The following is a 57,671-nucleotide window of genomic DNA, read 5'->3' on the forward strand; positions in this document are numbered from 1 at the left end:
CGCATAATCCCAGATATTCTCCCCTTTACCATCCCCTTCTTGTCGCCCTTCTGCTTGCGTTGCACTAGAGGCAGCACCCCAGAAAAATGTCTTTGGAAAGCTTATATTCATCAATCGTTCCTCCACTTCTTAAACTAAATTCGAAGACGTAGCAGGCATTGAATGTTTCTTGCCCAACCACCTTGCAGATTGCGCTTTCACAATCTATAATTGGAGTATAGCATTGATTATAATGTTTTGTTATGCGCTTTCATTCCTTTGTGATAAGTAACGTCTTTTGTCATTTCTCACAATTTTGTCACAGTTTGTAACCACAAGGAGGACACTATGCTTTTCTTAGACTATGTTCCTAATCTGAATCCTTTAGAATATGAAATTTATCACTATATCGCCAACCATTTGAAGATCGTTACTTATATGCGGATCAGAGATTTAGCAGATGAAACACACACCAGTACTGCGAGTATTTTACGCTTTTGTCACAAATTTGAATGCAATGGTTTTTCTGAATTTAAAGTAAAGCTTCAGTTATATTATGACTCTATCAATCAGGCCCAAATCGCAGATGTGGATGAAACACAACATATTCATTTTCTAGAGCGAGTCAATGAACCCTTTCTCGAGCATAAAATCGATCAGGCTGTCCAATTATTATCCGATAAAGGATTAGTGCTTTTCCTTGGTTCTGGCTCTTCAGAACCAATTGCCGCTTATGGCTCTCTTTATTTTACTAACTTGTCTCAAACGGCTTTGCGCATTGAAGATCCCTCAAATTACCCGATCGAGTGGTTTCCAGATGATATATTGGCGCAAACTTGTGTGATCGCTCTTTCAGTTACTGGTGAAACTAAGGAAATCATTCATTATATCAAACGATTGAATACAAAAAAATGCCCGATCATTTCAATCACTAATAGTGACAGTTCAACTATCAGCCGTATGTCCGACTTGAATATTCCTTATACTATCAATCGTGAAACCATCTATAAAACCAGTGACAATCATGACAAGACGATTGAGTTAACTTCACAACTGCCTGCACTTTTCTTGATTGAGAAAATTGCGAAACGTTTACGATTACAGAAAAATATCTAAAGTAAGCAAAAAAACAAGCAAGGAAAAGTTTCTCACTTTATCCTGCTTGTTTTCTTCTATATTATGCTTGTCTTGGTAACTCAGTAAATCCAAATTCGTCTTCCTGCATCAAACGCCACGTTCTTTTAGCTGTATTATAAATCAAGATGGCTATCACTGGTTCATTTTGGTAAGCAAAGTTTTTCGTTTTCCATAAAGAATCTTCCACTACATGAATTGGAATATGGTATTCTTTGCCTTTGATGTCCATCTGATCAAAACAGAAAACAACACCTTCTTGTAAAATCGGCTTCATTTCTTTTAATAATTCGCCATCTAACTTCTCAACTGGAATCCCTCTTTTGAAGAATGTTTTCCGATCATTGACTTTCTCCAAGATCACCCGAGTGATCTTATCTGCTAGGATTCGATAAAACTCGTCAATATAACGATAATAAACCCGTGTCATATGATCAACAAATTCAAAAAAGACAAAATCATTTTGTAATTTATAAAAGAATGGTGAATGCAAACTTGTTTTCATATGCCCAAAATAAAGCAACTCTGAAATTTCCAAAGGTGTTAATTCTTTAAGCATCGTCACGTCTGAAAAATCGATCCACTTGATTTCTTCATTCATTTTTCGGCGATGAACTGTAGAAAAATATTGATCTACATTCTCTTGTCCACGAATAATCTTCAATCCACTGTGCATATCATACTCTCCTTCTTCGGCAGAAGGATTTAGTAAAAGCAGGTTCTTAGGGTGATGAACAATGGAGCGCGTAAAGTCTGTATGTGTGATCCCTTTTGATAATACTGCGTTACTTGTCATATCAATATGTACATAAATCAAGTCCAACATTTGTTCTATCACCCCCATCGTTTGTCTTCTATTACATTCTACAATATTTCGGAAAGAAAAGCTTGTGTCTTTTATTTTAAGATTCAGTTACAAAGAGTTAAAAAGTACTCACTTTCTAAAGTAGTTAGCGGATATATGCTAAAAAATACTGATCAAATGTGGTATTTTTAAGGTTCCTTTTAAATAATCATACTTATAAAAAAAATAAAGATTTTAAACTAGGGTTTCAAATTGATTTATGATACACTTAAATAAAAAAAGGAGGGAGCTTATGGCCTCAAGAAAAGAACGCCCTAAAAAGAAAAAATCAAAAAAGAGAAATTGGCTGATCAATATTTTTCTATTCTTACTATTGATCGTTGGTTTAGCTCTTGTATTCAATACACAAATAAGAAACATGCTGATTCAGCAAAATGGAAAAGCTTACGCAGTAGAGAAGCTAACTCCTGAAATAATTGAAAAAAATAATCAGACGGACACTTCATTTGATTTTGAAGCAGTCGAATCCCTCAGCACTGAAGCCGTTCTCAAAGCCCAGCTAGCGAATAAAAATCTGCCAGTTGTTGGTGCAGTTGCATTGCCTGATGTAAAAATCAACTTACCGATTTTTAGAGGTCTAGACAATGTTGTTTTATTAACTGGAGCTGGAACGATGAAACCTGACCAAGAAATGGGTAAAGGAAATTACGCTCTAGCAAGCCATCGAGTGCAGGATATGATTTCTTTATTCTCACCATTGGAGTATTCAAAACCGGGAGAATTAATCTATACTACTGATTTAAATAATGTTTATACATATAAAATCACCTACGTAGAAAAAATCGACCCTTCCAGAGTAGAGTTGATAGACGATGTTCCTGGTAAAAAGATGATCACTTTGATTACTTGTGGGGATATGTATGCCACAACACGTATTGCTGTTCAAGGCGAATTAGAATCCGTTACACCGATGAAAAAAGCTACACAAGCTATGACAGATGCGTTTAATATGGAACAATTAACGTTGTAATACAAAAAAGAGTAGAAGAAGAAATCACTTTAAGTGATTTTTTCTTCTACTCTTTACTATATAAAAAAGAACAATCACCAGATTTCTCTGATGACTGCTCCATAACTTCTGTCGGCTACAAAAGTATTTCACTATTTTTCAGGCGTTAAGAAAAAGTAATCCTTGATTGTTCCTTGCTTATCTACATAAGCAAACATGAACCATTTACCTTTTGAAACTTGGTAGTTTTTCACGCTAAAAAAGCCTGTAGGACCAGGATAGTCAGGAAAGACAACTGGTTCTAGTTCTGCTTTTTCAAAGTTTTTGAAGCTTGTTCCACCAAAAAAGTCAAATTCACCAACAACTAAATCATAATTTGGATTCTTTTTAGTTAATTTCAATAGTGCTAATTGAGAATCAATAGCTCTGCTGCCTTTCACATCGCTTGCAGAAAAATACTGCCCACGACGTGCAGGAATTGTTTCAGACACCTTCACAGCTGCTTGTGCTTGACTTGGTAAAAATGCTAAATTACCTAACCCAAAAAGAGAAATTAAACCTAACATAACAATAAGTTTTTTCATTATTTCACCTCCTTTTCCTTTTTCATGTTAACAAAAAAGATCAAAAAATTCAATTTATTTTTTACATTTTATTATAATTAAAATACAAGGAATTATTTTAAATAATACAATTATATTAAAAACCCCATAAAAACAAGCAGAAATATATATAAATATTATAAAAGCGACATATATTTGTTTTTTATTTGTTATAACACATGAAAATCTTTCTAATAATCATACAAAACTACGAATACACGCCAAATTTTGTACAGATTCACAAAAAAATATAAGTTACCCTTTCCCACATTTATTTCACTTTAATTAGAATAGAAAAAGAGCTGAGAATCCTCCTTTTCAAACGGATATCCTCAGCCCTCTTAATTAATAGTGACTCGTTTTTCTCACTCTATAATAACTATAACGAATTGTTGATAAAATCAGCACGATTGGGTACATAAACACTGTCACAGCAAACCATTCTAAATTAAATACAGACATAAATGATATATGATAAGTAACAGCATAAATTAGAGGCAGAACGATTGCCAATAATCCATAATATAAACTCATCTCAAATACTACTGTTTTAAATAAATGCTTCATAATTCATTTCCCCAATCTCTTTTGTCCTTATTTAGTGATTTCTCTTTTTGTTATTTCTCTACTGTTTCATTGTACTTTTTATTCTTGAGAGATACATCCATCTAAAGTCCGAGATTTATATAAGCAATTTTATATTAAAACTTTATTATTATTTCTTTTTTGACTTTCCCCATTTGAACCACGACTATTTGACTTTACGATATAAAATGATAAAAACACCACAGTCGTAAGCGTCACTATATAGGAAATTTTTTGAATCGCTGTCTCTTCATACTTAAAAGTTAAACGACCAGTCCCAGTAACTTCTACTTCACAAAAACCATAAGGAATTTCACTTTTCTTTATTTTACTGACAGTTGCTTGTCCGTCTACTTCTACCTGGTAGCCTTTATAATAAATAATTGGAAAGAGTAACCTTGTTTTTTTCGCTTCTTGAAAATCTAAGGTCATAACATCATAGTTTCGATTTAGATTACTAACCTTTGTAGAGGGTGGCTCAATGATTAACTCATGAGCATTCATCATGTATTTAAACCCACTAGGCAAATATTCACGCCCATATCCTACTATTTCTGGATCTATCTTTGAAAAAAAGGAATATGGAACATATCGGCCTTTTTCAAATAGTCCATTTTTTATTTCCAACTGATAAAAAACACTTGAAGCAAAAAGTAAAATACCAATTATTGGAAGATATAATCGCTGAATTGACCTTCTTTTTGGGAGTAACTCTCCTAGCTCTTCACTGATAAGCCAACTCATACACAATGTAACTATCGTAAAAAAGCGCCACGGAAATTGAATACTATTTAGTATCGTTTGATTAAATAAACGGTAAGGAAAATAACTAGTTGATAAAAATAAAAATAGATAGCTAACAAACAATAATTGTTTACCAAGCAATGAAAGTTTTTTCACTCTGAACAAAAATACCGCCATCATAATAAAGATCAGTATTCCTAGGTTGTTGAACCCAATATTCTGCCAAGCATTTTTTAAATAATATGATAAAGATTGTGCTGTTTTTTCTAAGTAAAACATAGGGTCAGTTTGAACCATTAATTTTTGAAACTGTAGTTGTTCCAACATTGGAAAGAAATACATAGCGACTAGCCCCAGCGTACTAACTGCAGCAATTACCAAAAATAAGACTCTTTGCTTTTCCTGTACTAGCTTACCCCAGTTCAAAACTAAGAATACAACGATAAATAAACAAAAGATAAACGCTGTAATCAAGTGACTGGCAAACAATAATGACATTCCAATAGTCAAAAAGTAAAATTGCTTGTATTCCCCATCAACAATTTTCAAGAGTCCGACAAACGCAATCGGAAGAACCATCAACGCTAAAATTTCTCCCAACGCTGCTCTAAAAATCACATCACTCAAACGGTACGAAGCTAAACTATACAACAAAGAAAATAAGATACTTTTTTGTGAGTTTTTGCTCCAGAAATGAAAAGAATGGTAACTTATAACAAAAGTAAAAAAATTAATTCCAACTAGATAAACAATATACGATTGTGAAATTGTTAATCCTGTTAGTCGTAATAACGCTGCTGGATATAAAAGTAAATCAGGATAAAAAATATTTGAAGCATAGCCCATTCCATTCAAGAAAAAATAATTGATTCTAGGGAAAAAGGTGCCATTTAAGATCGACATTTTTAACCCTTCGATACGTCCTAAATGAAACTGAATATCATCACCTAAAAATAATCGTTGCTGATGTATCATAGATAGGTAGATACTGCTGATACTCAAAAAAAAGAACAAACTGTATAATAATAGAAAAAAAAGAATTTTCTTCCGCCTAATATTTTTCAATGTATACCTCCTATCCCTTTTTTACATTTACTCTATGATTGCTTATCAATTACATCTGTAATATAAAAATATATTTGGTTGATATTTTCCTCATCATCAAGTTCTACAGCTATAGATTTTTGCAGTTCATTGGCCGCTTTTGCAGCTTCAATATTTTCGTATACTTGTAACACTGAACCTTTGAGCTTTCCTTCATCCTTCTTTATCAACTTATGCAGATCATTCAAATTTTTCCCAAGATTTATATTAATTACACTACTGATATCTTTGATTGTCTCATCTAAATCATTTTTAGGTAATTGTCTTTCCTTAGATGGATTTGAAACCGTCAACGTTTGATTTTTTAGCGTAACTACCTTTTGTTTCTGGTCAAATTGATATTCAAAATCGATGTAGGTAAATAACTTCAACTCATCCTGCTGATAATACTTATTGATCCCTCTAAAATAAAGATTCTCTCCATCTGTAGTTATTGAGTACTCAATTGGTTCTAAACGGCTCTCTTTCGTCACAAAATGCTTGTTGAAGACAATTTGAATATCATCATAATATTTAGGAAGTTCTACTGAAAATTTTTCTTCAAGCAATTTTTTTACTTCTTTTTCACTTAATTTTCTATACTCAAACTTACCAAATGGCTTTTCTTTTTTTCCTTGCCAGGTTAACGGTTTATCTTTTGCATTCAAAGTGTCATGACCGTTGGATGTCGTGCATCCACTTAAAGTAACGGTCAGTAGGACAAACAGCAGTAAGCCTAACTTTTTTTTCATGGCTATCCCTCTCTAATACTCAGTTTTCTGGCAAATCAATTGATTGTGCCGGCTGGTCTTGAAATTCTTCACCTGAGAAATTTAATATGACGCGTTTATCCTCAGTAGCTAATTCATAGACAAATGCTGCCTCAATTGTTTGTCCTTTTTCAATTGGCTTTGTCCCATTTTTTATTAGTTCTTTTACATCTAATTCAGGATTTTCTTCTGAGAGTTTTCCTTCAGCCAATACTTGCTCTGATTGTGTAGCAATAACTAGTTTTTGGCTTTCGTTTGGAATCAACGATTCTTTGGTTTTATTGGTGAATTGATAACGAATTACTAACAGCGAACTCTTATCTCCATTTGGCAATTTCATTACCCCGTCAATCAAAATAGACATCTTTTCATTTTCGACCTTGATTTCATCTCCAACCTCAGACTCTTCCGTTTGCTCAGTTGTTAGAGTATCACTCGTCTTAGCATTCTTTTCAATTAAAGTCTCTACACTAGCATCGATTATTTTAGATCTTTCTTTATAATCACCATCGTTTGCAGAATAAAAAATCATTTCTACAAAACCGTTAGTCGTTTCGACATAATAGAAATGTGCCCAAACATCTTTATCCTTAAATTTAGTATTTAAGGTATATTTAACTGCCGGTTGTTTATTGATTTCGTATTCCTTCATGTAAACACCAGATAAGTCTTTATAATTGTATCGTTTTTGTAATTCTAGTCTTGTTTTTTCAGCAAAGTTTTGACGGTCCACTTCAGATTTCAGATACGTCAGAATAAATAGATGAGAATTACTTTTAGTATCCTCTGCGCCGTAGACTGCCTGACGGTTGTATGTTTCCTTGCCAGTCTTATCTTCTTTCCAAGTGGATGGTAACTTAACTTCATAGGTGACACCCTGACCAGAAAATGTTGTTGCTGTTTTAGATAATTTTACTGAACAGCCCGTCAATAAAAACATAAAAAAACAGAGAATGGCCATTTTTCTATATGTGTATTTCATTCGTTGCTCCTTTCTATCTTAGCTGAAGTAAAAGTGATCAGTTTACCTTCTCGTTACTCTATGAACTCTTTTTTACTTGTTTTTTATCTTTTCGAGACGCTCTCCAAACAAACAACAAAAATAGGATTGGACAAATAACAAATAAACTAGCTCCGAGAGCAAATCCTTGTGGAAGGAAAACTAACGCTAACTCATGTTTTCCAGCTGGTACTGTAACAGCTAAAAAAGCTTCTTCTACAGCTTTAATAGGTACTTCTTTTCCATCTAGGTAAGCTTTCCAACCTGAATCATAAGGAATTGTAGTAAACAGCACGTTTTCTTCTGTGGAATTGATGCTTGTTGTTACTTTTCTTCCTTTCCCCTTAAACGCTACGCCTTTATCCTGTGCAGCTTGAACCATGGACTTGAAGTTTTCTGTATTCAATATCAAGGTATCCGGACGCATCATTTTCACCACGGAAACACCACGAAAAGCTACTTTCACGGTGACTGTTGTCGCTTTCTCATAATACCCCAGATTATAATATTGCCCTGTTCTAGCCATATCAGCTGCCCTACTAATGCCATTTACGGTTACTTCCGCCACCGCATCGCGCATCGCTCCACTATTTTCTACTAGTAAATTCAGATACGCTTGAGAATGCGCGGGTACATCAACAGACCACGTCATGACTTTGTCTGCAGAAGGTTTTTCTTCTGAGAGATATAAAATATCTCCTTCTCGTTGCACAATCAAATTTTCTTTGTGGATTTCTTTTGGTTCTTTAAAATAAAAAAGTGGTTGTTTGCTTCCTGCCAAATGTTTGATTAAGCTTTCTTGGTTCTGAAACGCTTCTTTTCGATAAATCCCTTTGTCAGTCAGCATCCCTAAAGGTAAAACATATTGATTTTCATATAAAGCATAGTTACCGCTACTTTTTATTTTATTAAACCCATATTTCATAGGTGATTTTTGCCCTAAGTTATATTTAATTCCTAGTAGTGCATCCATTAAAATCGTATTATTTTTATAATCAATATTCAGATTTGTCCCTGGCGATCGAAATCCTAGTTGATTCATGTAACTAGATGAGTGACGATTTCTAATTGATGAAAACATAGAAACACCACTATAACCATAATTAAAACTCTCGTTATGAGAAATAGGATCCACATTGGCCATTCGATAAAAATCTGGTGTTAATGCCTGGGTTTCATCAGTCAAAGTCTTAATATCTTGATAATACTGACTATATAGTTCCCTTTTGGGATAATTCCAGTCTTTTCGAACTCCAGCAATCATAGCATGGGTATTAAACACCAGTTCGACACCCAATACAATCAGGAACACGGCTGGAAGAAATTTCCGATAATTCTTTTTTGTATAGTACACATAACACAGCCCCACATACATTACTAAAAATAATAGTGATAGAATCAGCGAGTCTCTTGTAATATAGTCATATCTTTTTTTATTTGCAAAAAGGTATGCACTAATAAATAGCCCTAATACAACGATTCCTATATTTACAATTTGGTTCAGTTCTTGTTTTTCCATCTTCTCAATACCGTAACCCGCAAAGAGCAATATAAAAAAGGAAAGTAAGAAACTAAATCGAAAAAGAAACATATTAGGTGAATGAAGCCCATGCCAGAATAAATTTAACGGCTGAATATAAATGCTTGCTACCAAAATGATGCCTAAGCTTCCATAAATAATTTTTTCTCGTAATAAGACTCTTTTCGTCACAAAATAAAAGATACAAAATAATAACGGAAAAATTCCAACATAAAAAAATGGAGCAGCCTCATATTTAGACGTGTCATAAACAGCATTCATGCTCTTCACAACCATGTCCCATGTCCCCACATCTGGGGTTATCAAACGATTTATCTCAGTTAAACCTTCTCCATTATTACTTAAATCAAAAATTGTGGGCAAAATCGTAATCATCGAGGTGCATCCAGCAAGAATTGATGTGATTAAATACATGACGATTGACTTTTTATACTGTTTCCAATTCGTAAAGCTCCGAGCAAAAAAGTATAAAAATGTAAATACACCTACCATAAATGCCATATAAAAATTAGATAGAAATAACAAAAGATAGCTCATGAATAAAAGTATAGGTTTTTTATCGTCCATTACTCGATGAATACCGAAAACGATCAACGGCAAATAAATCAACGCATCCAACCACATGATCATCGGTGAATAAGCGATACTGTAACTCATCAAGGCATAGCTAATACTTAATCCTACTCTTACCCATTGCGGTACTTTGAATGTATAATGAGCAAAAATAAAAAAACTAAGCCCCATACAGCCAAATTTTATTAAGGTAATAACATACATGGCATCCGGTATATGTAAATTGTCAAAGAAAAAAACAATCGGAGTAAATACTCCATTTAAGTAATAACTCATCAAAGCCCAGTAATTCAAGCCTAAAGAACCGTACCAAGTATAAAAAATATCTTGTTTTCCATGTAACATGTTATTAAAACTAGCATAAAAATTAGAAAATTGTGCAAAAGCATCACTAGCTAACAGCGTCGTTTCACTTCCTAAATAAATACCTTGCCGATAATAAACAAACACTAAAACCAATACGGGTACAATAAAACTTGTCAATACCGACCAACGATTTACTCTAATAAATTCTCTGAGTTTTTCCATAGCTACCTCACTTATCTCTAAAATTTATTCGTTCAAAAACCCCATTTTTACTATGGGATAATAGCGATAAATAACCGTTCCTTCTATTTGGGTTTGATCGATCAAGCCTAAATGTCGACTATCTCTAGAATTATTGCGATTATCGCCTAAAACAAAAAACTTATTTTCTGGAATTTCTGTCATATGTTCTAACAACCTAGAAACCTCTTTTGTTACAGTCACCTCTGTTATTTCATTTGATTGATCACCATCAAACAAGGCTCGCTTCTTGTTTCCTTGACTATCAGGAGTAATGATAGTCAGTCGTTGCTTATCCAGTCTAATCACACTGCCAGGAACGCCTATCACTCTTTTTACATAGGTTTTGCGCGGATCATCTTTTGGGTTAAATGTAATCATTTCATGAGATGTCGGATTTTTTTCTTTCAATACTAAAATCTTATCACCGTTTGTTAAAGTCGGTTGCATCGAATAACCATCTACTTGATGTGTTTTTACAAAAATCAAAAAACTCAAGCCACCAATGATCAAGCAGAAGAAAAAAAACTTATCTTTATTTCTGAAACGCAACAATGACGTTCTTTTTTCTTTATGCATTGCTCCTTTTTTCCTTCTTTCTTTATTAAAAATGAGTCATTCGATGTAATGGAAAAATTCTAAGTTCAACAACCCCAATGATATCTTTTTCATCAATATAACCAAACTCTCGACTATCTGCTGCATACGATCGATTATCTCCCAAAACAAAATATTTTCCTTTTGGAATTTGTTGGTCCCCTAATACCTCACTTAAAGAGAAGTCCTTTGTGAAAGTACTATTGCTGTTTTTTGATGTAATAAGCTGTTTTTCTATAAAGCGCTCAACAAGCTCTATATCATCGATAAACAACTGATCCTTTTTATAATAGAGAGACTCCAATGGCAACCCTATAATCCGTCGAATTGACTTTGCTCCACTTTCTGGATCTTTGTAATAAATCAAACTAAACCGTTTCAGCTTCCCTAATTTATTAACAAATAACCTATCTCTGTCTTCCAAAGTGGTCATCATAGAATAACCTTCCATACTTGGTAACGAAAATGTAAAGAAACTTAACAGTACAAACAGTATGCTAGAAATTATCAGAGTAATTGTAAGTTCTAGCATGATCTGTTTATAGTTCTTTTTCTTTCGCTTTTTTCTATATCCAGTTGCTTTTTTTCTGACAATCATCGGTTTTTCTTTTTTTGACCGTTTCCTTTTATGTGGTTTTCGGGATTTTTTGGAACCAATCCGCTGTTTTTCATTTGATGATTCTTTCTTTTTTTTTGATTTTGTCATTTTCTGTTCCTGATACTTTCTTTAAAACTACTTCTTTTGTTTTAATGCAGATTCATTCACTTTAAAGACTTCAAAAATTTGTTTTTGGCTTTTTTTAATTTTCTTGATATCTTCTAAATAGTTAGATACATATGTGGAATCATTTAAATTTTCAAGTCTACGGTTACTTAAATTAACACCAAATTCACGTACTAATGTATAATAGCGGTTCAACTTTTTTTGTCCTTCAATACTCAACCCGCCAAAAGCACTTTTATTTCCATAAGTAATCATTAAAGAGGTCATATCCGCTAGTTTTTCATTTACTTTTCCAGCATCACTTCCATCTGCCAGACCTCGTAAATCTTTCTCTATCTCTTCAACAAGAAAGTAACTTTGTACAATAGCATTTGCATCTTCCGTTTCTAAATGCGTTTGTTGATAATAACGAGCATACGTTCCACCGCTAAAAGTTCCAATAGCTAAAATGAGTAAAAGTATACTTGATTGAATAGTTTTTCTTTGTTGCTTCTTGATTTTTGAAAGTATTCGTTTGATTTTTTTCTTTTTCTGCTTATTTCTAATTTTTTTACTCTTTAGCGAATTATATTTTTTTTGTTTGTTTATCGATAAGATAAGACAAATCAATCCAAAAAAGAGGAAAAGAACAGAAGTTGATAACATTAAGATAAATAGCCAATCTAATATACTCACTCTACTTGTCCTCCTTTAACTGATAAATAAAGAATTTCTAATGTCATTTCTTTTTATTTTTCTTTTTTCTTTTTTTAGAATCGGATTTTTTCTGAGAAATTATACGAACGATAATGAAGATAATCCCAATAACCAAAATAACGCCGCCTGCAACCATTGCAATCAATTTCCAATCAATTCCTTGCTCTTGTACTAGCGTGACATCTTGAGCATTGTATTTGTCTGCTTCTTCTTTTGTAATCTTAAAATCACTTGACCATTCCCACTTTTGATCACCACTTGTCACAAGTATGTGCCCTGTGTAGTCTCCTGCCTCCATACGTTCTCCATTCATTTCAACAGGAAAATCAATCATTGAATTAGGAGCCATTCGCATATTTGTCTTTTTCGTATCATATAAAATTTCAGTGGAACCTTTTTTCATTACTTGCATATCAATTGTCATATCATTCAAGAATGCAGCATGGATATTTGAAAAATTCACAAATACTGCATTTCGATAATTAGCTAATTCTGGGTAAAATTTTTCGAATTTAATATCTGGTTTTACTTCTGTATCCGTTTCTGTTAATACCATTCCTAAAACATAAGCATAACGGTTAACGATTTGCTTCTCTTTTTTTTCTTTTTCTAATTGCTCATCCGATTTTTTCACTTGCATTTGAATACCGCCAGCAATGATTCCGTCATAAGAAGTTGCGGGCATAGCGATCTCCAAGTTCAATGGAATTTTTTGTTTTGCCGGAATTTCAATCGTTTTGGGTCCTTTGACAACATCTTGAAACTTATGTTTTAAAGAAGGATCATCTTTCAGCCTTGTTGGTCCAAACTCAAGTACACCGTTTGAATTCGTTTTTGCGCCATTCAGCTTAATTTCTACAGTAACATCTTTATCCGTGATATTTGCCATTTCAATTTGAACTGTTTGCTTTTGACCTGGTGTCATTTTTAAATTGAAATAACCCGCGTCTCCTATTTGATTCTCTGGGCGAATCATTTTAAAATTGAAATTCCCCACATCTTCAGCCTCAGCTGCGTATGTATCTATTGAGGTCATTCCAAAACAAGCTATGTATAAAATCAAAGAAAACCAAATTGCTTTAAATTTTTTCATCTTTTTAAACATCCTACTTTCTTACTAAGAAACAGTCCGCCGTTCTATGAACGGCAGACTACTTTTGTTCTTTTTTATTTTTGGATTACGGAAAGTTCTTTCTTACGATTTATGGTAAGACATTCATTGACCAAGTGATTTCACCATGGTAGCCATTGTCTATGAACAATTCAGAATCGTCTTTAATATTTAGTTTTACAGATTTTTCTGAATCTGTTGCATCACCTGCTGCGTATGTTCCGAATAACATTTTGAATTTACCACGGCCTTTAGTAGCATCTTCATGTCCTAAAATTTGTGTTGGTTGACCAAATTCAACAGCTGTTGTTGCAACTGCTTCTGTTGGTGTTAATGCATTTGTTGAATCTGTTTCAGATTTAACACGTCCATTTAAGAATTGTAAAGTTGCGCCATCTAATTTTTTCTCTGTATTAGATGCTCCAACAGTTGTTTTTAATTCGCTTGTGATTTGTGCAGTAATTTCGTATTTGTGCTCTAACTCAGTACGATCGTCCACAAATTCAACATAGTTAGGTGCGATCATTTTATCTGTAGAACCTTCTTGCCCGTTAGCAACAAAGTTTTTCGCGAAGAAATGACGTCCTGTTCCTGACGCAGCTGAATTATCTGATCCAAAGTTTAGAGGTGTGATTGCTCTAACACCAAAAGTACCAGCATCTGTTGTTACTAGACCACTAGTGATTGTTCCTTCACCACTACCGTCACCTGAAGTAAGAGTATTTGTTGTTCCTTCGCCTGTATTAGCAGTAAATTGGATATCCATCCCTGCTGCTGGTGCTGCTCCTGGCGCTGCTTTTACTGAATTTGGTACTGCTACTGCGATACCAACCGCTGCTAATAAAGCTGCTCCGCATAATTTGTGTGTTAATTTCATTTGTGTTTCCTCCTAATATATTGTGTATAATTTATTTATGGTAGCTCGGATATAATCCAAGTTAACACCGTTGTATAAGTTCCAGCTTTTTTCTCCGTTGCTTCTGGAACCGTTAATTGTACTGCATTATTGATGTATGCATTTTTATTTACGGGTTCATCAATAATTGATTTCCCTTGGGCATCTAGCTTAGGAATCAGAGTACCTGCTTGTCCGCTATTGTTCTCATCAGAAGCACCAAAAATGATGCTCCAAGTTCCTCCGCCATTTCCAAAGTCAGCTTCAGCTAAATTGTATGTCTCTCCAATGTTATTCAAGCGAATAACTTCTTTTGAAACCTTTGGTGACAATGATTGAGCTTTTTTAGAGTTTGTCCAAGAATTATCAAATGACAGGACTGCGCCTTTTAGAATATTGTTTTCTTCTTCGAGATTTTTAAACTGCTCCTCTTGACGTAGTTGTAAGGTCCAACCAACGGGGTTAGAACGATAATCTGATACTTGGACAAATTGTCCTCTTGGTCCAGTTTCTCCTTTAAATTGCTGAGCATTGACTGGAAAAACAATATTCTTATCAGCAATTTTACTTGCTCCAAAGTTAAGTTCAGGAACAAAGTCGATACGTAAAGAACCTTGTGTTCCATTGACAGTATTAGGATCAACAATCACGTCTGGATTTTCAGGATCTTTAATACCATTTCCTTCATCTGGACGATTGGAAAATTGAATCTCAGCACCTGCGCCTCCCTCTTGAGCTATGGCTGTCTGAAAAGTTGTTGTCCAAAACAAACAAGAGAGAGCGACTATGATCACCTTTTTAGTTTTCATCTTCATCTTTCCTCATCCCTCCTCTGCTTTGCTTGATTTTTACGTCTCAGCAAATACAGAACTAACACAATTAGTAGCAATAAAATACCACTTATTGACAAACTTTTTTTCACTAGTTCGCCAGTAGATGGGTATCTACCTTTAGGTTTAGTAGGAAGGTTCGACTGACTAGAGATTGTTGAACTTGAAGACACAGAATCGCTATTAGAAGATGGGTCAGTTGAGCTGTCACTTGAAGAAGAATCATTTTCAAGAAAAGTAATTTGACCTTTTGTTTGGACCACTCCACCAGTTTCCGCAGCCTCCACTGTTTGAAATTGCCCTAAAAACAGAAGGCAGGCTAAAATGAAGGGCAACATATACCGTACATGATTATTTTTTTTCATGAGTTCCCCTCCATCATGGTGTTATTCCCAATTCAAATTGAATGACTGCATGATAACTACCTAATTCGTTAACTACTCCTGGTGCGACCTCCATCTTAAAGCCATCACCAGTTGAACTCCACGTATCACTAATGCTGTAATCTCCCGCTTCTGTTGTTTTACGAGTTACTATTGGTAATAAATCCTCACGCAAGATGATCTCATCATCCCCATTTTTATATCGGATCACATCTGTCAAAATTTTTCCTGATTGATTTGATAACGGCGTCGTCAGTGCTGCTTTCAATGTCCACTTTTGATTCCCTAGTCGATTATCCGTTATAACTAAAGGATCATCTGTAAATTCGGCAGTTTCGACTCGGACTTTTTTATAACTAGAAGTAACTGTTCCAAAATCAAATCCAATAGGAGCAGATTTGATTTCTAATACTCCTGTATAATAAAATTCTACTAGGTAGTTTTCACCATACTTTACTGTTACTTCACTAGAAATCACTGGTTGTTCTTCTTCATCAATCACGACTTTACTTAACACATAGCCATCGATTTTTTTAGCAGAAATTGTAACTTCTTCTCCGATTATACCTGTATAAGACGGTTCTTCAGCTAGCTCTCTGTCTGTTAATTCTTCTAAATGTAACGTCATGATACTTGCGATTCTTTTCTTGATAATGAATGATTTTAATGCACCCGAAGAGGCTTCTACCTTTGAGCCATCCGCCGTTGTTCCACTAACTTTATAGGCTTGTTTCACCTCTATATCTGAATTGATAGGTGGTTCAGCAATTTTAGATACAACATTGTAAGTTAAGCTCATTACGATACCAGGTGATATGTTACTAAGTTTTACTTTTAACTTTCTATCTGCTCCAAATTCAATATCACTAGCAGGAACAGCAGTACCGTTTAATTTAACAGACGCTTTATCAACTGTGACATTTGCAGGAAATGCTTCTGTTGTTTCGTAGAGAACACTATTCCAAACAGAGGGTGCTGGTGCAGTGTTTTGGATCAGTGAAGTAAATGTTACTGTTCCGCCTTCTAGAATTTCTGTTTTATCAATTGCTAAATTAGCTGAAATATCTGGAGCAGTATGAGGCCCTATCGTCCAAGTTTCTTTAGCTGAGTCCATTCCCCGAGCATCTGTCACCCATACTGATAATTCATGACTGGTATTCCCCAAGTCAGAAGCTGGAATTATCCCTGAAAAATCCCGTAAAGTATTCACCGGACTATTTGATAGTCCTCGACTTAATGTTTTTACAACACCGTCGTCAAGTGAATATTTAATATCTACAGATGGATCATCCGCCTCTTTCCACTTACCTGTTAGGTTATAGTCAGAACCTGTCATAAACCAGTCTGTTTTATCGGACATAATTTCAGGTGGTGAGTTATAAATCAATTTTTGCTCTACTGTATTAGACACTTGCCCGTTACTATTTCTGGTATAGAGATAAATTGACTTGTTGCCTTTCACACCTAGATCACTTTTTGGAATATCCAATGAAAAATTAATATTTGTTCCTGGGACATATGGAACAATTGTTTTACCAAGTTTGAATGAACCTGCTTCACCTGTCATTGAATAGTAAATATCTTCTTTCGTTGTTATACCAAAATCCAAAATTGTACCAGTAACGGTATGAGATACGCCGTCATAAAAAACATTTTCTTCATCCACATCCAACATTGGTAACGGATCACCAAATGGTTTGGCAGAAAATGACATCACATAGCCCGTAGACTCCCCTTGGCCAATATCAACTGGTTTATTTTTTACGTATACCGCTGTATCATAAGCATTTGTTGTTTCATTTTGTTCCTTTGAATAGGCAACATCTTCAGCTGAGGCGTTTAACACTTCTTGCCCCGTACTGTAAGCATCTGAAAAGCCAGTAATTTTGGGATTATAGAAATCTCTTGGTTGTCCGTTAGGCATCATCTGTTTGACACTCCAGTTATCTGGTCGATCTTTTGTATCAAAATAAATATTTGCCGATGCATCTGAGCCTGAGGCATCAGGATTTCCTTTAGCATCTACCCAATAACTATCGTAATGAAGACCCATATTCGAACCTAAAAATTTAACGGGCATAATAAGATCTCCTCGTGGCTGGTCTTTATATGAACTTAATAAATCTATATCATAGCGTCCACCCAGCACAAAACTTTGCAATGGTACATCACTTAAATTGATAATTTTTGTAGAATATCTTATTTTCCCCGTTGGTGAAATAGTTATTTCATTAATTACTTTCACATGATAATCAAAGGTATTTTCCGTCACTACTGCAGGATTATTTCTCAATTCATATTCAATTTTGACAGCTCGATAGTAAAAAGGGCTTATTGGTTTTCCTGATGCTTCCTTCTCAGCCCGATAATGCTTTATATTAGATACTACCGAGGCTGGTTTACTATCTCCCCCACCTTGTCCTAATTCATTTAAGGGTTCAATTACTTTATCTCCCTGAGCAAAAATTAATGGTGCAGAACTTGCAGCAATTCCAAGTTTATCTTCGCTTATATTGATGTAACTCTCATCATATCTCAACACATTTAGGTATCGTAAACCGCTTATTTGGATAGTATACTGCATCATTAATTTTAGTTTTTCAAGTTCTTTTGTATCAGCACCCATCGGCAAACCTCCGAATGTAGCTATTGAAACAAAGTATCGTTTAGGATTCTTTGTACTTAAGTCATACGAAGCAGTCTCTGGACCCGTAGAAAGTTGCTGCCAATCTTTCATACTCTCCAAAGCGTACGGTTGAAATAACGGCGGCATCTGTGAAGTTCCCACCGATTTACTTGCTTCTTGCTTCTCAGTTTCTTGTGCTTTAATATCAGGGGTGCGTATCCATAAGAACAGAGCAAGCACTGCTAAAAAACTAATACTAATAAATATAAACAGACCTTTTTTATTTTTCATCTTTTTCCTCCTTTCCTCGATACTTGTGTATATATTTATTTCAATTTTCCCTCTTGTAGTTTACGGTTTATCTACAGAATCGGGAAGTATTCTATCTAGGAAATGAAGCTGATTCATTTGTTAACAGTGTACTTCTCACTTTCGGTTTGATAGACCGCTCTTCTACATGATGAAAAAAAAGAAACCTAGTTGGATTTGTCACCGTCTTTGACTGTGTTTCTAATCACCATCAATCGCCATGACACATAATAGTTATCCTTTATATTGCGTTACTCACCATATATCCTTTAGAACGCACCGTTTTAATGTATTTTGGCTGAGTTGGATTCTCTTCTATTTTTTTGCGTAAGTGAAAAATCAAATTACTGACACGATACTGCTTGTTCCCATCTTCACTGCTATTAAAGTCTTCTTTCCAGACATTTTCGTATATTTCTTCATAACTAACAGCATTTCCAACATTGGCTAGTAAAAATGAAATAGTCTGAAATTCTAGCCTTGTCAAACTAATTTCTGTTTTTCCTTCAAGAATCACACTTAAATTGGTAGGGTTCAGTTCCAATTCACTCTTGTCTTCTTTTCCATATGTCATTTGGGGAACCGCTACTTCTTTTTCTCTATTTATTCTATTTAGGATATTTGAAAACTGTAGGATGGATTCTTCTCGTTCGTACTCCTCATCCACTACTCCATCAGCACCAAGTTGTAAATAAACAATTTTGCTTGTTTTCGTTAAATTTTTAGACACGACCCATATCAATGCTTCATAATGTCTTCTCAATTCTAAAATTAGTTCGCATGTATGTTTCAATTCTGCAGTTGAAGAATCTTCAATTATTAACGCATCCATCTTTGAAGCTTCATTTAAGACCTCTTCTCTAGATAGCGAATATAGTTGATAGGTGGTTTTATTTAATTGGTTAGCGTATGTATCATTGTTTTGTTCTTGTACGGGCACAATACCTATGTTGTACATATTGTCCTATCCTTTCTATCTATAAACATATAATCATTTTCAAATATTAATAAAATTATATAATTTAAATCACGTTTTAAATTACAAAAATTCCTGTTTTTTTAGTTTTTTTTGAAATACCCCCTTTTTTATTTGATATAATGACCTTTCTCTGCACTTTTTTCACATTATATGTTATATTTTCATAAAATAATTCAAAATGTTTTTTTAGTTTTTTATTTCTAAAAGGAATGAGATGAGTAAGTGAAACGAAAGTTTATTAAAAAAAACGAAGAAAAGAAGTTTGAACTATTTAAAAAAATTTTGTTCAGTGCCAAAGGAATTGGTATTCAAGAAATCATACACGATACTAAGGATTCCAAAAGTACAACCTATCGCTATATCCAACAGCTTAATGAAGATTTAAGTCATTTATTTCATGAAACACCTATACAAATAGAACAGCAAAACACAACTTTTTTTATCGTTTTACCTGATTCCTTAAATGTCAGCTATGCAATTAACACTTTAAGATTCAGCTATATTTCTATTTCTCCAGAGTTTATGATCTTTTCTGCAATCGCTGATAAAAATCATAGCTCTTTGGAATCACTTGCCCAAAGCATCAATTTGAGCCCTTCTCATGCTTATAGAACCTTAAAACTCTTGAACAAACGACTCGATTATTTTAGAGTCAAAATTGCTTTTGGAGACCTAACAAGGAAAGAAAATCTTCAAGGATCTGAGCTGGATATTCGCTTTTTCCTTTTTTATGCTTATTGGAATATTTTAAAAGGAGCAACTTGGCCATTTCACAGATCTCCAGATTATTTCAAACAATTGCCGATTCCAATCAAGACGACGTTAGCTCCGTCCCAATTAACTAGATTACGCTATTTTCAAAATATTACCTATTGGAGAATTTTGTATTTGCAAGAAAAAATTACTGTTGATAATGAGTTTCTTTCCTATTTAATGATTTTGAATGAAAAAAACCCTACTATATTTACTTTAGATTTCACTACAATTCTGTCACACGATGAAATCAAAACTGAACAAGTTTACTTTAGTTTTTTATCTAGGTACTTTATTCCTAATATCGATACAAAAGAGATCAAGCAGCAGACTGCAGAATTATTGATAGATTCAGAGCTTCCGTTAACAAAAAGTTGTGCGCATTTGTTACAAATTTTACAAAAAAAATATAATCTTGTTATTAAAGATGAATCTTATCTTTTTTTCTACTATCACCTGTTTGTCGCTCTTCTTTTTGTTCATTATATTAAAGTTGATTATGATCCTCTGATTGAAAATGAAAAGCATCTATCTTCATTAGACAGAGGAGAGGACACCTATTCTAAGATGGAGGCCGAGTTAGATACTTTGGTCATCAATTTCTTTAAAAACGACTCTTTTTTAGAAGCGATATCCTCTAAAGGATTAATCACATATATGACTAATGTCCTGTATTATGTGATCGATACTTCACGAAAAATAGAACCTTTGATTATTTTCTGTCAATACTCCAGAGACTTTTATACAACAGATCAGATCAAAAATAGCTTATTGTCTACATTCGGTACTCAAACTATTCAATTTACCTCAGACATTCTTAAAGCAGATATTGTCATCTCTGATTGTTTTGAAGGGAATATTAGTAACCAAACCTTCTTTTTCTTTGATAATCCTTTTGATGCTAAAACCTGGGCAGAACTATCAAAATTTATCAATTATCGGATTCATAACTCTTCTTTGTTTAAATAGTCTCAACATAAATTAACTAGCTGTTGTGTTATTTCACGTTGTCCATATTTTTTGATAATCTCCTTTTGAATTTCGTAGATTGCATTGTTGATATCCGCATAGTCTGAAAAGGAACTGACAAATATTTCGCGTGTTTGTTCTGGGGGGGCCGATAATTTAATATCAGTAACCAAAAGATCGGGGAAATCTCTAAACGTTGATACTAACTGAATCCTGTCACCAAAAATCAATGCTAACTTATTGACAATAATTTCTTCAATAAATACCTTTGAATTTTGAACCATTATTTTTACAGGTTCATATTTGTATTCATGTAACTTATTTAATAATGAATAGATAAGTAGGTACAGGTAATTAAGAAAGGCTTCTTTAGAGACTGTGAGGGTCTCCCACCAAGATTGATAAATTGTGGATGTAGTCATCTCTTCCACAATTTTTTCGAGTTGCTCAATAATTCTTTTCTCAGCCGCATCACGATAATAAAAATTGCTTGTATCATATACATAATAAAAAATACTTAAATCGGCATAGCATGTATAAAAAACTAAATGCATTTTATCGATTTCCTGTCTGACCCGTAAAAATAGTTCTGTATTCTCTCTTGTCGCTTCTGAAAAAAAGGTTTGAATAATCCTTTCAGTTAATAGATTGCTTTGCTGAATAAAGGGAAAATTTTGATCATTATAAAATAATTCATAGCGGTCAAAATCTATTTCTCGTATACTTAAATCTTCCTTGTACATCAATAATTCAACAAAACTTACTTCATGCCACACTTGATCCACAGTTCTATTCTTCTTTGAGTTGAAGTAATCAACCAGTACATTTTTATATTCAAATGCCCCCAATTTTGTTAATCTTGTCAAAACATCATTCTTGCAATAGTATTTCTGAGAAGAACGAATATTACTAATATAGATAAGCAAACAAATTTTACGTTGACGAACTTGGTCAAGTGTCTGCCAATTTTCAATATACTTATAAACAGTTGTTTCAATCTCACGATACTCTTGTTGGCTAAAATCCCATTTACTTGATGAGTGACAAAAAAATAGATACAAAAAATTTCTAACCTTTAATTCTTCTCCTTGAATCTGATTATCCCGTGTCAATTGTAAATCAAATTTCTTTAAAATCGCTGCTAGTCTTTGACGATAACGAGAAAATGTAGGAGGGCTTATGTATTCTAATTCACAGAATTTTTTTGCATCCACATTTTCATATAAAAATATAGTTCGAATTATTTTATATAATACTGACTTTTTTATATAGTCAGATGCGATGCTCATTAAATCTAGATTTTCGGCATAGATTCCTTTAATTGTTTTGTTTGCATAAATAATTTGGAATTGATTATCTGAAAAAGATAATTCTTGTTCGAATTTTCTTATCATTTGTAAGACAGTTTTTTCAGAAAGATTAGTATTTTCAGATATTTGTTTTACACTTACTATCTTTTTTTTATTATCTATATAACTTAAAATTTTCAATTGTCTGTCATAAGTTTCATCTAAAAATGCTCTCATTAGTACCTCCAAATCTTTTTATTTTTGTTTCACTTTTTAAAACATCTCTTTTTACAAATAATATACTTTTTTCCTCTTTTTTCATTTCTTTTTATCCTCCTTTTCCAGTAAAAAAAGAAATACCTTGTGAACATCACCATTATGCAACATTTCACATACTTTTTTTTATTCATTTTTAGAATAAAAAGTATCAAAAAAAGGTAAAATACAATAAATTATATTATTATATTTGTGATATTATTTAAAAATTGTTGTTGAAAAGAATAAAAAAAGGTCTGAACCATAACTTCTTCGAGTTATAGCTCAGACCTTTAAAATTCAAATAACCAGCGAAACCAACGCAGCTTCATCAAAAATAATTTTAAATTCACATACATTTGAAAAATCCTTTTAATGAATGCCTTCTTATTTCACCGAGCTTGATGCTTTTGCTTCCCCTCTTTTTACTATCTAAACATTGTTTGTGCAGCTTTTGCTAATACCTTAGGATCGCGATTATATGGTGTTACTGGAATAATTTCCTTATCAATATCAAATAGCGTATACACTGCAATTCGAGCAGCACGTACTGAATATTCTTCTGTGAAGACCATATCTTTTGGTATTTCCACAAATTGACTGACCATTGCAAAGTTAGTACTATTCTCTGGAACCACTTGTGGACGATCCAACATTTTACGTGGTTGGAATTGTGCATCGATATATGGCATATATGCAGGAATCACATTCACCACATCTTTGTGAATTTCCTCCCAATCACTTTGCCATCCCATTTGGCAAATCCACTCATATAAAATTTCTTCACCTGTACAATCACGCATTGGTTTTTTCACGTAATCACCAACTTTATCTGTATAAATGCCATACCCCCAAAAAATAGTTGTGTCAGGGTCTTGGTTTTTAAAGTGGGGTTGTGCTGCTACAACTGTACTCATTAACCAGCTTGAATCCTTCAGCGTCATCAAAGCACCTGATCCTGGAATATTCCCAGAAAATTCTTCAATTCGTTTTAATAATTTATCACCACGGCAAGTTACAGTAAAACTTTCCCAATTGGTTTCAATTTCGTTGCCAAAGAATGGTTCTGGATTACCTAATCCCGCTTTTTTCTTCGCAATATTACGCCATAGACGTGCAGAGCGTGATTCTTCTGTGACTTTTGGTGCTGGGGTACTCCAATCCCCTTCTGTGGAACTATCCGTCATAGTTCCATTCGTCATAATCACAACGTCTTCATCCTCAAGTTCAACAGTTTCACCATTCCCTAGTTTCAATGCAGTAACAGTGATTTCTGCACCTGGTTTAAATTCTAAATCAACCACATCTTCATTTAAGGTAAAATCAACTCCATGTTTTTCTAAAAATGATTTCAATGGCAAAATAACGCTATCGTATTGATTCAATGGTGTGCGGGTCACACCTTCTAATGTATCGATACGAGAAAATTCTAGAATCATTCTGTTCATATAACGGCGTAATTCAAACGCACTGCTCCATTTTTGGAAAGCGAAAGTCGTTTGCCACATATACCAAAAGTTCGTTTCAAAGAAATGTGGACCAAACCATTCTTCTATTGTCACGTCATCTAAACTTTCTTCTGAAGCACCTAGTAATTTTGTCATTGCTAAACGATCTTCATTATCAAAACCCATTGTATGTGCATCAAGGATTTCTTGATCTTTCGTGACCAAGCGTGCTTGTGCATGAGTTGGATGTAAGTGATCAAAGTTCAGAATCTCTTCTGTGACACTATGATTTGGCCATTCAAGTGACGGGATACTATCAAATAGTTCCCAGAAGTTTTCATAGGTTTCTTCATTTAGCATCCGGCCGCCACGTGCGACAAAACCTTTTTCATTTGTACCGATCCCATCATTGCTTCCGCCGAGAATTTTCATGCCTTCGATCACATGGATATTCTTACCACTGAAGTTCGCATCGCGAATCAAGTAAGCAGCTGCTGCCATAGTCGCAATGCCACCACCGATTAGGTAGACCTGTTTATCTCCATAATAACGACTATTGATTTCTTCTTCGATTTCAGCAACTTTTTCTACTTTCTTTTCAGCGGATACTTTTTTAGCAAGGTAAGCAGCACCTAATGCACCTGCTGCTGCTAATCCAATATGTCTTTTTTTCATGAGAATCCCCCCGATTCAATTTATGAACCTAGCGTACAACGATTCTCCATAAATGTCTTGTGATAGCATTATCATTCCGTCTTCTTTTTAGACAGAATGGACAATTTGTCATAACAGTTCGTTTTCTTGGGCATATAAACGATAAGAGAAAAATTCAGTATCTTTAGCTAATCTGAAAAGCTGTGTCGCGATCTCTAACGGTGATTCTTTATAGCTGCCTAAAATCCAATCGATCAAGACACCACTACATCCGTATGAAAAGAAACGCGCATAAAAGGTTTTATCCTCTGGAAGTAGCTGATTTTCTTTGTCCATCTGGTCGAATAAGTTGATGAACAATTTATTTGTGATTGCTGAAAAACATTTTCTTAAGATCTCTGAATCTGAACTAACTGTATTATAGTAGAAATCACTTTTTGATTGGATCGCTTTTAGCATTTTTAAGGCTTGTTCTTCCCAGTTATCAATACTGACATCTGGCGAGTCTAAGTAAATCAATGCATCGTGGGTATAGATCCAACGTAATAGATCGTGTTTGTCGGTAAAGTGATAGTAGAAGGTTTGGCGGTTTAGGCCAACTTCTTTCGTGATATCTTGGACACTGATTTTGCTGAATAGTTTTCGATCGCATAATTCGATCAATGCAGAGGAGATGGCTTTTTTAGTTATTTGTGATTCGCTCATAGTTTTTGGCCTCACTTTTTTTAGTTAGATACATCATACCAAAAAATTGGGAGGAAATATAAGGTTTTGAGGGATTTTTAATGGTTAGAAAAATTAAAAGCAGATTTAAACACTTGACAATAAAAAAGAGCTTATCAACGATACAAATTTTATATCCATCGATCAAGCTCCATTAGCAATATTCAACTATTTAGACCTATTCTTTATAATAAGTCTCATAACCAAAATGTTCATACGCCAAGGCTGTTGCAATACGACCTCTTGGCGTTCTTTTAATAAAGCCTTTTTGGATCAAATAAGGTTCGTACATATCTTCGACTGTTTCAGTTTCTTCACTGATATTTACAGCTAATGTGCTTAACCCAACTGGACCACCACCATATAATTCGATCATTGTTTTCAATAACTTTTGATCGACATAATCCAGTCCTTGATGATCAACTTGCAGTAAGGTCAATGCTTGATCTGCAATACTGCGATCAATTGTGCCATTTGACTGAACTTGAGCGAAATCACGGACACGTTTTAATAAGCGGTTGGCAATACGAGGTGTACCACGAGAACGTCGAGCAATTTCAAAAGCCCCTTCTTCTACAATTTCTGTTTGAAAAATATCTGCGGAACGCAGTACGATTTCTTTTAAATCTCCAGTTTCATAATATTCCATATGAGAAATAATCCCAAAACGATCACGAAGCGGTGCTGATAACATACCTGCTCTGGTCGTTGCTCCGATTAAGGTAAATGGAGGCAAGGGAAAATGAACGGGATGCGCGGTCGTTCCTTGACCTACCATAATATCTACGTAAAAATCCTCCATGGCAGAATACAGCATTTCTTCCACAATACGAGGCAAACGATGGATTTCATCGATAAATAAAACATCTCCTGGCTCCAGTTCATTTAAAATCGCTACTAAATCTCCCGCTCTTTCAATCGCAGGTCCACTGGTAGTTCGAATATTAACATGCATTTCATTAGCGATTACCATTGCCATCGTTGTCTTACCGAGTCCTGGCGGTCCATATAAAAGTGTATGATCAAGCGCCTCTTCTCGGTTTCTGGCCGCTTCTATATAGATCGTAAGCTCTTGTTTGACTTTATCTTGACCGATATATTGTTCAAGAAACTGGGGACGCAGTGACTTTTCCAGTGATTCTTCACCTTCGCTTGTTTGAGCGGAAAGTAGTCTTTCATCTTCTGTCATAGCTATTCCTCCTTAGCGTTTCATCATGAATTTCAATGCATTGCGCAAATATTCATCAGTTGGTTGGCTACCTAGTTCTTCCAATTTCGGTGTAATTCGTTTGATTTCTTTTTCACTGTATCCTAGTGCACTTAAGGCTTCTAAAGCTTCTGTCAGCGACTGATTTGCTGATTGGACAGTTGAAGTTTTAGCCATTGCTTCAACAGCTGCATCTGACGTTTCTAATTCACCTAATTTTCCTTTTAGATCAAGAATCATTTGTTGAGCAGTTTTTTTACCTACACCTGGGAATTTTGTTAAATAGGTAGCATCTTCACTTTCGATTGCATTGATCAAGCCGCCATGGTCGTCTGATGCCATGATTGCAAGTCCACTTTTTGGTCCAATTCCTGAAACACTGATTAATTTTAAAAAGAGTTGTTTTTCATCTAAATCTCCAAATCCATATAATAAATGGGCATCTTCACGAATGACTTGATGAACATAAATTTGAATTTGTTGATCGGTTTTGCCAGAATAACGATAGGGATTGCCTACTGAAACCTGATAACCAATGCCGTTTGTTTCCACTACAATATAATAAGGGCTGATAAATGTCACTTTACCAATAATATACTCGTACATAATTTCACCTTTCTAAGTTCCAATAATGTTGGTACAGAGGTTCTTTTGCACCAACGTTTCTTATGCTTCATACGCACATACGTTTCTATTTTAGCATAGATTTAGAAAAATCAGTAGCTTGAAAACAGATTGTCTTATTAAATAAAAAGAAAACCAATACGAATTATGGATAGATTCGTATTGGCTTATTTTTTTATTCAGAAATATACGTCCATTTATAATCATATCGTGCACCAGCTCCGTGCGCCACTACACCTTTGACTTTTTCACTACGCATATGTGCTTCTGCTTTTTGGTAAATGGGTGCAACACCCATATCATCCATCAATAGTTTTTCAGTATCTACCATATCTGACCAACGTTTCTCAGGATCAGAAGCGTCTTTGCTACCAGAGTCTTTTACTAATTGATCATATTTTTCGTTTGAATAGCGCCCTCGGTTATATGGACCACCCGTTACAAATAAATCAGTAAAACTACTTGGGTCTGCATAATCAGCACCCCAACCGCCCATGAGTACTTCAAAGTCACCATTTTTGCCACGATCTAAACGAACAGTGAACGGTACGTTTGTGACTGTCACATCTACGCCGTCCAGAGTTTCTTTAACTGCACCTTGAATATATTCTAAGATTTTTTTTGTAGAATCCGTATCATCTCCGACAATGTCGAATTTGAATGTACTGATCCCTAATTCTTTTTTTGCTGCCTCCCAATATTTTTGGGCTTTTTCTTTATCATATTTCAATAAATCTTTATTCTCATCAGCAAAGTCTTTGTTATCTTTCGGTGAATAAGACATTCCTTCTGGAACGAGTCCTGTAGAAGCAACCGATCCGTCACCTAAGATACGTTCAACAACGGCATCACGATCAATAGAATAAGAAATAGCTTTTCTTAAATTTGCATTGTGGTATGGTGATTTTTCATCTCTTTGATTAAACTCAAGATAAGAAGTACGTGCATCTTTTTCGATCACAAGTTCTGGATCATCAGCCATTTGTTTAGCTAATTCTCCACTTAAGATTACATCATCTGCTTGTCCATCTTGGAACAGATTCAACGATGTTGGTGCTTCTTTGACCACTTTTACTTCGATTTTATCTAATTGAACGGTGTCTTTATCCCAGTATTGATCATTTTTAGTATACGACCATTCGGTGTCTGTTCCTGCTCCATCAAAATCAGTGAGTGTAAATGGACCATTGTAGACCGATGACTCACTGTTTGAAGCGTAGTCTTTGCCTTTTTCGTCTACTATTTTTTTATTTTGCGGGAAAAATGATGGGAATGCCAGCAAGTAATCAAAGTATGGTGTTTCTTGCTCCAGTGTTACTTCTAATTCATAGTCACTAATCGCTTTGATTCCTAATTCATCAAGAGCCTTTTTTCCAGCTGAAACATCTGCACCATTTTTTACTAATTCAAACATATAAGCATATTCAGCACCCGTTTTAGGATCTGCTGTCCGCTGCCAGCCATAGACATAATCCGCAGCAACTACAGGATCGCCATTAGACCACTTAGCATCTTCTCTTAGTTTAAACGTATACGTCAAACCATCCTCACTTTTCTTCGCCATCTCCGCTGCGCCTGCAGCGTGTGGTTTGCTTTTTTCATCTAAACGATATAATCCTTCATAGATATTATTAAACGCTGAAAAGCTGATAGTGTTTGTTCCTAATGATAAATCTGCCGTAGGCATTTCTTGTTGTACTACTAATTTGAAAAGCTGTTCCCCACTTGCTTTATTTCCCTTAGTACTACTACTTGTAGAATCGCTCTTACCTCCACCACCACATGCTGCCAATACTAATGTCGACAACATCATAACACTTATTAATTTCGTTTTTCTCGTCTTTTTCATTTTTTTCTCCTTAATAATAAATAGTATTCTTCTTAAATTTTAATTTTCTGAATATTCTTATATTACTAAAAATACAGACAAATAGCAACTATTTTCATGTAATAAAAAAATAACATTTTTTTACCTTTAAAACTGCTAAAAAAAGCCTACCTGAGCGCATGTTTCTGCTCAGATAAGCGAAAAATTCTATTCAAACAAAGACTTATATTCCCCATAACCTTCTTTTTCTAATTCTTTTACTGGGATAAAACGTAATGCTGCTGCATTGATGCAATAACGTAAGCCGCCTTCCTCTGGTGGCCCATCTGTAAAAACATGCCCTAGGTGAGAATCCGCTCCTTTACTACGAACCTCCACACGACGCATGCCTAAAGAAAAATCTGAGTTTTCTTTGACACCTTGTTTTTCAATTGGTCTGGTAAATGCTGGCCAGCCACAGCCTGCATCATATTTATCTTTCGAGCTAAAAAGTGGTTCGCCACTCACTACATCAACATAAATTCCTTCTTGGTAAAAATCGTCATATCTACCAGTAAAAGGTCGTTCAGTCGCATTTTCCTGTGTTACGGCATATTCAATATCGGATAGCTTTTCCTTCAACTCTTCTTTTGATGGTTTTTCCATGACAAATCACACCCTTACATTTTAGTTAGTATTATCATAGCATTATTAAGGAAAAAACACTCACTTTCTGTTTAGAAAGTGAGTGTTTTTGTCTATTATTAGTTCCAAGGAATCTCTAAATCGATATTTTTGGCAAGATCGATACTTTCTTGGCGTTTTGCTAATCTGAATTGCTTTCTTGCTTCGTACCCTTGACAAATAAATCGTTCTTCTTTTGTCTCAGGCTCGATTATTTCTGGTAAACTAGCACCTTTTGGCACGACAAAAGTCATAAAACAGGTTCCAGCTAAATAGCGCTCTCCTGAAAACAAGTCTTCACCGATGACTTTCGCAAATATTTCCATTGAACGCGTGCCAACACCTGATACATACGCATCGATACAAACGGAATGATCTGCTTTTAAAGGCGCCAAGAAATCTAAATGGTCGACAGAAGCTGTTACAATCGCGGCTCTAGATACTCGGACTGCTGAAAGTCCTGCAGTTTCATCTAGCCATGCCATTAATTGACCGCCGAATAAAGTTTTATGAAAATTCAAGTGAGGATATGTGATCATATGTGTTTGGATCGCTCTGGTTTGAGAACATTTCATTGATGTATTTCCTTCTTTCCTCATTCAGTTACTACTCAAAAGCTGGCAGCATTCTATATAAGGTCGCAATCGGCAGCCCCATAATCGAATAATAATCGCCTTGAATACTTTTTACTAGCAGCGCGCCTTGTTCTTGAATTCCATATGCTCCAGCTTTATCTTGATACTCTTTTGTATCTAAGTAACGATTGATTTCGTCATCCGTCAAGTCATAAAATTCAACTGTTGCTGGAACCGTTGCTGAAGATTCTTGATCGTCTTTCATTAAGACAACACTAGTATAGACTTTATGTGTCCTACCACTTAATTGTCTCAACATTCTAAAGGCATCATCTCTAGAAGTTGGTTTTCCCAATATTTCATTGTCGATCGTTACGATCGTATCTGAGCCGATCACTAAATCATCGGGGTATTGTTTTGCGATATGTGCTGCTTTTTGTGCCGCCATCGTCAAGACATAGTCCATTGGGGTAAAATAACTTTTGACTTCTTCATTGATGTCAGCTGGCATCACTTCAAAGTCAGAAATAATTCGACTCAACAACTCACGTCTGCGAGGAGATTGAGAGGCAAGGATAACTGCCATTAGGATAAAACCTTCTTCCTATATCTTTAATGTGGGTCTTGTATACGTTTAAACATTTTTTCCATATCTGAATTGGTGAAATGAATCAATACAGGTCGACCATGCGGACAATTAAACGGATTCTCACACGTTTCAAGATCCTTCAATAACACGCGAGCCTGTTGTTCATTTAAATAATGATTAGCTTTGATCGAACGTTTACAACTCATCATGATCGCTGTTGCTTCACGGAATTTTTTCACACTGACCGAGCCTGTGGTCAAAAGCATATCGATCATTTCTCGAATGATCGTTTCTTCTTCACCAGCAGGATACCAGGTTGGATGCGCCCGAACAATAAAACTATTTTGACCAAAGTCTTCTAAATGAATGCCAACTTCTGCCAGAGTTTCTTTTTGCTCTTTGATTTTCAATGCATCACTATTTGGATAATCAATCACGATTGGTACTAATAATTCCTGTAAATCGTTCGTCACTTCACCGATTTTTTCTCTAAAATACTCATACTTGATTCGTTCTTGAGCAGCGTGTTGGTCAATGATGTATAAACCATCTTTACTTTGAGCAAATAGATAAGTTCCATGCATCTGACCAAAATATTCTAACTCTGGGAAACGTTCTTTAGGACGTTCATCCGATAGTTTGTTCAGCATCTTATTTAAATCATTTTGAGCACCTTTTGCAGAAAAATCTACTTCTGGATGATGACTCAGTTCTTCTTGATACACTTGTTCATCGATGGTCGGCTGTTCTTCAGTTCGAGGGATTTCTTCTGTTTTTACTGATTCGGAAGATTCCCCTAACTGACTGTTATCAGATTTTATGTCTTCCTCAGCTTCAGTTGGCGAACTGAATGCGTAGGCCATTAAGGCTTCTTTTTCAAGCTCTTCTTTTGTCTGTGGTTTAGTTTCTTTTCCAAAATTACTAGTAGGTTTTTGCGTTTTAAATTCCGGTGTTGATTCTTTGACAAAGAAGTTTCCGCTACTAGCGTCATATCCTAGACTACTCGGTTTTCGGATTGGGCGAGCCGTTTCTTCTTGCTCTGTTAATGGAATTTCCATTTGTTCAACTTTTGGCTGTTGCTCGACTTTCTTTTTAAAACGAAGATTATCTGCAGCATTCGGAATCAACTGTTCATGACTTAACACTTCGCGAATCGCCTCACTGATCAAAGCCATCAATTCTTTTTCTTTACTTAAACGAACTTCTTGTTTAGTTGGGTGCACATTGACATCTACTAATAAAGGATCCATCTCGACCTCTAACACAGCAAGTGGAAAACGTCCTACCATCAATTTAGAGCCGTAACCATCAACGATTGCTTTGTTTAAAGCAAAGTTTTTGATATAACGCCCATTGATGATTGTTGATAGATAATTCCGACTAGCTCTGGTTACTTCCGGTAATGAAACATAACCAGTTAATTTAAAGTCTAAATCTTCTGCTTCGATCTTTAACATTTTCTTGGCTGTGCCAATACCATAGATTCCCGCAATGGTTTGTTTCAAATCACCGTTTCCCGCTGTATTCATCATTTTATTTCCATCATGAACTAAGCGGAAGGCGATGGTAGGATGGCTTAGCGCCAAGCGATTGACGATATCCCCTACATTGGCGAGTTCAGTCTGGATCGTTTTGACATATTTTAAGCGGGCTGGCGTATTAAAAAATAGATTTGAAACAGTGATTTTTGTCCCTTTTCTTAACGCAGCAGGACGGTGTTCTTCGACCTTTCCGCCTTTCATTTGGACATAACTGCCTTCTTCCTCTTCGGAAATAGCTGTCTCTACGATAATTTCCGAAACGGACGCAATACTGGGTAGGGCTTCTCCACGAAACCCCAAACTACGTATGCGGAACAAATCATCTCTTGTATGGATCTTACTTGTGGCATGGCGCTTAAATGCACTTAGAATATCCTCTTTTGCAATTCCTTCACCATTATCGATGACTTGGATCGTTTTAAGTCCTGCTTCTTCAATAAAAATATCGATTTGCGTACTTCCAGCATCGATCGCATTTTCTACAAGTTCTTTGACAACTGATGCAGGACGTTCTACTACTTCACCAGCAGCGATCTGATTGGCAAGTTGTTCTGACAATTCTTGTATTTTCCCCATCTATACGATCCTTTCCTTACTCAGTTTTTTGATTTAATTTAAATTCTTTTTTGCAATTCATGTAGTTTATTTAAAGCATCCATTGGCGTCATTTCTAATAAATTGATTTTCTTCAAGGTATCGATCACGCCTAATTCATCCGTCGACACTTCTTTAAATAGAGATAATTGTTCGGTATCTTCTTTGATTTCGTCTTTGTATTCCACAGCTTTAAGTGGTTGTTCTTCTGATTCTAAAGCAGTAAGAATCGTAGCCGCACGTTCTAATAAAGCACTTGGTAAGCCAGCGATTTTAGCTACATGGATCCCATAACTTTTATCTGCTGGGCCATCCATCATTTTATGCAAGAAGACCACTTCGCCATTTTTTTCCACTGCACCAACGTGAACATTTTTCAAGCCAGTCAAGGTTTCGTCTAAGACGGTCAACTCATGGTAATGGGTAGAGAATAATGTTTTCGCTTTGACTTCTCGATGGATATATTCAATGATCGCTTGTGCTAACGCCATCCCATCATAAGTTGCCGTTCCGCGACCAAGTTCATCAAATAAAATCAAACTATTTGGCGTGGCATGACGCAATGCTTGATTAGCTTCCATCATTTCTACCATAAAGGTACTTTGCCCCGCAATCAAATCATCTGATGCTCCGATTCTTGTGAAAATTTGGTCAAAAATCGGTAGATCCGCCGATTCAGCTGGCACGAAACAACCGATTTGCGCCATCACAACGGTTAGTGCTAATTGACGCATGTAGGTACTTTTACCTGACATATTTGGTCCTGTGATTAAAAGAATGATGTTGTCTTTGCTCATATGAACACTATTTGGAATATATTCTTGATGCCCTAAAACTTTTTCCACAACCGGATGGCGTCCTTCAACGATATGCAATTCTTTACTATTGCTTTTCAGAGTTGGTCGAACATATTGGTATCGTTCACTCACTGTGGCAAACGCTTGTAAGACATCTACCGCACTGATTGTTTTTGCTAGTTTTTGCAGACGCTCAATATTGGCTTTAACTTGTTCTCGGACTTCTAAGAATAATTGATATTCTAAATCTACTGATTTTTCTTCTGCTTCTAAAATCAACGTTTCCATTTCTTTTAGTTCTGGAGTGATGAAACGTTCTGCATTGGCTAACGTTTGTTTGCGTTCGTATTTTCCTTCTTCTAGGTTGGCTAAATTTGATTTTGTCACTTCAATATAATAGCCAAATACTCGGTTAAAGCCAACTTTTAATGTTTTTATTCCTGTTTCTTGACGTTCTTTGGCTTCTAACTCTGCTAACCATTGTTTCCCGTGGCGCATGGCATCACGGTATTCATCTAGTTTTTCGTTATAATTGTCTTTAATGATGTTTCCTTCAGTGATTGCAAGTGGTGCTTCTTCATTGATAGCTGTATTGATTAGCTCAACGATATCCTCAGCTGGGTTTAAATCTAATAACAGGTCATTCCACTCGCCTTGATTGATTCCGACAATCAGCTCACGAACTAACGGAACTTGCTCTAATGATGTCTTTAATTGAATCAAATCGCGACCATTCACGTTTCCAAAGGCGACACGACCTGCTAAACGTTCTAAATCGTAGACTTTCGTTAAAGTCGATTGTAAATCAACACGTTCAAAATAGGAATTCAACAACGATTGAACCATTTCTTGGCGTGTTTGGATTTGTTTTTCTTGGATCAAGGGACGATCCAGCCATTGTTTTAGCAAACGGCCGCCCATTGCGGTTTTTGTTTCGTCTAATAACCATAGTAAGGTCCCTTTTTTCAAGCCAGTTCGGATCGATTGGGTCAATTCTAAGTTGAATTTAGAATAGTGATCCATTTTTAAAAAATGATCAGGCTGATATTCTACTGCTTTTTGAATATGAGATAGTCCTCGTTTTTGGGTCACAGTTAAATAAGTCAATAATTTGCCTGTGACTTCCACTTCTAGTGGGTGAGTCAGTTCACTCGTTAAGAAGCTAAATTCAGCATTTTCTTCCGCTTGATCTTGCTCAGAAAAAATAATATTCAAACGATCTTTTAATGTTTGCTTTAGTGTTTCTGACAAGGGGCTACCTAATACGATTTCTTTGGTTTGCAATGCTGACGCTTCATTAATGACTCCATCTTCATCGCTCAAGACAGCTGTCTTTAATTCCCCTGTACTTAAATCCACATAGGCTAAACCAAACATACCGTTTTCCTCAACGATCGCTGTTAGATAGTTGTTGTCTTTGGCGTCTAAACCTTTACTCGTCATAACCGTTCCAGGTGTAATCAGCTGAACGACTTCTCTCTTAACCATTCCTTTTGTAGTCTTAGGATCTTCTACTTGTTCACAAATTGCTACTTTATAGCCTTTTTCGATCAATGTATCAATATATCCTTGTGCTGCGTGATGAGGAATCCCACACATTGGAATTGGATCATCTGCATTGCGATTTCGGCTAGTTAAAGTTAATTCCAATACCTGTGACGCATTGATTGCATCTTCATAAAACATTTCATAAAAGTCACCTAATCGGTAAAATAAAAACGCATCTTGGTATTGATCTTTGATTGCTAAATATTGTTCCATCATTGGTGTGTTTTTCGTTTTTTGAGGCATTGTTACCCTTCCTTCTCTAGTTCTTCGTTGATTCTATATTGGATCATGTCTGTGACGTGTTGTAAGAGGTCGTTTGCTTCCATCAGTTGTTCTCGGTAGGCCACAACTAAAGGATGCTCATCAAATTCTTTCGTTAGTTCGTCCGCTCGTTTGATTGCGGCTTTTTCTGCTTCTGGTTTATCATAATGTGCAAATTGAACCGCATCTTTTTGTGCTGCTTTGATTTGCTCAACTAATTCAGTGAGCTTCTCGTTATTTTGAACTTTTTCTTCTAGTTCTTTGTAACGCTTGATCAATTCATCCTCGCCAAGCAAGGTCAATAACTTGGTTAATTCTTCGTTGATTCTTTTATCTTCAATGGATGGCTCCATGATTTCACACCTTTATTCTGGGTAAGATTTTGTTGTAAAACAAGTCTACTTATTTTAACATAATTCCAGCAGAATCAACAGTTTGTGGAAAAGAAAACAGAATCTATTTATTGGCGTTTATTTTATGGTAAATTGTCGAAATTGGAAATAGTGGATAGAAAAACAGCGTGACCTTTTGGTTAGGTTACGCTGTTTTGGATGATTTTTTTATGGGTAGATCGTAGGTTTTAACTGAAAAAATAACTTTACATTTTACAGCTGAGATTATTTTCCCACCAATAAATAGAACTAGCTTTTGGTAGCTTGATTAGTGAGTTTGGTCTTACTAATCAAGGCTTTGCTATTCTACGAAAATCAGATAGTAAAATACCTTTTTTTAGTCATATTAATTTGTAATTAAAAATCTGAGGATTCAGTGTAGTCTATATTTTCTGCAGATAACCCCTCAGGATAATCTTCATCAAGCATATTATTAAACCAATTCACAGTATCTTCTAAGGCTTCTTCAATAGTATTTCCAAAACCTACAGCACTTTCTGGTGAGCCATCAAATTTTCTCTTAATTTGAACATCTGTATATCCTTTAAATGTTCCATCTTGCCCTTCATAAACTTTTATTTTCATTTTTCCGTATGGTAAAATTTCAGTCATCCAAATTTGAAATTCTCCTACACACATTTTTATTTCATTCACATTTTTTATATTTAATTCCTTCCACATATTAAGTTTCCTCCTAAATCATTATTGTTTTCCAAATGAAATAATTTGATTGCCTATCTTATCAATATATTTTCCGTTTTTATAATATCTAGTGACTCCTGGTGTCGGATAATTTATTTTTTTAGTTCTTGCACCTCTTAATTGTTCACCAAATGCTTCTGCTTTTCTAAGATATTGCTCCACATTTGTTGCACCGACTTCAGAACCATGTTTTTTGAAATGATACATCAAAGAATCTTCCGGAGAATTAAAACTTCCTTGATGCCATTTTTTAGCATTAATACTACAATCATTATGCACTAATACATTCAAATTGGAAACAAAATAAGTATGAGCATTTTCTACTTCAAAATTATACACCTTAACAGGTTTATTTAAGCTTATAATTTGAATATCAGTGATTGACAACGCGTTTCCAACACTATCTATCAAATCATCATTACAGGTTAATTCTTTAGCCTTTATCCAGCCTTTACTTGGCAAATAAAACGGATGCTCTTCCGTTGTTTCAATCATTTCATTGTCAACCGTAATTCTAACAAGTTTGCTCGTTTCACTAACAAATAATTCAACAACTTTTTCATAAGTCTGAACATGAGAATTTTCATGGTTTGCCTTTTTCACCTATTCGAATAGATTCAATTGGTTTGTGCCCACGTTCTGTTAAAATAAGCGTTCCAGAAACAAAACACTTAGCCCCACCAGCTTTCTTATAAAAACCATTATTCGCTGCTTTTTGCCCCGCATAAGCACCACCGACTAATCCAACCAAATCGGACATAGTTCCTGTATGTGCCGCATATTGAAATTGCCATTTCTCTTTATCCGTCAATGGTTTTCCTGTATGTGGATTCAGCCCTAATTTCGCAAATTTGATATATTTTTGATAAACCAACTCTGGCGAATCTGTTACTTGAACCAAATCTGCTTCGGTTAAGCCATGTTTTGCCACGGTATTCGCTACACCAGCTTTCGCATTTTTGAGTTTTTCTTGTCTCATTTTTTCTCGTTTTTGCCATACCATTTGATGTTCAATAGCTCACTTTACTTCTTCAAAATGAAAAAACGGTATCAATGATTTTTTATCACGAATACCGCTTCACTTCAATAACTTTATATTTTTAGCCGAAATTAGTTTCCCCTCAATAGACACAGATGTGGGGAAACTCTTAGCTATTGAAAACTTGGTCAGTAAGGTCGCACTTCCTCCGCAAGTACCGATTTTAGGTTTTAATCTACTTGTCTTGCCAGAAAAAGGATACATCTTTCATTTCTACTTCTTCAACAACGATATCTTTACAAATGATATTCATTGTCATAATTGACACATCAATTGAACATTCAATAAATTCTTCGGTTTCCATATATTTTTTTAATGAAATATCCTGTGCATAATAACCAGATTTTGGTCCTGTATCTTTAACTTTAAAATCACCTCGCCAATTTGCATCAGTCTCATAGTCAACTTTATAACAAGAAGTAAATGATATTTTCCAACAATACTCCTTATTTTTTTCTACATAAATATACACTTCATCACCAAAATATTGGCTTTGAATATCTAAGACCAGCAAATCCCAGTAATTTGTTTCATCAATTTTTTTTTTGAATTTCATCAATCATTAAAACAACTCCTATTTTTTATTTGTCATTCCACGGTAAATGACCATCAAGACTAGTTCTATCTACCATATTTCCTAACTTATCTAATGGATTTCCTAAATCATCATAAATATGCATGTGTTGATATTTTTTTATATTATCAGGTGGATCAATACGCACCCTCATCTGACCACTTGCATCTTTTATATGAACTCGTCCATTATTTTCAAAAATTTTCCAATTTAGCTATCTTTACAACATTCTCATTAGTATAAGTTAAAATTTTTACCTCCAAAATCTTTCCTATATATTCTTGAAGTAATTAAATTTATGAGTATTTGACACACAATTTTTTTCACTTCGTTTGTTCTTGATGACTCATCAACATTCTAAGGCTGTACCTTCGCTATCTTCCCTTGTTCAATAAAGTCGAAATTTTAATTTTCATAAGTTTTCAAACAGATCAATATTGTTAATTTTATAAGATTTTCAACAAAAGTAGATTCATATATTTCACTCGTTTTTAATGAATGTAGTCAAAAAAGGGCTTTCGACATTACTTCTTCTATTTATTTTTATATTTTGAAATTCTTTTATTTGTGCACTTTAAATTATGAAAATGTTCTGATCACATATGAGAATCAGTATTTTTTAACGACATCCTTATCTCTATTTATTAAATCTAATCAATTAGATAGATATTAAAACCTTTCGTTTCTCCCTCTACAACAGTAGTTAGGATTTCTTTTTCCCAAAAAGGCAAAACAAACTCTCTCAATATTTCTTCAAATATGTCTTTGAGGTTATTATCATCATCTAAAAAATCAGTATAGTTATGTACATTTAACTGAAAATTATCTGTTTCAATCCAACTTAAATCTGTTAACCAATCAGTTATCCCTTCCCAACTATTAGCATCTGGCAATGTATATTCTTTTTGTAATACACTAAATAATTCCCTTTTATTTGATATTTCATTGCCTTTTAAATTAACAATAAAACAGTTTCCCAATTTACTAGTAGAATCAGAGTCGATATACTCACATTTTGTAGTATGGATTAATTTATTGTACATGTTACACCTCAATATGTCATGAAAGCTCTCTCCATTTAATTTTTTTACATACAAAACTTGTAGCAATTTCCTCCTCAATGTCATCGCTACTATACCAATAAAAATTCCCCTCTTTTTCAAAAAAGCTAGCTTCGAATATTTCTAATGTTGAATCTAAACTATTATTTATATGAAACTGACTAACACCCTCTAAACAAAATTCAATCGTTGTCATAAATTCTGATTGTCTTTGAATAAATAAATTTACCACGGGATCCGTATTCATTATCATAGAGAAATCTTCATCTACATAAGTACCACTTGTATATTTCAAATCTTTTATACAACTATCATGAAAATTATCTAGCGTTTTCATTAATTTATCTATATCCGATTGAGTTTCTAAATTTTTCCATTCCATCTGTTATTCATCCTCACTTTAATCTTTTTGGCTTTTCAGGATTTGACCAATCCCATTTGTGTCTATGTGGAAACTCATGAGTTCCATCATCCGAGTGATTGAAATCTATATCTTCTATAGCTCTCCCCTTCTCATCATAATATCTTCGTTGTTTAACACTCCCATCAGGATTAAGAATATCCGCAGAAGAATTTGGTTTTCCATCTTTAGATAGCCCTCCCTTTTGGATAACTATATGATTTGGCATTTTTCCACCATTTTTAATAATAGTTTTAGGATTAATTCCACTAGGAGTCTTAATGCCCCAGTTGCCCTTACTTTTATTTCTGTCCAAAGTATAGTTTTTTCCATCCTTATTCCCAGTAATAGGCATTCTTTTAGGCGTAACTTGCCCCGCAGTCAACGGATTATTCGCATAATGTCCTGCAATCCCTGTCGCGGCAATCATACTTGCAATAATTGCCCAGCGTTGCGCTTTTTCAAGAGCAGTTAAGGGTTCTCCTGTATCATAATTTTTCCCATCTCGTAATTCAATCGCTAATTTCGTCAAATAATCAGGTTCTTCTTTACCTAAAACCGCATCTCTGCCATACAACTCTATCTGATTTTTGATCCATAAATCATAGGCCTTGTTTACTCGGAAATCTTCTTGCGTAATACGATTTGGGTCAACAACCCACATCCATCTTTTCGTTCCATTAATATCGACAAGCATATATTTGCGTTTATCCAATTCTTTTTGTAATTTCAAGCCATCCGCTTCTACTTGTTTTTCCCAATTACCTCGTTTAGCTTTTGCTCGATTTTCCATCTCTTTTGCTCGAGCTGTCCAGCGTTCATTGATTGGTTTCGCCCAACTCATATTTAAACGACTCATATCAAACGTTCCTGTAGCTGGATTCCAAGCCTTGCAGTTTGCTACTTGAGCTAACCCAGCGCTAAATTCTGCTTCACTGTCTTCGTACTCTGCAAAAATACTCGCTGAATGTGCATTATATTCATGAAACTTCCTTAATTTTTCTCGGCGTTTTTCAATAATTTCACAGGCATTGATATAACGCCGTTCTAAATCAGGGCGCATTATTTTTGCCGTGCTCATTTGTTGTTCAATATCTCGTTTTACCTCTTCGAAACGAGCGATTTGTTCCAACATTTCATCTTCGATCGTATCAATTCCACAAACCATGCTTTGATAGTCACTAAGCAAGCGTTTGTTCGCACTTTCGAGCGCTTCTCCTGTCATTATAGCAGATTGACACAACGGTGTGTAAGCCACCATGAAATAGCTTTTCGCTGAATCATACGCCTTACTAGATAATGGTGCTGATAAAAAAGACTGAATACTTGTTTGTAGTGAAGCAATTGCTTGGCTTGCCTGATTATTCATTCGAGACGCTTGATTGACTTGCGCTTGAACTTCACTCACATAAAAATTAAGTCCCACTCGACTCACCCTCCTTTTGCGTCCAAAAAGAAGTTTGTTCAGCGTTTACGGATTCTTCTTGTTCTAACAACGATCGATACTCTTTTTGTAGCTCAACTTGCTGTTCTTCAAGTTCTCGTTGGGCTTTTTTAGCTAAATAAAGACTTTCATCTCCTCGTTCTTGGTAAAAAGCCCTTTCTTTTGCTTCACAACTATTCAAAACAAATTCATACGCTTGTTGCTCTTTTTGTTGGAGGTAGAAAAAGGCTTCTTGTTGCTCTTCTACTTGACGGTGTTCTTTCTTGATGCTTAACTGCTCCTCTTGCAACTGCTCTATACGCATACGGTACTGATAATTTTTTTGGTCATATTCAATTTCGTTCATCGAAAACCTCCTAATATAAAAGTGAGACGAGCTCGTTCAACTCCGACTGGAAAATAGGAAAAATCGCTTGTGGTGCTTTTTACCACAAACTATTTTTATCTTTTTCCCGAGGAATTAGCTCGTATAGCTAGATCAAATTATTTAAATTTGTTAGTTGAGCGATGTTCTGATCAACTTTTTCAAATTCTTTCGCAACGGAATGAATGTTGTTCCCTGCAGAAACGACGCTGGAAGAGAACAACTTTAATCCCTGTTCATATTTATTCATTGCTTGTTTGGCTTTTGCGTTGCCCAAAACATTGGTACCTGATGAGACGGTTGAAGCGCTGATACTATTTAATGCGCTAGCTGATTGACTGAAAGAAGCTGAAATGCCTCCTGCAATGCTTGTATTACTGTTAATTGCCATACATACACACCCTTTTATTTCTATCATTACCCTTCAAGTATAGCGAACAAAATTTTAAAAATAAATAACTTTTCAGTTTCAAAGTATAACTTTTTAAAAAATATGACTTTCTTTTAGATAATATAGTAAGCTAAATGGTAAAAAATAGCATTCGGATTTAGATTAGAATGGGAGGATTTAGAAAATAATTTTGTTATTTTTCCTTATATATAAGAGAGAGAGATTGTGATGTTATTTAATCGAGAAATGTAAGATTTTTTATTGCGAACGGTTGTTTCTTTCGGTATACTAATAGCCATAGGATAGAAATAATTAACAAGGAAAATAGCAAAAAATCACTTAGCCAGAAATAAGCGGATTAGCGGTTGTTTTTCCTAACGATAAAACTAAATAATTGGCACTTTTGGTATGGCTACCAACCAAACCAATGAAGTTTTGATTAAACAGCGTAACCTGCTTAAACAAATCGCCAATAGTGTACATTACGTTCTTATTTTTACATACTTTTGTCTACCAGAAGACGGCAAATCTTCTCCTTCCAAGTACAGATGAGTAAAAATAGCTGTTCTTTGATGTGCCTATTGTCAACGATTGCGGGTATCACTGTAGTCGTTTTTTTGTTGCAATCTTATAAAATTTAAGAAAAAGAGAAGTACTTTACGAATCCCACTACACCGATTAATAAAAAACAAGTCGTTAAGCACTATTATGCCTGTTCTAAAATTTTCCAAACGTTTAATGCAGAGTTTGAAAAACTCAACTCAACTGCTGAAAAACAAGTATTGAAAATGCAAGAAAGCCGTACAAAATGACTATTTACATAATAAAGAACGGGGCGTCTCTTTCGTCTAGCCACTATATATTTCCTTATTTTCTACTTGACTAATCGTAGGAAAGAGCCTGAAACATAACTTGAAAAGTTATGTCCCAGGCTCTTTGTCAATGATCCGATTCTATTTTCTACTTCTCTTTCTTCAACTCTGCCACTTGTTCTTCTAACGCGTTGATTTTTCGTTGTCTTCTTCTATATAAAGCAAAAAGTAGAATCAACACTAACAGAACGAACAAAAGGATGATATAAAGCAAATAGTTGTTTTGGTCATGATGAATATATGCTTGGTCATTTAGTTTTTTTGCTTCGGTCGCTTTGATTTCAAATTCTTCTTCAAAATCCCACGTTTTCCCTTTCGATTCTGCATGGACAGCTAACAGGTATTTTCCAGGTTTAAATTCCGTTTCTTGCAAGCTTACTGGATAATTAAAGACAGAATTTGGTGCCATTTGTAGGTCCCTTTTTTCTGTTTCATAGAGAATTTTATCTGTATTTTTCTTGCTGATTTTTACATTTACATTCAGTTTATTTAAATATGCCGCTTTAGGATTCGTCAATCGGGCAAAAACTGTATTTCTGTTATTGATTTGGCCTAAGCTTACTTTGGATAATTGTAAATCAGGCGCAACTTCCTTCTCACCATGTAAAACAAGGGCAATCACATAACCAAATTGATTTTTGATGGCAACATCAGCTGTTGACTCTGCTGATTTTTCCTCTGTGCTTTCACTTGTGAAAATAATCCCACCAGATAAGATGCCTAAAAAATCTTTTTTGGGCATTGCAATCGCATAGTCAACCTCTTTTGATTCATAAGGCGCTAACGTGATTGCAGCTGTGTTTGTTTTGACCAGCTTGCTTAAATCGTAGGGTAAATCGATTGATTGATTTTTGTCACTATTGATATACTCAACCACTCCATTGGAATTGGTCGTCGCTGTTTTGACTTTCGTATTGATCGTTCGTTCTTGATCAGATTTATTCGTTACCTTAACCCTTACTGTGTGGGTTTCTTCTGAGGTAAGTCGTAAGTCAAAATATGTTTTTGTTTTATCTACTTGCTTGATTGAAGGAATCGCTTTTACTTCATAGTCTGCATCTTGAGCCGAAACATTTAGTGTTCCTACCAGACACCCGAATACAAACCCGATCAGCGGCAACGCAACTTTAAGTGTTCGTTTTAACATGTAAATTCCTCCATTTTTTTATTTCTATGTATGTTTTGGAGCGGGATAAACCTTTTTTAACCCGCCCCATTTTCTAAATTATATTAGCTATTTGTTGGTTGATCTAACAATGTCCATGTCAATGTTGTTTCATATTGTTTCGCTACTTTGACTGTTTCACCTGGAACGGCTAAAATGGCAGCATCTTTACCAAAATTTTCGATCGTTACCCCATTACCAAATCCTGCTTCTGCATCTAAAATCGTTGCGCTTGAACCATCTGTATTTAGCACAACGTCTGTTTTAGCAGTGGCAGATCCTGTTGATTTATCTGAGATAGTTGGTGTTTTCAATGTGATTTGAGCGTTTGTCAATTCATTTTTATCTGCTTTAAATTGTCCATTTTGGGCAACTTGGACTGTCCAGCCAGCTTCTGTTCCGCGGATATCTTGAACAGTTGTTGCTGTGTCTGTTTTACTTTTATAGACTTCATCTTTCGCTGAAATCGGATTAGAACCGAAATCAAAATCAGCCACACTCAATAGTGTCAATGCACCTTCGGTTGGTGCTGTGAAGCCAATGTCACTTTTTGACTCTTGGTCTACAATTTCTTCTGCATTTACGACCATACTTGTACTAAAAATCATTGATATTACTGCAAATCCTACTAAAATTTTGTTTGCTTTCATTTAAATTCTCTCCTCGTTCTTTAAAGTTCTATATGATATCATTCCAATAACAAGTACCAGAATGGATATTCCATCTATTAATAAAACATTGTGCTGCAAATCTTCACCCGTTTGGGGCAAAAGTCCCTTTAGATCTGGTTCTTTTTTCTTCTCTTCATAAAACCCAACCACAACTTTAGAATTCTCTTTTGCGTAGCTTGTATCCATTCCGATAAAATAGATAAGATAACCGCTAATTATTAACAGTTGAAGCCATTTTCTTTTTTTTATTTTCACAGTTTGGCACCTTTCAATCATTTGCGACAACATCATAGAGTTCCCAACTGATTTCTCCAGAATACTGATCGGCTAGTGCATCGCCTGATTTTACGGATACTTTCAAGCCATCATCAGACGTTGCCCAGTCATGGCTTACATTGTAATCATCATGCGTCGTTGTGACCGCTGATTCAATGATTGCAGATGAACTTGTAGGAATCGGTACTGATTTCCCATCTTTCACATAAAATAGAGCCTCAGTCAGAACATGCTGCGTTTTATTGCCAGTCAAAGGTTTGTTTAGTGTTGCTCTTAATTGCCAATTAGAACCTAAGGTACGTGTATCTTTTACGATGATATCTTTATCTTTAGATTCAATCTTATATTCTTCATCTTTGCTAGATAATACATGGGTTCCAAAACTAATTTGTGTTGGTACTGTTGAAAAACTTAAATGCCCTTGATAGTTGTAAACGACTGTTTGTTCTTCATTCGAAAAAGTCCCTGTTGCATTGGTCGGTGTGTCGGTTAACGTATAGCCTGAAATTTCTTTCGCCATAGTCTGATATGACTGACTAACCTTTCCCTTTAAAACTTCTGTTGACGCAATCTCTTGTCCATCTTCGTTTAAATAGCTCACAACGACTGGTTTCCCTTGAACAAAATCAGCTTCAAGTTGTGCTTCATTACTCATCTTTGTTTCTTCATTTACAGTCGTTATGGCTGTATTTGGAATCAGAAGTTGGTTGACCTCAGGGTCAGATAGATCTTCTTGGGTTGGATTTAACGTACCGTTCAGCTCAATCGTATAGGTCTTTCCGTAAAAGTTTTCATTAGCTAAACTTTCTGGTTTTGCTTCAACCAGTAATTCGTTCTCTGCATTTTTACTAAGTGTAAAATAATCAATAGCATTATTCTCCGTCTCATCACTGATTGTAATATCCTCTGCAGAAATTTCTAATAAATCTGATAACGCGTCAGTGATTTTGACTGACTGAACTGGAAATCTCGACGAGTAGGTTGGTATTTTTTGAGAAATCGTATATAGACGTCGTTTTTCATTCCCAGTATAGGTGATATGCTCTCCTATTTTCACCGGCGCTTCTAGTTCTTCTCCACCAACAATATCCCCTAATCCTGGGAAATCATCATAGTCAAACATCGCTGTACTTTCTTCGGTATCGATCGACATATTGGTATGGATATCATATCCAGAAATTACACTTCCTAACACTCGACCTTGCGTATCATCAAGCATCACAGAAGTTCGTGGAGCTAAAACAGTTCCTATAAATAATGAGGCGTTACTTCTAAATTGTATTTCTCGTTCTTCATCATTAAAATTGTGAACAAGGTGTGTCGCTGTTTTATAAGTTTTTTCTTTTAGTTCCTCAGAAATTGTATGACTGTCTGATTTTATTAACGGCATTGCTTTATCGGCATATTTTCCTTCAAAAAAAACTCCCTTGTTTCCTTCAAAGCTATATTCTTCATCACCTGGTAAACTAGGGTAAGCTGTTGCATGAAAGAAGGTACTGCCGCTGAAATTGAAGGATGGAAAGTGCTTATAGTTAATAAATAAATACGGTGGTAACATCGTATCTGGATCATAATTTGTATAATTGATCGAAATGTCGTGTGCAGTTTTGAAATGATCGATTTGTCCATCGACATCGACAATCACAACTGCCTGTTTCGTCTCTCCTTTTTTCAAAGCTATATTGATCTGGACGGCTGACTGTCCACCCCAGTCATTTGGATTAACTACTTCTTGCTCTGTATTTACTTCAGCTGTTTGAACTGCTGAATTATAAACCGCTGACTGCTCAGTATCAGTCAATGTTGCGTAGTAATCGCTAATGCTCTGAATATTTTCTGTCAATTGAGAAAAATTCGAAATGCCATTATCCGTAAATGATGGAAATGAGTCTAACGAGTCATTATAAATTCGCTTCGAGAAATTTTCTTGTAAGCTTGGATAATGTTGTAATGCATCATTCATCTCTTTTTCTGTTGGTAAGCTTCCTATATAATAATGTAAATCTTGACCGTCTACATACTTAAAACTTGTTGCGTTAGCATACCAACGAATGATATCACTACCTGTAATCGTTTCAGAAACAACCCCTGGGTCAATCTGTTCCAAATCCCACTGACGTAGCGAGTTTTGGTAATTTTGAAACCCGCCTTTTGACAAACCAGAGGATCCGTTAGATGTTATATTTTTTGCAAGGAATTGACCAACAACCTGTTTTTCCTGCAATTGATCGGTATTAAAATAAAGTGTACCGCCAGCCGTTAAGTTTGTTTTTGTAGAAACACCAAGCGGATAACCTCCCGGTGGTAAAACTGTTTCAGCAAAAACTTTGTCCATCGAACTTACATTATATAAAAGACAGAAAAACAAAATGAGTAAACTAAAAATATTCTTTTTCATCGCCTTCTCCTATCTGCTTATCTCATTAAGCAATGCCTGCATAACAACTTTTCATTACTATGAAATAATACAATTTTTTTCAGAAAAAAATTATATATTTATGAAACAATCTGTTCCAAAATAAAAAAAACAACAGTTCTTTATTCATAAAAGTCTTTAATAGCAAGTAAAAAAGAGTTGAAACAAAACATCTACCTGTTTTGTTTCAACTCTATAAAAAATATAAAATAGAGATATTTCCGATAGAAAACAAACACTATGGACGACTATTTTCTACAAAGCTGAAAAAATCGTCTTGTAAAAAATATCATTGATCGCGTCGATCATTTTCCCCCATTGCTCTGGATTCAACTGTTCATCAAAATAAAAATACTCCGTCTCTGGATTTACGACTTCATATGAATCCGAGATAACTAAATCAGCTGTTAACACATCGTTCGTAAAAACGATTCGTTCCTGGTTATAAACATCTAAAATAATTTTTTTGATACCGTCAGCCAAAATCAAGTTATTGTTAAAAATAACACAAATCGACATACTTCCAGCTTTTTTATTTAAGTAAATACCCGAATAGATTGTCAATGTGAGAATCGACATAACACCTGCCAACGATTTCTTGTTTATTTTAGAATAAAATTCCTGTTGCTTGATCACTTTTTCGATCTTATTGAAAATTTCCACACTTGCTTCATCGTAGTCGATAATTGAATGAAACGATAGCCCGTTTTTATAATATCCAGAAATATCAATATTGATGTGTTTGATATAGATCAATAAAATGATTAGGTAAAAGTAAAAATTAATATATCCCTCTTCTGTGTACTCTAAGTTGAATTCTTGTTGAATCTCATTTATTAACTTCGTTGTATACGCTGCAATTTCTAGTGACGACTGTCGATAATTTTCAACGATTTTCTTTCTGGTTTCCATTGAATCTAAATTGTAAATCAGTCCTCTAGTCGCATACAGTAACAATGCCCGTTCTTTATGATACCCTTTCATTGGTAGTCGTTGTTTCAACAAAGGCAGTAACTCCGAATCTTTAGTATCGAAATAAGCAACATCTGATAAAAAACTTTCAGATAGCGCTACATAGTTTTTTTGCCTAAGAACTCTTTTTAATGTAATCAACTGGATAAAACGTAGCTTGGCTCGTTGAGAATCTGATAAAGAGGCCGTATGATCAAAATATTCCTCAAATTCTTTGATTTCCCACCAAGATTCAGAATAGTTATCATTATCATACTCTGTCGATTTAAAAACTGACCAGTATGAATAAAAAGCAAAGAGGCGAATTCCAACTTCATTCCCTGTCAAAGGACTGGCAGTTTGATCAAATGAAATTTTTCCGCCGAATGGAACGAGCATTTGCTTTAGTACCCGCAATTGTTTGTAAAGCGCTGAACTGCTCATATGCAAATCAAGAGCCATCGCCTCGATTGAACTATATTTATTTTTTAATAGCCCATCTAAAATGAAAAAAACGCCACTTTTTTTAACATAGAATAAATGAATATAGTCGACTAAGTACCCAACGCTGTAAGGTTTAGATGTTTCGATTTGATATGTTCCAGTCTGAGTGTTTTGAACTAAATGAACGTTCCCATCAAACGTCTCTTCTACTTCTTGCCCTAAATCATTGATATGTCTGCTCAAGGTACTTTTCGTCAGATCATGCTTTTGCATCAACTCATTAAAGCTCAACCCGTTTTTTGAGAAAACGATTGACTTAAATAAGTCAAACTTCATCCGCTCTTTTTTTCCCATAAAAGAATTTCGCATAGGTGCCTCCTGTCTTAGTCTTTGTACTCTGATCATTTTCTTTATTATAAAGCAAATGGCTACGCTCTTGTTCATAAACGCTCAGTAACTTTTCACTTCAAAAAAAAAGAACCAGAAGCTACTCCTTTCATTTAATGGAGTTTGATACTTCTGTCTCTTTTTATTTTTCGATCAATTAAACGGTTTATTCTTCAAATGGACGATCATCACTGATTTGGATCGGTTCGATTTTTTTTGCTCGTCCTGTCTGATCATCAATATCGATCACACAAGCTGACAATATACTCCGTCCTTCTTCAACAACTTCAAACCGTCTCGGCAATGCCGTTATGAATTTTTCGATGACTGGTCCACGTTTCATCCCTAAAATGCCATCATATGGTCCTGTCATGCCAACATCACTTAAAAAAGCTGTGCCTGCTGGTAAAATCCGAGCATCGTTGGTCTGCACATGTGTGTGCGTGCCAACAACCGCACTGACTTTCCCATCTAAAAACCAGCTCATTGCTTGCTTCTCACTAGTAGTTTCTCCATGGAAATCAACGAAAATCAACGGCGTCCGCTTACGTGCTTCAGCAACTAATTCTTCTGCTTTACGAAATGGATCATCAATATCTGCCATAAAAACACGTGCCTGCATGTTAATAACAGCCAACTCAAGCTGATTGACTTTAACAAAAACCATTCCTTGTCCTGGTGTACCTTGCGGAAAATTTGCTGGTCGGATCATTTTTTTAGCATCATCGATAAATTCAAAGATCTCTTTGTTATCCCAAGTATGATTTCCTAATGTCACGACATCCACGCCATCTTGTAAAAATTTCTTATAAATCTTGCCAGTGATTCCTCTACCTGCTGCAGCATTTTCCCCATTCAAAATCGTTACTTGGGGACGATATTTTTTCTTCAACTTAGGTAAATAGGTGGTTATCGTATCTCGACCTAGTGAACCCACAACATCTCCTATAAATAATATACGCAAAAAACTTCCTCTTCTCTTTTGATTTCTGTTTTTATTATAGAGGTTTTTGTGATGGAAGGGAAGAGGAGATGATTCACCAACCTATGATACTCTTACACAATGGTTCTTAAAATCTCTATTCCATCTGGTCCGAAATTTCCGCATATAGTTCTCTGAAAGTTCCGTTTTGATCGTAAATCACAGCTATTTCTTTTAAAAATCCTTGCTCTTTTTTTAGACCACTTGCATTAGAGACTACAGGAAAATAGTCCTCTGTAAGTGGGTCTTTGTTGTCTTTGACTCTTTTTTCATAACCAGCCAATCCTGATGCGATTTTATCTTTTGAAAGGCGCATATTCTTCCCAATTTGTTGGATCAGATCCATCAAATTATTATTTGGTAACGTTCCTCTGATTGGGGAAATTTTAATATTCACTAGCTGAGATTTTAAATATGCTTCCTTTTGATCGGCTGAGTATGCGTAGTTAAACGTGACTTCTGCGATGATTTGTAGTTCTTTTTCCTTGTAAAAAGTATAGATCGTTCGAAATTCTAGTTCTTTATTTCTGGCAAAAACCGAGTAGGTAGTTTCCCCTTGTTGAATATCTCTTGACGGGATTTTTTTTTCTATCAACTTCTTGGTTTCTTCATAATACGCAGGAATACCTAATTTATATTTCTCTTTTATCAATTTAAAGGACGCTTCTTCCGTTTTTAACTTAGAATTATCAGAGTCCCCAAAAGAACGAGTTTGTTTTCCTGTCCAGCTTAATGCTTGGTCTTCTTTAGAAAAATGTTCGTATCGAGATCCTTTAACACACCCTGTAATTGTGAATAAAAAAATCAAGAATAGGAGTCCTACATATATCTTTTGCTTGTTCATTTAGGAACCACCACCTGTACTGCTTCTTGTTCTGGAAAAGCTTCTTGTGAGAAGCTCAATTCTACGCTGCTTTGATCAGAAAGTTCGTAAAGAACCACACTTTCGACAGTTTCGTCTTGTTTCACTTCTTTTGTTTGAGTTGCTACCAAGTCTTTTACGTCGAGCAATGAGACATCTTCTGGAAGCCTTCCAAGTGACAAAGTATGACCATTTTGCCTAGCTGTTACAAGGTCATACCACACAGAAGGCTCTGTAGGAGTTGCTTGTAAATTCGTAAACGTATAACGAATCGCCAATATTTTTTTTTGACCATTACCTGTTATTTGACGTACGGCTGTGGTTTCCATTTTTATTTCATTATTTTTAATGGTGATTACATCACCTTCTTCTTTTTTCTGCGCTTCTTCTTCTTTCTCAGCTTTTTCTTTGTCATAAGAGACTTCTTTAAAGCTTTCTACCGAGAAATCAATGATTTCTGAACGTTTCTTATAAGAATTATCATCCGCAGAATAAAAGGTCAGTTGGACAAAACCATGTTCCGTCCAGATATAGTAGAAATGCGCCCAGACACTTTTTTCGTTATAAACTGTGTTTAAGGTATATTTATAAGCCAAATTATTGTTTATTTTCAGTTCTTTCATATAAATATCTTTTGCTTTTTTGTATTTGTATCGTTCTTTTAGTTTTTCTCTTGTTTGTTCACCAAATGTTTTTTGTTCTACTTCCATCACGGGTATTGTGGTAATAAATAGGTATGAGTTACTCTTGGTATCTTCTGCACTAAACGCCGTTTGAAGTCCATATTCATCACTTGCTTTTTTGTCTGCTTTCCAACCAGAAGGCAACTGTAGCTCATACGCTACACCTTTATCTGTAAATTCTTGCTTTTTTTTGCCTAACAATTGACCGCAGCCACTCAACAAAAGCACGACAGTAATCATGGATAAATAGAAGGTCGTTCTTTTTTTCATTGTATTGATTCCTCTTGCTTTCTCTTTTGATTGTTTTTCTGAGACCAATAGACATACAAGCCAAACAGAAGGACACAGCTAATAAATAACGCAACACCTAGCTTCATTCCTTTTGGATAATAGGTCAGTTGAATAGTGTGCTTGCCTTTTGGAATTTTTATACTAATCAAGGCACCTTGTACAGTCTCAATTTTTACTGGTTTGCCATCAATGTCAGCTTGCCAACCGGCATCATAAGGAATGGTTGTAAACACCACTTGCTCTTTATTCGTTGAAATTTCCGCTTGCGCATGGTTTCCTTTAACATCAAAGATTACTTCTTTTTGTTTAATCGCATGAATTGCTTGGTCCAAGATAGCTGTTTTTAAAACTAAAACGGATGGTCGAATCACTTTTACAACAGATGTTTCCTTGAATTTAGCTGTGACTTTCACCTTTTCTGCTTTCTCGTAATACCCAAGGTTATAGTAGGACCCTGATGCAGAAAGAATTCCTGTTACCTTACTTCCTCCAGCAGCCGTCACTTCTACAATACTATCCTCTCCTCCCTGATTCGCTCTGGCATCTAAGTTCAGATAGGCTTGGGCTTGGGCTTGGGCCGGAACATTGACTTCCCAAGTGATACTTTTTTCTTCATTTGCATTGGTTTCTTCCGAAAAGTACGTGAAGTCGCCTTCTTCTCGGATATACATATTGTTACGAGAAACTTCGTTCAATCCCGTAAATTGGAACAGCGACGTTTTCTGTCCTGATAAATACTGGATTAATGCTGTTTGATTGCCATTGTTTTTAGTTTGATAAATTCCTCTGTCTGTAAGCATGCCTAATGGTAAAGCATCTTTATTTTCATATAAGCTATATTTCCCTTGTGTCGCAATTTTTTTAAAGCCATATTTTTTCGGATCATTTTTAGCGATATTGTATTTCACACCTAGTAAGTCATCCATTAAAAGTGTATTATTTCGGTATTGAATGGTTAAATTTGTACCTGGTGAACGGTAGCCCAAACGATCTAAATATTGAGAAGAATGGCGATTCCGGACAGAAGAAAACATGGTGATTCCTGAATAGTTATAGTTAAAACTGTCCGTTCTGCTTACCGCATCTAAATTTTCCAGTCGGTAAAAGGAGTCATTTTCTGCTTGTGTTTTTCCCACCAAGGGCTTGATATCTTTGTAAGCATTGGTGTATTTCGAACGATTTGTGTAGCCCCATTCTCGGTTGATCCCCATCATGATTTGACGTGTGTTGAAATACATTTCTCCGCAAACACAGAGTACCAGCAGCGCAGGAACTAGCCAGGTGAACTTCCATGCTTTTTCTTTCAATAGAAATAAAGCTAAGTAAACAATTAATAAGATCACCGTAATAATCAACGATTCTTGCGTAATATAGCTATATCTTTTTTTATTGGATAAAACCGCCGCTGCGATAAAAATCCCAATGAGCGACAATGTAATATTCCCTAGTACATTAAGGTCTTTTTTCTCAAATTGTTCTAGTCCAAATCCTGCCAAGATCAACACTAACGTTGAATACAAAAAGCTATAACGGAATAAAAACATATTCGGTGAGTGAAGCCCTTGCCAAAATAAATTTAACGGCTGCACATACACACTAACTACCATAAATAAAAGCAATCCACCATATAATAATTTATTTTTTAACGGAATTTTTTTAGTAATAAAATAGAAGAGAAAAAAGAGTAGCGGCAAGAGTCCGATATAAACAAATGGAGCACTACCGAATTTAGATGTATCGTAAGAACCAACCATACTTTTCACGATAAAATCCCACGGGCCTAAATCATTCGTGAAGAAATAATTGATTGTATCTAATTTCTCTCCATTCGTTCTTAGATCGAGCACCGATGGCAGAATGATGACCATTGACGCGCCACCAGCGAGTATTGATGTAATAAAATAAGGAAGGATCCCTTTTTTATACCCTTTCCAGTCTGTTAATGTACGAGCAATAAAATATAAAAAACTGAATAACCCCACCATAAATGCCATATAATAATTTGTGATAAACAATAAAAAATAAGAGACGAATAATAGCATTGATTTTTGCTGATCCATCACACGATGAATCCCTAACAAAATCAATGGAAGATAAATCATCGCGTCCATCCACATCAACATGATTGAATAAGCTACTGTAAAACTCATCAAGGCATAACTCACACTTAACGCTATTTTTTGCCATTGTGGCAAACGGAAGGTGTGTTGTGCAAAGACCCAGAATGTTACCCCCATCGCACCGATTTTAGTTAATAAAATCAGATACATCGCGTCAGGCATATGTAGGTTGTCAAAGAAAAAGACGATAAAACTAAATACACTGTTCACATAATAGCTCATCAATGAGACAAAATTTAATCCTAAAGAACCTGTCCAAGTGTAGAAAAAGGACTGTTCCCCATGTAACAAGTTATTAAATCCTGCATAAAAATTAACTAATTGACCAAAGGCATCACTTGCCAAAATCGTCCGATCACTGCTGGGATAAATCCCTAATTGATAATAACTAACTGCCATAATCATCACGGGCAGAAGAAAGCTAAGTCCTATCGCTAGGCTATTTCTTTTAAAAAATGATTTCTTTTGTTTCATCGTTGTCCTCACTTTTCTTTACTTAATTAAACCAAGTCGATCAAGTGGATAATACCTAAATGTCACGACTCCTTCGATTTTATTTCTATTAATCAACCCTAGCTCTCGACTATCTGTAGAATGTTTTCTATTATCGCCTAAAACAAAAAATTGATCAGCTGGAATAGTTGACAGCCCTTCTAACTTCGCCGCAACTTCCCAAGTCACTCGAACTTTCAACGTTCCGTCTGGCAATTCAACACCCGAAAGATTTGTTTCATCTGCTGGTGTTGGATTGGTCTCAGCCATTTGTCCATTTAAATATAGCGTGTTTTGATCCAGCCAAATACGATCACCGGGTAGTCCTATCACTCGTTTTACATAGGATTCGTTTTTCATTTCTCTAGGTTGAAAAGTAATCACGGAATAACGGGTTGCTTCTTTGCCTTTTACGATAAATAACCGATCCTTGTTTTGTAATGTTGGCATCATTGATTCCCCGCTGACCACATGTGCTTTTGTTTTCACTAGAAAACAAACACTCAGAAGTAAAACCAACAAAAGACTTGTTATTTTAAAACAAGGTATCTTTAACTGATTTATTTTCTCTAAGCTCTCTTTCCGTTTATCATTCTTCTTTTTGATGCCGACCATCCTTTCTTTCTCTAAGGCTTAAAATTGTTGCATTAAATGGAGAGGGAAAATTCTCATTTCAACAATTCCGACAATTTCTTTCTCATCTATATATCCATACTCCCGACTATCGGCCGCATAAGGACGATTATCTCCTAATACCAGGTACTTTCCTTTAGGGATTGTATCTGTCTGTTGCACCCAATCCGCTGTATATAGACTTTTACTACTCTTCCCTCGTTCTATCTCCGTTGCGATAAATCGTTCATAAACCTCACGATCATTAACATATAACGTGTCCTCTACATAACGAATTGCTTCCCCGGGTAATCCAATCACTCGTCTCACAGACGTTTCCTTACTTATTGAATCTCTATGTACAACTAACTTAAATCGTTTTGGCTTAGCCAATTTATTAACGAATACCCACTCTCCATTGTTCAGTGTCGGCACCATTGAATAACCTTCTACTTTAGCAAATGAAAATGTAAAGAAAGACAATAAATACAAAAAGATTCCTACTATAGCCAAACTAACCCCAAATTCAACTAGCCTTCTTTTCAACTGGACTAATCGTCTTTGTTTCTTGCGGATTTGTTTCCCCTTAAGAACCCGTTTTGTCTTCTTTTTTATGTGTGTTGGATGCTTCTTTGTTCGGCTTGAGTTGACTGTTCTATCTTTAGAAGCATCCACTTTTTTTGTGTGCCCTTGCGTTCCTACTTTTTCAGAGAGTGTATAAAAACGACTACTTTTTTTAACACTCATGATAAAACTCCTTTATTTTTTCTGCTTTAATGCTGCTTCATTAACACTGAATTGTTTAAAGACTTTTGTTCGTGTTTGTTCAATCCGTTTCAAATCGTCTATGTAAGTAGAAACGATTTCTGGATTGTTTAATTGTTCTGTTGTAAGTGAATAGGCATTTGTGCCATATTCACGTAATTGAACATAGTAGCGATTTAGAATTTGTTGTCCTTTTTTTGATAAACCATTTGCTGGAGTAGAGCTACCATAAGAGGCCAATAAAGAACTTAACTCCATTAATTTCTCTTTAGATTTATCTGCATTTCCTCCATTTTGGAGAGCCTGTAAAGTTTTATTCACTTCTTCAGTTACGAAATAACTTTGAACAATAATATTACTATCGACTGAGGATACATTTGTTTGTTGATAATAACGTGCATAGAGTCCACTACCAGCAAATACTCCACTTAGAATAATCAAAACCGTTCCTCGTTTAAATTGGGCTTGTTTCTTTTTGGTTAATAATCGACGAGCACGTGCCCAACGTTTCTTTTTCTGTTTATTTTTTGGCCGTTTTTGATTTACTTCGTTCAGATTCTTATTCGTAACAAAAAACAGCCCGAAAGAAAAAAGACCGATAAAAAAGGTAATCACGAAGGCTGAAAAACACCCAACAAAAAGCCAATCTAATACCGTCATTTTTTATCTCCTACCTCTCGTTAATGTTTCTTTTTTAGTTTGATTTTTTTCTTTTGTTGATTTTTTTTAGACACAGCCCGTGTAATTGAGTAAATCACTAGCAAAGCAAGGAGAATACTACCTACTATCAGCGTAATCATCTTCCAATTGATCTCACGGTCTTGGATTAGAGAAACATCCGCAGCATTATACTTGTCAGCGTCTTCTCTAGTCACTTTAAATTTTTCTCGCCACTCCCATTTTTTATCTCCCGCTGTAATGACAATATGTCCGACATAGTCTCCCGCAACAAAGGATTCACCATTTAGGTTCACAGGAAAGGTCATTGCTGAATTTGGTGCCATACGATAGTTTTCTTTTTTTGATTCATACAATACTTCATCTGAACCATCTTTAAAAATTTGTGTATCAACCGTCATTCCTTCCACATAGACAGGTTCAATATTTGAAAAATCAACCATAAAAGAATTGCGGTAATTCGTTAAGCCTGCCTCTATTTTATTGAATTTCAGTTCTGGTTGTATTTTGGCATCTGTCTCACTTAATAGTATGCCGGCGATAAATGCATACTTATTAACCACCCCTTTAGCGGTCTCATCTGCTTTCTTTTCTTCCTCCGTTTGCGTTTTTTGCAAATAGATTCCTCCAGCAATATAGCCATCATATCGTTCTTTTGGCATCGTGATTTCTACAGGGACTTTTACTGTTCCTTTAGGTGGAAGTTCGACTTTCCCTGGGACTTTAACAATTTCTTCCATGTTATATTTTAACGAAGCATCTTTTTCAATTTTGGTGGGTCCATACTCGATTACACCAT

At 35.2% G+C, this 57,671-nt stretch carries 55 protein-coding genes (2 of these 55 cut by a window edge); 3 read left to right on the forward strand and 52 right to left on the reverse strand.

What is annotated here, in order from left to right; all coding sequences use genetic code 11:
* A protein-coding gene (locus AC4BB5_RS16870; protein WP_490457212.1) for a glycoside hydrolase family 1 protein crosses the window boundary here: on the reverse strand, nt 1–111 show its 5' portion. It extends 1,272 nt beyond the left edge of the window; the window shows 111 of its 1,383 coding nt (coding positions 1–111); the start codon lies at nt 109–111; the stop codon falls past the left edge of the window.
* 216 nt (nt 112–327) lie between these two features.
* On the opposite strand from AC4BB5_RS16870, the gene AC4BB5_RS16875 reads away from it, so the two are divergent.
* The gene (locus AC4BB5_RS16875; protein ID WP_490457213.1) at nt 328–1,095 is read left to right on the forward strand and encodes a MurR/RpiR family transcriptional regulator; all 768 of its coding nucleotides are present in this window, start codon (nt 328–330) and stop codon (nt 1,093–1,095) included.
* 61 nt (nt 1,096–1,156) lie between these two features.
* On the opposite strand, the gene AC4BB5_RS16880 is transcribed toward AC4BB5_RS16875, so the two are convergent.
* Entirely contained in the window at nt 1,157–1,939 is a 783-nt protein-coding gene (locus tag AC4BB5_RS16880) for a hypothetical protein (RefSeq protein WP_490459092.1), read from the reverse strand.
* A 271-nt stretch (nt 1,940–2,210) separates the two neighbouring features.
* Between AC4BB5_RS16880 and AC4BB5_RS16885 the strand changes: the two genes are divergently transcribed.
* Nucleotides 2,211–2,948 (forward strand): class A sortase, encoded by a 738-nt coding sequence (locus AC4BB5_RS16885; RefSeq protein ID WP_490457214.1) that lies wholly within the window; start codon nt 2,211–2,213, stop codon nt 2,946–2,948.
* 131 nt (nt 2,949–3,079) lie between these two features.
* Here AC4BB5_RS16885 and AC4BB5_RS16890 read toward each other — a convergent pair whose 3' ends face one another.
* From AC4BB5_RS16890 to AC4BB5_RS16960, 15 genes are all read right to left on the reverse strand, one after another.
* Complete coding sequence (locus AC4BB5_RS16890) at nt 3,080–3,511, reverse strand: hypothetical protein (protein WP_490457215.1); 432 nt, start codon at nt 3,509–3,511, stop codon at nt 3,080–3,082.
* 363 nt (nt 3,512–3,874) lie between these two features.
* On the reverse strand, nt 3,875–4,096 hold the full coding sequence (locus tag AC4BB5_RS16895; RefSeq protein ID WP_490457216.1) for a hypothetical protein: 222 nt from the start codon (nt 4,094–4,096) through the stop codon (nt 3,875–3,877).
* Nucleotides 4,097–4,225: 129 nt separating this feature from the next.
* Nucleotides 4,226–5,923, reverse strand: coding sequence for a hypothetical protein (locus tag AC4BB5_RS16900; RefSeq protein ID WP_490457217.1), 1,698 nt, complete (start codon nt 5,921–5,923; stop codon nt 4,226–4,228).
* A 32-nt stretch (nt 5,924–5,955) separates the two neighbouring features.
* A complete protein-coding gene (locus tag AC4BB5_RS16905) occupies nt 5,956–6,693 on the reverse strand; it encodes a hypothetical protein (protein WP_490457218.1) in 738 nt (245 codons plus the stop codon).
* 19 nt (nt 6,694–6,712) lie between these two features.
* Entirely contained in the window at nt 6,713–7,693 is a 981-nt protein-coding gene (locus tag AC4BB5_RS16910) for a DUF5067 domain-containing protein (protein ID WP_490457219.1), read from the reverse strand.
* A gap of 58 nt (nt 7,694–7,751) precedes the next feature.
* Nucleotides 7,752–10,352 carry a YfhO family protein gene (locus AC4BB5_RS16915; protein WP_490457220.1) on the reverse strand — a complete coding sequence of 867 codons (2,601 nt, stop codon included), beginning with the start codon at nt 10,350–10,352 and terminating at the stop codon, nt 7,752–7,754.
* 24 nt (nt 10,353–10,376) lie between these two features.
* On the reverse strand, nt 10,377–10,949 hold the full coding sequence (gene lepB / locus AC4BB5_RS16920) for a signal peptidase I (RefSeq protein WP_490457221.1): 573 nt from the start codon (nt 10,947–10,949) through the stop codon (nt 10,377–10,379).
* Between the two features lie 25 nt (nt 10,950–10,974).
* Nucleotides 10,975–11,673, reverse strand: a complete 699-nt coding sequence (gene lepB, locus AC4BB5_RS16925) for a signal peptidase I (RefSeq protein ID WP_490457222.1) — start codon at nt 11,671–11,673, stop codon at nt 10,975–10,977.
* Nucleotides 11,674–11,700: 27 nt separating this feature from the next.
* Nucleotides 11,701–12,366 carry a hypothetical protein gene (locus AC4BB5_RS16930; RefSeq protein WP_490457223.1) on the reverse strand — a complete coding sequence of 222 codons (666 nt, stop codon included), beginning with the start codon at nt 12,364–12,366 and terminating at the stop codon, nt 11,701–11,703.
* A gap of 43 nt (nt 12,367–12,409) precedes the next feature.
* On the reverse strand, nt 12,410–13,480 hold the full coding sequence (locus AC4BB5_RS16935) for a WxLIP family cell surface protein (protein ID WP_490457224.1): 1,071 nt from the start codon (nt 13,478–13,480) through the stop codon (nt 12,410–12,412).
* A gap of 109 nt (nt 13,481–13,589) precedes the next feature.
* A complete protein-coding gene (locus AC4BB5_RS16940; protein ID WP_490457225.1) occupies nt 13,590–14,375 on the reverse strand; it encodes a WxL domain-containing protein in 786 nt (261 codons plus the stop codon).
* 35 nt (nt 14,376–14,410) lie between these two features.
* On the reverse strand, nt 14,411–15,208 hold the full coding sequence (locus AC4BB5_RS16945; protein WP_490457226.1) for a WxL domain-containing protein: 798 nt from the start codon (nt 15,206–15,208) through the stop codon (nt 14,411–14,413).
* Nucleotides 15,205–15,588, reverse strand: coding sequence for an EF2685/EF0750 family sortase-dependent surface protein (locus AC4BB5_RS16950; protein WP_490457227.1), 384 nt, complete (start codon nt 15,586–15,588; stop codon nt 15,205–15,207). The genes AC4BB5_RS16945 and AC4BB5_RS16950 overlap by 4 nt, the downstream gene beginning before the upstream one ends.
* A 13-nt stretch (nt 15,589–15,601) precedes the next feature.
* On the reverse strand, nt 15,602–18,523 hold the full coding sequence (locus AC4BB5_RS16955) for a hypothetical protein (protein ID WP_490457228.1): 2,922 nt from the start codon (nt 18,521–18,523) through the stop codon (nt 15,602–15,604).
* 259 nt (nt 18,524–18,782) lie between these two features.
* A complete protein-coding gene (locus AC4BB5_RS16960) occupies nt 18,783–19,499 on the reverse strand; it encodes a winged helix-turn-helix transcriptional regulator (RefSeq protein WP_490457229.1) in 717 nt (238 codons plus the stop codon).
* 243 nt (nt 19,500–19,742) lie between these two features.
* Here AC4BB5_RS16960 and AC4BB5_RS16965 point away from each other — a divergent pair, with 243 nt between their 5' ends.
* Nucleotides 19,743–21,242 (forward strand): helix-turn-helix domain-containing protein, encoded by a 1,500-nt coding sequence (locus AC4BB5_RS16965; protein WP_490457230.1) that lies wholly within the window; start codon nt 19,743–19,745, stop codon nt 21,240–21,242.
* Nucleotides 21,243–21,244: 2 nt separating this feature from the next.
* On the opposite strand, the gene AC4BB5_RS16970 is transcribed toward AC4BB5_RS16965, so the two are convergent.
* The 35 genes from AC4BB5_RS16970 to AC4BB5_RS17140 all read right to left on the reverse strand — a co-directional run.
* The gene (locus tag AC4BB5_RS16970; protein WP_490457231.1) at nt 21,245–22,768 is read right to left on the reverse strand and encodes a helix-turn-helix domain-containing protein; all 1,524 of its coding nucleotides are present in this window, start codon (nt 22,766–22,768) and stop codon (nt 21,245–21,247) included.
* A gap of 446 nt (nt 22,769–23,214) precedes the next feature.
* On the reverse strand, nt 23,215–24,909 hold the full coding sequence (locus AC4BB5_RS16975; RefSeq protein ID WP_490457232.1) for an oleate hydratase: 1,695 nt from the start codon (nt 24,907–24,909) through the stop codon (nt 23,215–23,217).
* Nucleotides 24,910–25,017: 108 nt separating this feature from the next.
* A complete protein-coding gene (locus AC4BB5_RS16980) occupies nt 25,018–25,593 on the reverse strand; it encodes a TetR/AcrR family transcriptional regulator (protein WP_490457233.1) in 576 nt (191 codons plus the stop codon).
* A gap of 196 nt (nt 25,594–25,789) precedes the next feature.
* Entirely contained in the window at nt 25,790–26,800 is a 1,011-nt protein-coding gene (ruvB, locus tag AC4BB5_RS16985) for a Holliday junction branch migration DNA helicase RuvB (protein WP_490457234.1), read from the reverse strand.
* 12 nt (nt 26,801–26,812) lie between these two features.
* Nucleotides 26,813–27,424 carry a Holliday junction branch migration protein RuvA gene (gene ruvA / locus AC4BB5_RS16990; RefSeq protein ID WP_490457235.1) on the reverse strand — a complete coding sequence of 204 codons (612 nt, stop codon included), beginning with the start codon at nt 27,422–27,424 and terminating at the stop codon, nt 26,813–26,815.
* 193 nt (nt 27,425–27,617) lie between these two features.
* Nucleotides 27,618–29,291, reverse strand: coding sequence for a peptide ABC transporter substrate-binding protein (locus tag AC4BB5_RS16995; protein WP_490457236.1), 1,674 nt, complete (start codon nt 29,289–29,291; stop codon nt 27,618–27,620).
* A gap of 186 nt (nt 29,292–29,477) precedes the next feature.
* The gene (gene msrB / locus AC4BB5_RS17000; RefSeq protein ID WP_490457237.1) at nt 29,478–29,915 is read right to left on the reverse strand and encodes a peptide-methionine (R)-S-oxide reductase MsrB; all 438 of its coding nucleotides are present in this window, start codon (nt 29,913–29,915) and stop codon (nt 29,478–29,480) included.
* A 98-nt stretch (nt 29,916–30,013) separates the two neighbouring features.
* Nucleotides 30,014–30,508, reverse strand: a complete 495-nt coding sequence (locus AC4BB5_RS17005) for an acyl-CoA thioesterase (RefSeq protein WP_490457238.1) — start codon at nt 30,506–30,508, stop codon at nt 30,014–30,016.
* Nucleotides 30,509–30,539: 31 nt separating this feature from the next.
* On the reverse strand, nt 30,540–31,094 hold the full coding sequence (locus AC4BB5_RS17010; protein ID WP_490457239.1) for a Maf family protein: 555 nt from the start codon (nt 31,092–31,094) through the stop codon (nt 30,540–30,542).
* Between the two features lie 26 nt (nt 31,095–31,120).
* Complete coding sequence (gene mutL / locus AC4BB5_RS17015) at nt 31,121–33,214, reverse strand: DNA mismatch repair endonuclease MutL (RefSeq protein ID WP_490457240.1); 2,094 nt, start codon at nt 33,212–33,214, stop codon at nt 31,121–31,123.
* Between the two features lie 38 nt (nt 33,215–33,252).
* A complete protein-coding gene (gene mutS, locus AC4BB5_RS17020; RefSeq protein WP_490457241.1) occupies nt 33,253–35,820 on the reverse strand; it encodes a DNA mismatch repair protein MutS in 2,568 nt (855 codons plus the stop codon).
* Between the two features lie 2 nt (nt 35,821–35,822).
* Complete coding sequence (locus AC4BB5_RS17025; RefSeq protein ID WP_490457242.1) at nt 35,823–36,191, reverse strand: YlbF family regulator; 369 nt, start codon at nt 36,189–36,191, stop codon at nt 35,823–35,825.
* A gap of 396 nt (nt 36,192–36,587) precedes the next feature.
* On the reverse strand, nt 36,588–36,911 hold the full coding sequence (locus AC4BB5_RS17030) for a hypothetical protein (protein ID WP_490457243.1): 324 nt from the start codon (nt 36,909–36,911) through the stop codon (nt 36,588–36,590).
* Nucleotides 36,912–36,932: 21 nt separating this feature from the next.
* Nucleotides 36,933–37,535 (reverse strand): polymorphic toxin-type HINT domain-containing protein, encoded by a 603-nt coding sequence (locus AC4BB5_RS17035; RefSeq protein ID WP_490457244.1) that lies wholly within the window; start codon nt 37,533–37,535, stop codon nt 36,933–36,935.
* A complete protein-coding gene (locus AC4BB5_RS17040; protein WP_490457245.1) occupies nt 37,516–37,911 on the reverse strand; it encodes a hypothetical protein in 396 nt (131 codons plus the stop codon). Before AC4BB5_RS17040 ends, AC4BB5_RS17035 begins: the two co-directional genes overlap by 20 nt.
* Nucleotides 37,912–38,146: 235 nt before the next feature.
* Nucleotides 38,147–38,527, reverse strand: a complete 381-nt coding sequence (locus AC4BB5_RS17045) for a hypothetical protein (protein WP_490457246.1) — start codon at nt 38,525–38,527, stop codon at nt 38,147–38,149.
* 25 nt (nt 38,528–38,552) lie between these two features.
* Nucleotides 38,553–38,747: a hypothetical protein gene (locus AC4BB5_RS17050; RefSeq protein WP_490459093.1), complete on the reverse strand. Its 195-nt coding sequence runs from the start codon at nt 38,745–38,747 to the stop codon at nt 38,553–38,555.
* A 448-nt stretch (nt 38,748–39,195) separates the two neighbouring features.
* Nucleotides 39,196–39,588, reverse strand: a complete 393-nt coding sequence (locus AC4BB5_RS17055; protein WP_490457247.1) for a barstar family protein — start codon at nt 39,586–39,588, stop codon at nt 39,196–39,198.
* 16 nt (nt 39,589–39,604) lie between these two features.
* Nucleotides 39,605–39,988 (reverse strand): hypothetical protein, encoded by a 384-nt coding sequence (locus tag AC4BB5_RS17060; protein ID WP_490457248.1) that lies wholly within the window; start codon nt 39,986–39,988, stop codon nt 39,605–39,607.
* A gap of 13 nt (nt 39,989–40,001) precedes the next feature.
* Entirely contained in the window at nt 40,002–41,432 is a 1,431-nt protein-coding gene (locus AC4BB5_RS17065) for a T7SS effector LXG polymorphic toxin (protein WP_490457249.1), read from the reverse strand.
* Nucleotides 41,422–41,796 carry a hypothetical protein gene (locus AC4BB5_RS17070; RefSeq protein WP_490457250.1) on the reverse strand — a complete coding sequence of 125 codons (375 nt, stop codon included), beginning with the start codon at nt 41,794–41,796 and terminating at the stop codon, nt 41,422–41,424. Before AC4BB5_RS17070 ends, AC4BB5_RS17065 begins: the two co-directional genes overlap by 11 nt.
* 127 nt (nt 41,797–41,923) lie before the next feature.
* Complete coding sequence (locus AC4BB5_RS17075; RefSeq protein ID WP_490457251.1) at nt 41,924–42,205, reverse strand: TIGR04197 family type VII secretion effector; 282 nt, start codon at nt 42,203–42,205, stop codon at nt 41,924–41,926.
* Between the two features lie 960 nt (nt 42,206–43,165).
* Nucleotides 43,166–44,224 (reverse strand): WxLIP family cell surface protein, encoded by a 1,059-nt coding sequence (locus AC4BB5_RS17080; protein WP_490457252.1) that lies wholly within the window; start codon nt 44,222–44,224, stop codon nt 43,166–43,168.
* A gap of 83 nt (nt 44,225–44,307) precedes the next feature.
* The gene (locus AC4BB5_RS17085) at nt 44,308–44,892 is read right to left on the reverse strand and encodes a WxL domain-containing protein (RefSeq protein WP_490457253.1); all 585 of its coding nucleotides are present in this window, start codon (nt 44,890–44,892) and stop codon (nt 44,308–44,310) included.
* Nucleotides 44,893–45,168, reverse strand: a complete 276-nt coding sequence (locus AC4BB5_RS17090) for a hypothetical protein (RefSeq protein WP_490457254.1) — start codon at nt 45,166–45,168, stop codon at nt 44,893–44,895.
* Between the two features lie 13 nt (nt 45,169–45,181).
* Entirely contained in the window at nt 45,182–47,587 is a 2,406-nt protein-coding gene (locus AC4BB5_RS17095) for a MucBP domain-containing protein (RefSeq protein WP_490457255.1), read from the reverse strand.
* A 273-nt stretch (nt 47,588–47,860) separates the two neighbouring features.
* Nucleotides 47,861–49,369 (reverse strand): helix-turn-helix domain-containing protein, encoded by a 1,509-nt coding sequence (locus AC4BB5_RS17100; RefSeq protein WP_490457256.1) that lies wholly within the window; start codon nt 49,367–49,369, stop codon nt 47,861–47,863.
* Between the two features lie 184 nt (nt 49,370–49,553).
* Complete coding sequence (locus AC4BB5_RS17105; RefSeq protein ID WP_490457257.1) at nt 49,554–50,351, reverse strand: TIGR00282 family metallophosphoesterase; 798 nt, start codon at nt 50,349–50,351, stop codon at nt 49,554–49,556.
* Nucleotides 50,352–50,466: 115 nt separating this feature from the next.
* On the reverse strand, nt 50,467–51,213 hold the full coding sequence (locus AC4BB5_RS17110) for a hypothetical protein (RefSeq protein WP_490457258.1): 747 nt from the start codon (nt 51,211–51,213) through the stop codon (nt 50,467–50,469).
* Nucleotides 51,210–52,184: a DUF5067 domain-containing protein gene (locus AC4BB5_RS17115; protein WP_490457259.1), complete on the reverse strand. Its 975-nt coding sequence runs from the start codon at nt 52,182–52,184 to the stop codon at nt 51,210–51,212. The genes AC4BB5_RS17110 and AC4BB5_RS17115 overlap by 4 nt, the downstream gene beginning before the upstream one ends.
* Nucleotides 52,181–54,799, reverse strand: coding sequence for a YfhO family protein (locus tag AC4BB5_RS17120; protein WP_490457260.1), 2,619 nt, complete (start codon nt 54,797–54,799; stop codon nt 52,181–52,183). The genes AC4BB5_RS17115 and AC4BB5_RS17120 overlap by 4 nt, the downstream gene beginning before the upstream one ends.
* Before the next feature lie 18 nt (nt 54,800–54,817).
* Nucleotides 54,818–55,432 carry a signal peptidase I gene (gene lepB / locus AC4BB5_RS17125; RefSeq protein WP_490457261.1) on the reverse strand — a complete coding sequence of 205 codons (615 nt, stop codon included), beginning with the start codon at nt 55,430–55,432 and terminating at the stop codon, nt 54,818–54,820.
* Nucleotides 55,433–55,450: 18 nt separating this feature from the next.
* Nucleotides 55,451–56,176 (reverse strand): signal peptidase I, encoded by a 726-nt coding sequence (gene lepB, locus AC4BB5_RS17130; RefSeq protein WP_490457262.1) that lies wholly within the window; start codon nt 56,174–56,176, stop codon nt 55,451–55,453.
* 12 nt (nt 56,177–56,188) lie between these two features.
* Nucleotides 56,189–56,854, reverse strand: coding sequence for a YccF domain-containing protein (locus tag AC4BB5_RS17135; RefSeq protein ID WP_490457263.1), 666 nt, complete (start codon nt 56,852–56,854; stop codon nt 56,189–56,191).
* A 20-nt stretch (nt 56,855–56,874) separates the two neighbouring features.
* Nucleotides 56,875–57,671 carry the 3' portion of a WxLIP family cell surface protein gene (locus AC4BB5_RS17140; RefSeq protein WP_490457264.1) on the reverse strand. It continues 277 nt past the right edge of the window, so the window shows 797 of its 1,074 coding nt (coding positions 278–1,074); its start codon lies beyond the right edge, outside the window; its stop codon occupies nt 56,875–56,877.

Source organism: Enterococcus sp. AMC1252 (genome assembly GCF_058216515.1).

Bases quoted from the DNA above. Each gene is read 5' to 3' on its own strand.
- AC4BB5_RS16875 (WP_490457213.1), top strand. From the start codon at position 328: ATGCTTTTCTTAGACTATGTTCCTAATCTGAATCCTTTAGAATATGAA.
- AC4BB5_RS16880 (WP_490459092.1), bottom strand. From the start codon at position 1,939: ATGTTGGACTTGATTTATGTACATATTGATATGACAAGTAACGCAGTA.
- AC4BB5_RS16885 (WP_490457214.1), top strand. From the start codon at position 2,211: ATGGCCTCAAGAAAAGAACGCCCTAAAAAGAAAAAATCAAAAAAGAGA.
- AC4BB5_RS16890 (WP_490457215.1), bottom strand. From the start codon at position 3,511: ATGAAAAAACTTATTGTTATGTTAGGTTTAATTTCTCTTTTTGGGTTA.
- AC4BB5_RS16895 (WP_490457216.1), bottom strand. From the start codon at position 4,096: ATGAAGCATTTATTTAAAACAGTAGTATTTGAGATGAGTTTATATTAT.
- AC4BB5_RS16905 (WP_490457218.1), bottom strand. From the start codon at position 6,693: ATGAAAAAAAAGTTAGGCTTACTGCTGTTTGTCCTACTGACCGTTACT.
- AC4BB5_RS16910 (WP_490457219.1), bottom strand. From the start codon at position 7,693: ATGAAATACACATATAGAAAAATGGCCATTCTCTGTTTTTTTATGTTT.
- AC4BB5_RS16915 (WP_490457220.1), bottom strand. From the start codon at position 10,352: ATGGAAAAACTCAGAGAATTTATTAGAGTAAATCGTTGGTCGGTATTG.
- lepB (WP_490457221.1), bottom strand. From the start codon at position 10,949: ATGCATAAAGAAAAAAGAACGTCATTGTTGCGTTTCAGAAATAAAGAT.
- lepB (WP_490457222.1), bottom strand. From the start codon at position 11,673: ATGACAAAATCAAAAAAAAAGAAAGAATCATCAAATGAAAAACAGCGG.
- AC4BB5_RS16935 (WP_490457224.1), bottom strand. From the start codon at position 13,480: ATGAAAAAATTTAAAGCAATTTGGTTTTCTTTGATTTTATACATAGCT.
- AC4BB5_RS16940 (WP_490457225.1), bottom strand. From the start codon at position 14,375: ATGAAATTAACACACAAATTATGCGGAGCAGCTTTATTAGCAGCGGTT.
- AC4BB5_RS16945 (WP_490457226.1), bottom strand. From the start codon at position 15,208: ATGAAGATGAAAACTAAAAAGGTGATCATAGTCGCTCTCTCTTGTTTG.
- AC4BB5_RS16950 (WP_490457227.1), bottom strand. From the start codon at position 15,588: ATGAAAAAAAATAATCATGTACGGTATATGTTGCCCTTCATTTTAGCC.
- AC4BB5_RS16955 (WP_490457228.1), bottom strand. From the start codon at position 18,523: ATGAAAAATAAAAAAGGTCTGTTTATATTTATTAGTATTAGTTTTTTA.
- AC4BB5_RS16960 (WP_490457229.1), bottom strand. From the start codon at position 19,499: ATGTACAACATAGGTATTGTGCCCGTACAAGAACAAAACAATGATACA.
- AC4BB5_RS16970 (WP_490457231.1), bottom strand. From the start codon at position 22,768: ATGAGAGCATTTTTAGATGAAACTTATGACAGACAATTGAAAATTTTA.
- AC4BB5_RS16975 (WP_490457232.1), bottom strand. From the start codon at position 24,909: ATGAAAAAAAGACATATTGGATTAGCAGCAGCAGGTGCATTAGGTGCT.
- AC4BB5_RS16980 (WP_490457233.1), bottom strand. From the start codon at position 25,593: ATGAGCGAATCACAAATAACTAAAAAAGCCATCTCCTCTGCATTGATC.
- ruvB (WP_490457234.1), bottom strand. From the start codon at position 26,800: ATGACAGAAGATGAAAGACTACTTTCCGCTCAAACAAGCGAAGGTGAA.
- ruvA (WP_490457235.1), bottom strand. From the start codon at position 27,424: ATGTACGAGTATATTATTGGTAAAGTGACATTTATCAGCCCTTATTAT.
- AC4BB5_RS16995 (WP_490457236.1), bottom strand. From the start codon at position 29,291: ATGAAAAAGACGAGAAAAACGAAATTAATAAGTGTTATGATGTTGTCG.
- msrB (WP_490457237.1), bottom strand. From the start codon at position 29,915: ATGGAAAAACCATCAAAAGAAGAGTTGAAGGAAAAGCTATCCGATATT.
- AC4BB5_RS17005 (WP_490457238.1), bottom strand. From the start codon at position 30,508: ATGAAATGTTCTCAAACCAGAGCGATCCAAACACATATGATCACATAT.
- AC4BB5_RS17010 (WP_490457239.1), bottom strand. From the start codon at position 31,094: ATGGCAGTTATCCTTGCCTCTCAATCTCCTCGCAGACGTGAGTTGTTG.
- mutL (WP_490457240.1), bottom strand. From the start codon at position 33,214: ATGGGGAAAATACAAGAATTGTCAGAACAACTTGCCAATCAGATCGCT.
- mutS (WP_490457241.1), bottom strand. From the start codon at position 35,820: ATGCCTCAAAAAACGAAAAACACACCAATGATGGAACAATATTTAGCA.
- AC4BB5_RS17025 (WP_490457242.1), bottom strand. From the start codon at position 36,191: ATGGAGCCATCCATTGAAGATAAAAGAATCAACGAAGAATTAACCAAG.
- AC4BB5_RS17030 (WP_490457243.1), bottom strand. From the start codon at position 36,911: ATGTGGAAGGAATTAAATATAAAAAATGTGAATGAAATAAAAATGTGT.
- AC4BB5_RS17040 (WP_490457245.1), bottom strand. From the start codon at position 37,911: ATGAGACAAGAAAAACTCAAAAATGCGAAAGCTGGTGTAGCGAATACC.
- AC4BB5_RS17045 (WP_490457246.1), bottom strand. From the start codon at position 38,527: ATGAAATTCAAAAAAAAAATTGATGAAACAAATTACTGGGATTTGCTG.
- AC4BB5_RS17055 (WP_490457247.1), bottom strand. From the start codon at position 39,588: ATGTACAATAAATTAATCCATACTACAAAATGTGAGTATATCGACTCT.
- AC4BB5_RS17060 (WP_490457248.1), bottom strand. From the start codon at position 39,988: ATGGAATGGAAAAATTTAGAAACTCAATCGGATATAGATAAATTAATG.
- AC4BB5_RS17070 (WP_490457250.1), bottom strand. From the start codon at position 41,796: ATGAACGAAATTGAATATGACCAAAAAAATTATCAGTACCGTATGCGT.
- AC4BB5_RS17075 (WP_490457251.1), bottom strand. From the start codon at position 42,205: ATGGCAATTAACAGTAATACAAGCATTGCAGGAGGCATTTCAGCTTCT.
- AC4BB5_RS17080 (WP_490457252.1), bottom strand. From the start codon at position 44,224: ATGTTAAAACGAACACTTAAAGTTGCGTTGCCGCTGATCGGGTTTGTA.
- AC4BB5_RS17085 (WP_490457253.1), bottom strand. From the start codon at position 44,892: ATGAAAGCAAACAAAATTTTAGTAGGATTTGCAGTAATATCAATGATT.
- AC4BB5_RS17095 (WP_490457255.1), bottom strand. From the start codon at position 47,587: ATGAAAAAGAATATTTTTAGTTTACTCATTTTGTTTTTCTGTCTTTTA.
- AC4BB5_RS17100 (WP_490457256.1), bottom strand. From the start codon at position 49,369: ATGCGAAATTCTTTTATGGGAAAAAAAGAGCGGATGAAGTTTGACTTA.
- AC4BB5_RS17110 (WP_490457258.1), bottom strand. From the start codon at position 51,213: ATGAACAAGCAAAAGATATATGTAGGACTCCTATTCTTGATTTTTTTA.
- AC4BB5_RS17115 (WP_490457259.1), bottom strand. From the start codon at position 52,184: ATGAAAAAAAGAACGACCTTCTATTTATCCATGATTACTGTCGTGCTT.
- AC4BB5_RS17120 (WP_490457260.1), bottom strand. From the start codon at position 54,799: ATGAAACAAAAGAAATCATTTTTTAAAAGAAATAGCCTAGCGATAGGA.
- lepB (WP_490457261.1), bottom strand. From the start codon at position 55,432: ATGGTCGGCATCAAAAAGAAGAATGATAAACGGAAAGAGAGCTTAGAG.
- lepB (WP_490457262.1), bottom strand. From the start codon at position 56,176: ATGAGTGTTAAAAAAAGTAGTCGTTTTTATACACTCTCTGAAAAAGTA.
- AC4BB5_RS17135 (WP_490457263.1), bottom strand. From the start codon at position 56,854: ATGACGGTATTAGATTGGCTTTTTGTTGGGTGTTTTTCAGCCTTCGTG.